A 57,671-nucleotide genomic window follows, 5' to 3' on the forward strand; every position below is an offset into this window, starting at 1 on the left:
ACCAACATTTTATTCCAATGCGCACGCTGTTCTTCTGTCGATTTAAAGAATGGCGCTTTTTCACGATCAGTTTCGATGTAGTTATTCGGTTGATTTAAATTCTGTGGCTTTTTCAGCTCTTCCAACATATAGGTGTAGAACTGTTTTAAGCGCTCACGATATTGCGCATGAATCGCATACGGCCCTGTTAAATTGCCCGCTTTGAGATTTGCACCAAAAGTTGAGCCATAACGTTTTTTATAATTTTCAATATCTGATGCCAAGAACAACGTATGTTCAGCATCTAAACTATCAATATAAAAATCTAAAATACGATTAGAGGTATTGGCATCTAAACGCTGATTTAAATAGTGTTGACGGTCTACCAATGTTGCGAGCTGACGTGAGACCAAGGCTTGCTCTTGTGTGGGCTGAATGGTACCCGCGCTCACTGCTTCTGTATTATTGGCAGCAATTGCGTCATTCACCACATGAGTGAAAAAGAATCCACCTGTCGCAATCGCAACGGCACAAGCTAATGTTTGAAGTTTCATAAATAATTTGTACTTCCTTGGTATTAAGACCAATATTACCGTGTTGGTTTTCGACCTGAATTGAATAGATTCAAAATCTTAAACAACTTAATATGTTTATGTCGTGTAGTTTTATCATATTCTCTGCTGACAAAGTGTAGCAAATCATTGCAGAATTCAGGTATTGTTTTTCCTTAAAAATTCCAACACGGACACCGAATATGATTGGCGCATTAATGCTCGACATTGCTGGCACAGAACTTACCCAAGAAGATATTGAACTATTACAGGCACCACAAGTTGGCGGCATGATTTTATTTGGTCGCAACATTGAATCTCCTGAACAAGTTCGTGCCCTGACCGACCATATGCGTCAAATCCGTCCTGATATTTTAATTGCCGTCGATCAGGAAGGTGGTCGTGTACAACGCTTAAAACAAGGCTTCACACTCCTACCAGCTATGGGTAAGTTTGGAGAACTTTACTTAACTGAACCTGAAAAAGCTGTTGAACTGGCTGAACAATGTGGCTGGTTGATGGCAGCTGAAGTCCTTGCGGTCGGCATCGATTTTAGTTTTGCACCAGTGCTGGACCTAAATGATGTCAGTGATGTGATTGGTGACCGTGGTTTTGCCAAAAATATGCAAGACATCATTCCACTGGCAAGTGCTTTCTTAAAAGGTATGAAACGTGCGGGGATGGCATCTACAGGTAAGCATTTCCCAGGCCATGGCTCGGTGAAAGCAGATTCACATATCGCTGCTGCCGTTGATCATCGTAGTTATGAAGAAATCTATCAAAAAGACATGCAAAGCTTTATTCAACTGCAACCACAGCTTGATGCATTAATGCCTGCGCATGTGATTTATGAAAATATTGATCCTAATCCTGCTGGATTTTCACCGTATTGGATTCAGAAAGTCTTACGTCAAGAGCTCCAATTTGATGGCGTTTTATTCTCCGATGATTTAAGCATGCAAGCCGCTTGTGTCGCTGGCGGCGCAGATGCTCGTATCCAAGCAGCATTAAATGCAGGTTGTGATATGGGCCTTGTATGTAATAACCGTGAATCTGCATGCATTGCGCTGGATGGCATTCAAAACTTGGCTCTCCCAAATCAAGAACGCCTAGAACGTATGCGCGGTAAAATACCACAAATTGAGATTGGACAAAGCATTGAACTCGGAGCGGACTGGCAAAACGTGCGTAACCGTATTGTGGATTTTAAAAATCAATATTGCTAATCCAAGACTTTCAAAATTCTAGAAAATGGAGCACGACAAGGTGCTCCTTTTTGATTTATGATGAAGACAAAATAAGTGCTTCGGCGCTATACAAAAATTGCCAATAAAAACAACATTAGGTCAGGACGACATGACACAAAGTTTATCGGAACATCGACACATTTCCTTTACTGCACATTACACCGGCTATATTTGGTACAGCATGGGGATTTCGCATCCCGTTTTTGCCACACGTAAAGGCAAATTTTTAGCACGTTTAGTCCATCCTTTAGAAAGCTGGGCAGAAAAAAATGTGGGCGGTAGCATGCGTTCGACGCTTAAACAGCGCCATGCCATGATCGATCAACATTTAGATCAACTCATTGCCCAACACCCTCAGCTACAAGTACTCGAAATTGCCTGTGGCCTCTCCCCGCGCGGTTGGAATTTTCGTACCAAGCATCCTGAAATTGACTATCGTGAACTCGACTTGCCAGATATGGCAAAAATCAAAACACAGGCACTCAAACAGATTGACCCGCATGCCCCTGAGGTCTTAACTGGCGACATTTTCACTCAAGATTTTGAACGTATTTTTCAGAGTTTTGACCCTGAACGTCCTTTGGTGGTGATTAGCGAAGGTCTGATTAATTATTTTGATCAAATCTTACTGAATAAATTATTGCAAGGGATCACCGAATATGGCGCCTCGTTTCAGGAATTGCATTATCTGACCGACATCTATCCAGAACCCGTTAAGAACCGTTTAGCACGTTTTATTTGGGCCAGTAGTAAATTACTCAAAGTCATGTCTCGCAGCGCTTTTACTTTTCATTTTCAATCCCCTGCTGAATTACAGCAGTTCTTCAGTCATACAGGATTTGAAGAAGTAGACGTCGTTCAGCCGGCCTTATACTTTCCACAACAGCAGCAAGAACAAGTGATTCCTTTTCACGATGCAGAGCAGCACTGTGGAGATTTGGTTTGGATGGTTCATGCCAAAACAAAAAAACAGCGCTAAAGCGCTGTTTTTTTTATATGTTCATGTTTTAACTTACAGCTTCTAATATCAACACATCTTCTTTTTGGCGTTGTACAAAACGCAATAAACGCTCTGCCAACTCAAAACTACCATGCTTAAACAAAGCGCGAACCTGCGTATCTACAACGTCAAAGATGAGACATTCAATTTTAAACTCACCTTCTTCATCTTCTAGATGTAATGCCAAATCCCGAGGATATGCGTGCATGGAGTCCAACATTTCAGCCTGTACATTCAACAACACCCCAAAATAATTTAAATCTATAATTTGAGTGTCAACCACGAGGTCTGAATGGCGATGAGATAAATGCGTGAATGGCTGTTGTACACTTACACGCGCTTCGCCACGGCGTTCAATATTTTGCATTTGCTCTCGGCTCATTGGAATGATCCCATCCAACTGCTGAATAGACTCACCGCGTAGATAAGTTGCAAACAAATTCATGGTTTCCTTACGGCGTTGCAACTGCGGTAAATGATCCGCATTGGCAATCATGGCAAATTGCATATTCGGACATTGCAAGGCAAAGCCCGCATTTTCATGTGGCAAAGTAAAACTGTCGTACTGCCCGCATGACACCAATACATCACACTGTGGAATCGGCACGTCTTGCAAACGCAGCAAACGATTACAGTTAATGTCATAACGCTCTTGTTCGGTATTGGTGAATTCAGCCATTTGTCTAAAGAACAAACGCTTCGCTGTCGGTGACATCCGCGTCACATCAAGTTTGGCATGATTGACCAAATATAAAATCACCGCTTGGCCAAATTCATCCATGCGCTGTTCTTTCATCAAGTGCAAGGATTCTTCAAGCAACATGCGCCAGCTCTTGCGCGTTTTTTGCATTACGCCCATCAATATCATGCGGTCAATCAATTCAGGACGTTGATCCGCCAGTCCTGCAGCCACCACTGAACCTAGTGACATCCCCATCACGGATACTTTTTCTAGCCCGACGATATCCAACCAAACGCCTAACATCTGTGCCAGATCACCCAACTCTAAAGTCCCTGCCGACACCGAAGTATCGACATTGGTAATTTGCTGATTTGAGCCCATAGAGGGTAAATCAATTAAAATAATAGGTCCTGCCGCAAATAGTTGTTCGACACAATATTTGTAGGAATTAAAGTTTTGAAATGCACCACCAATAATAACAATCGGGGTGCGATGAATGGTTTCAGGTTGTGCAATGGCCATATATTCGACCTTCCAGCCATCAATCCATGTCGTTCTGGCAGGCTGTTTAAAGCTTTGCTTGTCATACAGATCGAAAAAACTGTAATGCGTACTTTCCTGTACGGTGGGATCCATTTGGATAATGGAATTCATATTCCTTTCCTCCATTCCTGCCTTATTTTTATTGTCAGGAATTCATTTAGAGACTCTGCTCGACTTAGCGTCCTGCTCTTTAATCGTTATTTGTACGACTTCAATGTCGCTATTGTTTCATTCTATACAGAGGTTCATTTTACAAGCAACTGATATCCCCGCCGCTTATCTACTTTTGTTCTAAAAACAATTTCAAAATGTTAATTCTGGTCAGCAAGTACAGTCGAATATGCACTTAAGTGCTTCATTGTTCAGTCACAGGCTGTTAATATCGAGTTGAAATTTCTAAGTGATCAAACCGCTATGCAAGAGTCTATTGAACAATACATGCAAACGGTAGGACAGCAAGCACGCACAGCATCACGTGTGCTCGCAGGGGCTTCTACCCAGACTAAAAATAATGCCTTATCAGCAATTTATACTGCTTTACAAAACAGTGAAACTGCAATTTTGGCAGCTAACCAAGTGGATATGACCAAAGCGCATAACAACAACTTGGATAGCGCTCTACTTGATCGCTTAGAACTTACCCCCACACGCTTTAAAGGCATGCTCCAAGGTCTAAAAGATGTAATCGCACTCACTGACCCGATTGGTGAAATTACCGATATGGCCTTTCGTCCGACAGGTATTCAGCTGGGCAAAATGCGCGTACCGCTAGGTGTTGTCGGCATGATTTACGAATCTCGCCCAAATGTCACCCTTGAAGCCGCATCTTTAGCGCTTAAATCAGGTAACGCGATTATTTTACGTGGTGGTTCTGAAGCTTTGGAATCTAACCAAGCAATTGCGGCAGCGATTCAACATGGCTTAACTGCCGCAGGTGTACCTGAGCATGCCGTTCAAGTGATAAATACCCCAGACCGTGCTGCGGTTGGCCAATTAATTACTATGCCTGAATATGTCGATGTGATCGTACCTCGTGGTGGCAAAAGCTTAATTGAACGTATTACCAATGAAGCACGTGTGCCTGTTATCAAACATCTTGATGGTAACTGCCATGTTTTTGTGGAAGCTCAGGCTGATTTGCAAAAAGCATTACCTATTGCGCTTAATGCCAAAACACACCGTTATGGCGTATGTAATGCCATGGAAACCTTACTTGTCGATGAAAATGTCGCTGAAGAGTTTTTACCACGCATTGCTGAACTTTATGCTGAGAAAAAAGTTGAACTGCGTGGCTGTGCTGAAACGCAGCGCATTTTGGGTGAGTCGATTGTTCCTGCAACTGAGGAAGATTGGTACACCGAATACTTAGGCCCAATTTTGGCAGTGAAAGTCGTTACAGGCTTAGATGAAGCAATTGAGCACATCAACAAATATGGCTCACACCATACCGACTCAATCATTACCGAAAACTTCAGTTTGGCGCGTCAGTTCTTGGCGCGTGTAGATTCGAGTTCAGTGATGATTAATGCCTCAACGCGCTTTGCGGATGGGTTTGAATATGGTCTTGGTGCTGAGATCGGTATTTCAACTGATAAAATCCATGCACGTGGTCCAGTCGGTCTTGAAGGTCTGACTTCTCAAAAATGGATTGTGTTTGGTGATGGTCAAATTCGCCAATAACACCCAATAAGACAATGAAAGCTGTGCTTTTCTGATTAAAGGCACAGCTTTTTTTATGGCAATTTAAAAAACTAGACCCAAGGTTCACATATTGAAATATAAGCCTGCAAACACAGGATATAGAATCGAAAATAGATTTTTTGACAATTAAATGCTTAAGAAGAATGAGAAAAGTTAAATTTACCTGTTTTTTTGCAACAATTTGAGGATTACAGCGCAGCAATCGCATGTTATGTTCTATGTATATTCCTTAAATCGTATAAATTTTGAGGACTATTTTATTAATAAATGAAAACTATGAACTGATAAATTTTAATTATTATTGTGCTCAGGGTCGATAGTGCTTAAGTCTAATCTCCTAAAGTCTATCTAGGACGATAAAAAAACCCATGATAAAACATCATCACAGATCTAAATTGCATCAATCAATACAACTGCAATCAGATCAATATTATGGATAAGTATTTCAATTAGAATTCGGGTATTTAAACGTGTCTACATCAGTATTAGTAATTAACTGCGGATCTTCTTCTATCAAATATGCGTTAGTTTCTGAGCGCCGTGAAGATCGTATTTTTGGTCTAGCCGAGAACCTAGGTTCTGCTGATGCACGTATTAAAGGGGTCACTACAGGTGGTGATGCGCTTGAGCTGTCTATTCCACATGCTGACCATGAAAAAGCCCTCGAAACTATTTTAGAGCGTTTGGCTCACCATAATCCTCAAGCGATTGGTCACCGTGTTGTTCACGGCGGTACATTAACCAAAGCTGAGCTATTAACACCAGAAATTATTGAACGTATTCGTGAAGCAACACCGCTTGCTCCATTGCATAACCCTGCTCACTTGGTGGGTATCGAAGCAACCATGCGTTTGTTCCCTGAACTTCCGCAAGTAGCCGTATTTGATACAGCATTCCACCAAACCATGCCGTCTCATGCATACCGCTATGCTTTACCAAAATTCTTGTACACACAGCATAACGTGCGTCGTTATGGCTTCCACGGTACTAGCCATGCCTACGTATCTGAGCGTGGCTCAATGTTGGCAGGCAGCTTTAAACAAGGTGGTTGGTTAACTGCTCACTTAGGCAATGGTAGCTCGACTTGTGCGATTTGGAATGGTCAATCTGTAGATACGTCAATGGGTCTAACACCTCTTGAAGGTGTGGTCATGGGCACACGTAGTGGTGATGTTGACCCAAGTATTCACAGCTTCCTTGCGAGCAACTTAGGTTGGGATATCTACAAAATCGACAAGATGCTGAACAGCCAATCAGGCCTACTCGGTTTGTCTGATCTTTCAAATGACATGCGTACATTGATCGAAGCATCGGAACAAGGCAACGAAGATGCCGCACTTGCCATTGAAGTATTCTGTTACCGTTTAGCAAAATCTTTAGCAGGCCTCAGCTGTGGTCTACCACGTATTGACGGTTTATTCTTTACTGGTGGTATTGGTGAAAATTCTGCCTACATTCGTGAAAAAACAGTTTCATACTTACCGCACTTTGGTTTCAACCTGAGTAAAGAATTAAATGACAACTTAAAACGCGGTACTGAAGGTCGTATTGACCACGGTACTGGCCCACAAATTTGGGTTGTTCCAACCGATGAAGAAGGCCGTATTGCCAAAGAAACTGAGCATGTTGTAGACGAGGTGACAGCGTCTGCTACAAAAAAGTCTGATGCTGAAGCTGCGATTGCATAAGCAATCGCATCAGCCCCTTCGCCTTCAATATTAATTTTTAGCTTTAATTTAGACACCGTATGAAAACAATTTTACTCGTGCCAACTGGGGAAGGTGTAGGTTTAACATCTGCATGCTTAGGTTTAATTTATGCTTTGGAATGCCAAGGGGTCAAAGCAGGTTTTCTGAAACCATTTTCACAGGAAAATGTCGCAGATACTGTAGACCGTACAACGGCTCTTTATCGTCATTTATTTAATAATGAAACGGTAGAACCTATTCATCATGCCACCATCGTGAAGCAACTCAGTCATGATGAAAGTGATGAACTGCTCGAAGAAGCGGTTCGTTTGCACCGTGAAATTGCAAAAAAGCATGATCTGATTATTGTTGAAGGCTTGGTTCCAAACAGCCGAGATAACTTTGCCTCAGAACTCAACGCAACATTAGCAAAAGCACTCGATGCTAAAGTGATTATTGTCAGCACAGCAGATATTCAAAATGCCACAAAAACGGCTGAGAAAATTGACAGTTCTCTACGCCAATTTGGTGGTGCGGTATCTGAACGTACTGCGGGCGTTTTGTTTATGCGCACACGTGGCTTGCCAGAAGAATCTGCGCAAATTCCTGTCACGCTTGATCCAAATCTGCGTTTAATCAGTCATACCAATAAATTTGTACTCGAATTACAACAAAGTAATCCGCAAATTGGTTCTACACAGCTACCTGTCATTGGCCTCGTTCCATTTAGTAATACGCTCAGCGTACCGCGCATGTCTGACTTGGCGACGCATATTCAATCAGAATGGATCAACCAAGGCGATGCTGCTCATCGACGCGTACTACATAGCAGCTTAGTTGCCTCTAATATTGAACATGAACTTCACAAATTTGTGGCAGGTGAACTGATTATCAGCGCCTCTGACCGTATTGATGTGTTGTTGGCTTCTAGCCTTGCGAGTAGCAATGGTATTCCACTTGCCGGTTTGGTTTTGACTGAACACCATCAACCGAACCCACAAGTTTTGGATTTCTGCCAAACTGCGATTAAGCAAGGCTTACCGATTTTACATACGCCTTTAAGCACTTTTGAAACGGCACAACAACTTTCAAATTTAGGCAATGAAATTCCTGTCGATGACGTAGAACGTGCAGAACAAGTGACCCGCTTTGTTTCAAGCCACATCAATACTGAATGGATTACTGAAGTATTGAATGGTTCGTATCAACCCCGTTTGTCCCCTTCTGCATTCCGTCATGAATTGGTACAAAAATCGATTGCTGCGAAAAAACGAATTGTTCTACCTGAAGGTGATGAACCACGCACCATTCAGGCGGCTGCCATTTGTCAATCACGTGGCATTGCACACTGTATTTTATTGGCAAAACCTGAAGCCGTGATTGAAGTTGCAAAAGCACGTAACATTGAACTTCCACATGATTTAGAAATTATTGATCCAGATCTGATTCGTGAAAACTATGTGCCTAAAATGGTTGAGCTGCGTAAAGGCAAACTCAATGATCTACAAGCACGCGAACAGCTACAAGATACTGTTGTTTTAGGCACCATGATGCTTGCACTCGATCAGGTGGATGGCTTAGTCTCAGGCGCAGTACATACTACGGCAAATACTGTACGTCCTGCATTCCAATTGATTAAGACCGCACCTGAATATTCATTGGTTTCATCTGTGTTCTTTATGCTGTTACCAGATGAAGTTTATGTATATGGTGATTGTGCAATTAATCCAGATCCAAATGCAGAACAGCTTGCAGAGATTGCGATTCAATCTGCTGATTCAGCGAAAGCTTTTGGTATTGACCCACGTATCGCAATGATTTCGTATTCAACAGGGACTTCTGGTGCAGGTGCAGATGTCGAGAAAGTGGCTGAAGCAACACGTATTGCCAAAGAACGCCGCCCAGACTTACTTATTGATGGCCCGCTTCAATACGATGCTGCATCGGTGGAAAGTGTGGGACGCTCTAAAGCACCTGACTCGAAAGTGGCTGGTCGTGCCAATGTGTTTATTTTCCCTGACTTAAATACAGGTAATACAACCTATAAAGCAGTTCAACGTTCTGCAAATGTAGTCAGTGTTGGCCCAATGCTTCAAGGTTTAAACAAACCTGTAAATGACTTGTCTCGTGGCGCATTGGTCGATGACATCGTGTTTACCATTGCATTAACGGCAATTCAATCCGAACAGCAAGAAGCTTAATTTTAGTTTCGAGTTCTAAACCACCCTTTCGAAAGATTGGGTGGTTTTTTTATTCATTCCAATTTTCCCGCATTTCAATCTTATTTATATTGCGATAATTTTCATCTTATTAATTCTTGTCATCTTAGAGTCAATATTATTGCTTATGGTATGAGCGCTTTTTTAATTATTCAAAACTTAGCTATATCATGACAAACTTAAAATTTTATACTCCATGTGCCATCTCTACATTAATATGGGTTTGCTTAAGCGCACACTCCATGGCCGCAGATTCATATCTAACACCTGACTCAGCTCCAAATAGTCTTGAAATATTATCTACTCCTCCACAAGCCTATAGTGGAGATTTTATTCGTGATCAAAGTATTTTTAAACAATCTCAATATTTGAAAAATACGGCTCGCTGGCAGCAAGCACAAATTGATGCTGATGTTTCAAATGCACACTTAGGGCGACCTTTTTCACATGCATTTGGCGTAGAAATTAATGAGAAAAATACACCTATTTTATTTGAAATTTTAAGAAAGATTAAACTTGATAGTAGATACTCTACTCAAACTGCAAAAAAGAAATATAGCCGTGAACGTCCATATGGCTATTTTAATGTCAGCACCTGTACGCCTGAAGAAGAAAATGAAAAAAATCAATATGTTTCCTATCCTTCTGGACATACAACTATCGGTTGGACATATGCATTAGTCTTAGCAGAGTTACGTCCTGAGCGTCAAAGTCAAATTCTTAAACGTGGTATTGAATTTGGGCAAAGCCGAGTCGTGTGCAATATGCATTGGCAAAGTGATGTCGATGCTGGCCGTATTATGGGAGCAGCGCAATTTTCACGCCTACAGGCAGATCCACAATTTAAAGCCGATATGATCAAAGCCAAAACTGAAATTAACCATCTCATTTCTGCCACACACAAAAAATCTGATTAAAAAAATCAGCATCTTGTCCCATTGCATGGATAGTAGATCACATGCATGGGCAGTGGTTTTTAATAGATGTGCAAGTCCAATATAAAAATAAAGCGCTTAGAACCATCTAAGCGCTTTATTTGATTTAGCAGGAGTAGTGATCCCTTTTTATTTTGATTCAATCTGCTTCAGTTCTGGCTTGCCATAAGCCACTTCAAAACTTGCAACGGTCGTCATTTTTCCACCTGGTTTTTCAACAAAGTCTAGAACCTTCAAGTCTGTACGCATATAGTCTTTAAAAAAATCTAAAGTCTGATAACCGCGTTGATCATTGATAAATTTGATATGTGGATTTAACTTCAGCACATCTTCCTGCCCTGGACGGATTGGTTGACCATTGCCGGTAGAGGTTATTGATGTAGTTAAAAATTCGGTTGCAATCGATGGACTCTTAAAATCATTCAAATCACTTGGAATATTCGCTGCAAAATATTGATGCAAATCTCCTGATAAAATTACCGTATTACCATGAGGTGCATTTTTTTTGATAGATTCAATCAAGCGCTCGCGTGCGTATGGATAGCCATTCCACGTATCTTTCCCAAAATAAGCTTTGCCTGATTTGTTATAACGTACCCAAGGCATAACCTGAATTTGCTGTGCCAAGACATTCCAACGCTTATCATGGCGCATTTGCTTCGCCAACCATTGCTCTTGTGCTTTACCAAGAACCTGCTCATTTCGGCTATTTTCCGTACGGCAGTAATCTATTTTATCAAACCCATCTTCTAACTGAGCTTTGGTGCATAAAATTGGAGAACGGTACTGGCGTGTATCCAAAATATTCATCCGTAGCATTTTGCCATAATCTAAAGTGCGGTAAGCAAGGATATCTGGGCCGTTCGGCTTCTGTTTTAAACGCACAGGCATATATTCATACCATGCTTGAAACGCTGCTGCGCGGCGCAGTAAAAATATGTCTTTCTTCTCGCCTTTTTCTTCAATATCTGCAGCCCAGTTGTTATCCACTTCATGATCATCAAAAGTCATCGCAAAAGGTGCAGATGCATGTGCAGCTTGCAAATCAGGATCTGCACGGTACTGTGCATAACGAATACGATATTGCAGTAAAGTTTGAATTTCCGGACCAATATGTTGACGCGCTGGAATAGACACACGCAAGTCACCGATTGCACGTCCCCCGCCTTTACCCTCTGGTCCTTCATAAATATAGTCACCATAATGGAAAACTAAATCTATCTCTTTTTCTTTGCTCAAGTAATCATAAGCCGTGTAATAGCCTGTTTCATAATGCTGACAACCTACTACAGCAACACGAACTCGTTCTGGCATTTGATGTGCTGCTGGCGCCGATTTTGCTGTACCTACAGAACTTTCATAACCAGCCAATCTAAATCGATAATAATAGCGTGTCATCGGTGCTAAACCACTTATCTCTACATGTACTGTGTGATGTAAGTCAGGATGTGCCTGCGCCTTCCCAGTTTGAACAATTTTCTTAAATTCAATATCTGTAGCAATATCCCAATCCACTTCAACAGCTTCCTTCGGCATCCCACCATCTACAGAAAGTGGATATGGTGCAACACGCGTCCAAATCACAAAGCCATCTGGCCAAGGTTCACCTGAGGCAACACCTAATTGAAATGGGCTAATCGGAAATTTGGCATTTGCCCACGTGCTTACTGGACTCAGTCCAGAAAATAACGCTAAAGACCCGACTCCCATCAAACCCTTTAAGAATTGACGACGATTCGAATTAATATGATTCATTTTTATTTCTCTATAAACTTATTAATAAATTAATCTGATCAGTTTTGGATTAGAAAATTGGCAGGGTATAGGTCAAGTAGATACGGCTTTGTTCCTGCTTTGTTCCTGTACTTTTTTTGAATTTTCCGTATTGAGCGGTAAAACCTAAATTTTTGAATTTGCCTTCCGGCACTTTATAACGCAAGGTATAGTCAATTTCGGACTCAGTTGCACAACCACATTTACCAAAGTCACGTCCTTGTACTTTCAGGAACGATACATTTAAGCCTTTTAAGTATTGATTATTAAAGTCATATCGATAGCCATACCATGTGGACTTTTCGCCTGCATTAGTAAAGTTCTGCAACAGACGATTTGTTGGCAAATAAATGAACGTACCATCCGCACCATTATCTAAACTGCCCTGATTCATATGCAGAAAATCGCCATCATCACCAATTTTTTGCGCGCCAAATTGCAGCTGATGATTTTTAAATTTGTATTTGAAATCCACACTGGCTGTCTGGTTATCTACTTTAGCGCCATAGCCTTTTTCACCACGCTCATTAGCTCCAGTCGCTTGAGTATCAAATAAACGTAAGTCCGTATTAAAACTCTGGTTTTCACTGAACGGAAATTTGTGTTTCACACCGACAAATTGTTGTACATAAAAATCATCCAGCTCACCGGCATAGTACTGTAGCGTTAAATTTTTATTGGGCTTCCAGTCCGCACCGCCAAACATAAACCCATCACTGGTTTCTGTTGCGCCTTTAATAGAAAGCTTTGTAGCATCTCGTGATGCACGTGGAATTGCTTTAGTGACGTAACCACCCGTTAAAGTCAATCCCTTTACATCTTTAGAAGTGACTTGACCACCTAAATAGGCAGATTCGAGCAAGCGAGCAAAGCTTCGACTTAAAATGGGTAAATTAGGGCGTAACTCCCCGACTTTTACATCAGTTTTCTGATAGCGCGCTTTTAAAGTGGGATATGCACGTGTCCAATAATTTGTTGGACTACCATCACCCTCTAAAGGAAACATCAACGAATTTTTGGCTTTATCTTTACTGCCGTCTAAACGTATACCTGCTGCAGCAGTAGCATCTAAACCAAAACCGACTTGACCTTCGGTAAAGCCAGATTGATAACTCAATTCAATACCTTGTCCCCAAACTGTCGAATCTTTATCGTTAGGCTCTTGATCTTGATCAAAATAATAATTTTTAAAATCTATTTCTGCTTTACTATCTTTAATAAATTCTGCTTGTGCTGCCTGCATTGTCAGCATGGGGGTGAAAACCATACAGCAGATGAGTGCTTTGTAATTCAACGTCTAACCTCTTTGGTCCTTGAGAAATACTGCAATAACCTAAAGACTCTGTATGACAATACACTTGCAATCCCATGACAATTACATGAAAAATAAAACAAATGTTTAATATAAATATTTGATAATATAAAAATTAGAGTTATTTTTTTTAAGCACTTATATACGAAAAAAGTTGACCATTAAAAGGACTACAAGCACTCCATTTTTTGACTGCTAAGCTTCGAGCCTGATATTAAAGAAGATTGCTCAAGAACTTTTATAAAACCTTGCTTAGAATAAAATTGAATAGCTCGTAAATTACTTAATTCAACACGAAGTACAATTTTTGTATAACCTTGGTTTGCTGCATATTTTTTTAGATTAGATATTAAAAGATCAGCAACACCCTTTCCTCGATAATTCTCATGTACCCACATTGCAACTACAGTAAATTCATGGTGTTTATCAATAGTACCCCCAACCATGCCGACTGCTCTCATTCCGTCAAATGCCAATAGAAACTGACATGGTGCTTTTTTTGCGCAGCTCTATCACGCCATTCAGACTCACTATGAGTTTTGGTTTTTTCAAAAGTTGCTGTAAATACATCGGGACTGTCTTGTAATGCTTCTAGCCGTAAATTTTTCAGTATCTCCCAATCTGATTCAACAGTTGGTCGAACAGTAACAGTGCCCATTGTTAATTTTACCTGTCATCTATTTGCTTCAAATCATAACGTTTAGAATTGAAGTCTTGTAAAAAATTTGAAAGCAACAAAGATCATCGATGATTATCACACACACTGACGCAAAGACTAAAAATTAGCTATTACTCATGATTAGATTTGAAGATTTGAAGATTTGAAGATTTGAAGATTTGAAGATTTGAAGAAGAATATTATTTTTATAAAATTTTAAGCAAAAAAAAGAAGATAAAGCTTTAGGCTTGATCTTCTTGTTGACCATAGAACCAAGTTGCTGCGATAAACAGAGAAAAACCAATAACTGATAAAACTGAAGTAACCATATATTTCACACTCTAACTTTGATGAGGTCATTATGTAAAAGTTTTATGACAGTTATATGACAAATACGAAATATTCAAAAATAATAAATATCTTTTATTTTCAACAATTTAAAAATAAAAACATATCTCCCTTTCTAGTTTTGTGACAAATATTTCATGAAATATGACAGTTAAAACGTCATTTTCAGCCCATTTATGACAGCGAAACATGGTGCTGTTTAAGCCTATTAAACTTTCGGCCAAAGATTAAGCGAAATACCCACACAACTGTGTTTTTGTCTTATAATTTAGCCCGCTAGCTATCAGCCCGCTCAAGAGATATTTGTATGACAACTATTATCAAGCAAGATGACTTGATCACATCGGTAAAAGATGCGCTTCAGTTCATTTCTTACTATCACCCACAGGACTTCATCCAAGCGATGAGCCGTGCGTATGACCGTGAAGAAAACAAAGCCGCAAAAGACGCGATTGCACAAATTTTAATTAACTCTCGTATGTGTGCAGAAGGCCATCGTCCTATCTGTCAAGATACGGGTATTGTGAACGTATTTCTTGAAGTGGGCTTAGACGTTAAATTTGATTTAACCATGAGCCTAGACGATGCAATTAACGAAGGTGTACGTCAAGGTTATCTTGAAAACTCAAACATTCTTCGTGCATCAGTATTAGCTGATCCTGCTTTTGGTCGTAAAAATACCAAAGACAACACCCCTGCTGTAATTCACTACAAACTCGTTCCGGGTAATAAAGTTGATATTACTGTTGCTGCTAAAGGTGGTGGTTCAGAAAACAAATCTAAACTTGCAATGCTTAACCCTTCTGACTCTATCGTGGATTGGGTACTTAAAACTGTTCCAACAATGGGTGCAGGTTGGTGTCCTCCTGGTATGCTCGGTATCGGTATTGGTGGTACTGCTGAAAAAGCCATGATGCTTGCAAAAGAAGCATTGATGGAAGAAATCAACATGGACGAATTACTTCGTCGTGGCCCACAAAACCAAATCGAAGAACTTCGTATCGAAATCTTCGAAAAAGTAAATGCTTTAGGTATTGGTGCTCAAGGTCTTGGCGGTTTAACGACTGTTCTTGATATCAAAATCAAAGACTACCCATGTCACGCTGCGGGTAAACCAGTAGGTATGATTCCAAACTGTGCTGCAACTCGTCATGCGCATTTCCAATTAGACGGTTCAGGTGTAGCGCATATTCAAGCGCCTAGCCTTGAAGACTACCCTGCAGTGACTTGGGATTCATCAACGTCTAAACGTGTTGACTTAGATAACATCACTCAAGAAGAAATGAACTCTTGGCAACCAGGTGACACACTACTTCTTAACGGTACAATCTATACAGGTCGTGACGCTGCGCACAAACGTATGGTTGACATGTTAAACAAAGGTGAAGAACTTCCAGTTGACCTAAAAGGTAAATTTATTTACTACGTTGGCCCTGTTGATCCAGTCGGTGACGAAGTCGTTGGTCCTGCTGGCCCAACAACTGCAACACGTATGGATAAGTTCACACGTCAAGTGCTTGAAGCAACTGGCATGTTCGGTATGATTGGTAAAGCGGATCGTGGCCCTGCTGCTGTTGAAGCAATCAAAGACAACAAAGCAACTTACCTAATGGCTGTTGGTGGTGCTGCTTACTTAGTATCAAAAGCGATTCGTGAAGCTGAAGTGGTTGCTTTCGCTGACTTAGGTATGGAAGCGATCTACAAATTTGTTGTAAAAGACATGCCAGTATCTGTAGCTGTTGACGTAAATGGTACTTCTGTACACGCGACTGCACCAAAAATCTGGCAAGCAAAAATTGGTAAAATCCCAGTAGTTGATGCTGCTGCGAACTAATTTCGCCACATTCAAGATCAAAAAAAGCACCCCATCGGGTGCTTTTTTAATGTCAATATTTAGGCTGTTTGTCGAATGACATTCGCTATTTAATATTTTCACACACTCAAAAACACGAGCTAATTACATTACCAAGTTAATGGATTCCACAGTTTAAAAGGCTTGGTCAACTGCACATCTTCCGCAGGATCATAATGAGGTGCTTTCAACTTCTGCGCACTTTTCCGCACTTTTCCAGTGTTTTGATCTTCTGCCACAAAGTTAAAACTGTTGGATTTCAACTCTGTAAATGCGATTTCATTTCGACCAATTTTTTCAGGCATGAGCAGCAATGGCCCTGAAACCGTTCTTTTACTGGATAAATTCTCTTCATCATATTTAATGAAGTAAGTTTGACCTGCTTCAACATCAAAGTCTAAATATTTAGGTTTTTGAAAATGATTCACCCCCAAAGGGCGACTGGACGATACGCGGTAATTCCCTGCCGGTAACTCCACCCAGTAATAATGATTATTCAATAAACTTGGAATACGCTCACTGTTCAGAAATAAGCTGCTGGCCACAATTTCTTGACGATTCCATTTACTGTCTGGACGATATAAATACACAATCGCTGCTTGATCGTGTTGAGCTTTCACTTCTTGAAAATGTCGACCTTGTTTCTGATTGACCCAACCACCAATGGTAAACATACCCAATCGATATTGCTCAATATGACCCGGTTTACTTTCAGGATCCACGGGCTTTAATGTTGAAGCCAATGACGTTTGCTCAATGGCTGATTTTCCATGACAACCCAGCAGCGCTACACTGCTTAAAAGTAGAATTGCAACTCCACGCATGATTATCCCTCACTGCGTCTTTTTTTATTTTTACACTTTTGTTTTCAGTTTTTTACATTCAGGCATCCACGCCATCCTGCTGAGATTAACATTCTGCCTTTATTTTTGGAAATAAAAAACGTGTGCAAATCTTGGATTTACACACGTTTCAGACGAATAGCGCTTAAGCAGATTTAGAGTTCACAACTTTTAAATCTGACTTCGGTGCAGCTTCTTCAGTTTTCTTTGGTTGACGTTCTGATTTAAATTCAGGTTCCGCTTCACCATTAATCACCGCTTCATTGATGACAACCGTACCCACATCTGAACGACTTGGTAGGTCATACATCGTTTCAAGCAATGAATTTTCTAAAATCGAACGTAGACCACGCGCACCCGTATTACGGTCAAGGGCTTTTTTAGCCACGGCACGTAATGCTGAGTCTTCAAATACAAGGTCAACATTTTCCATTTCAAATAAATATTGGTACTGACGTGTCAATGCATTTTTTGGTTCAGTAAGAATCTGCATCAATGCTTCTTCGTCGAGTTCTTCCAAGGTAGCAATCACAGGTAAACGACCAATAAATTCAGGAATCAGACCAAATTTAACCAAATCTGTCGCTTCAACTTGGCGGAATAAGTCAGATAATTTTTTAGTTTCATCTTTCTTACGCACTTCAGCTGTAAAGCCGATACCACCTTTTTCTTGACGCTGCTGTACGATTTTCTCTAGACCAGAGAATGCGCCACCACAGATAAACAGGATATTTGAAGTATCAATTTGAATAAATTCTTGCTGCGGATGCTTACGACCACCTTGAGGCGGAATCGACGCAACCGTACCTTCGATCATTTTCAATAACGCTTGCTGAACACCTTCACCCGAAACATCACGAGTAATAGATGGGTTTTCAGACTTACGGGTAATTTTGTCGATTTCATCGATATAGATAATTCCCTTTTGCGCTTTTTCTACATCGTAATCGGCTTTTTGAAGGAGTTTTTGAACAATGTTCTCAACGTCTTCACCCACATAACCGGCTTCAGTTAAAGTCGTTGCATCTGCCATCGCAAATGGCACATCTAAAAGACGCGCAAGTGTCTGAGCAAGCAGTGTTTTACCTGAACCTGTTGGTCCAACCAACATGATGTTACTTTTCGAAATCTCTACACCGTCTTCTGGTTTTTTACCACTGGTGCCAACTTTTAGGCGTTTATAGTGGTTGTATACCGCAACAGAGAGGGTCTTTTTCGCAACATCTTGACCAATCACATATTGGTCAAGCGCAGCACGGATTTCATGCGGTTTTGGTAAAGGACGAGTTGCCCAGTCATTTGATTCAACTTGCTGACTGGTCTGAACTAGGTCAAGACATACGTCCACACACTCATTACAGATGTACGCGTCCTCACCTGCAATCAGTTTCCCGACTTCAGACTGCGTTTTACCGCAAAATGAACAATGCTTTTGTCCTTGAGGATGTTCGGACATATTCACTCCAATAATTAATTCTTTAAAACTTATGGGCGTTTAGATAAAACTTCGTCCACAAGACCGTATTCTTTCGCAGCTTGCGCTGTCATAAAATTGTCACGGTCAGTATCTCGAGCAACAGTTTCGTAGTCTTGACCACTATGCTCTGCCATTAAACGATTTAAACGTTCTTTGATGAATAGAATTTCACGTGCATGAATTTCAATGTCAGATGCCTGACCACGGAAACCACCGAGTGGTTGGTGAATCATGACACGGGCATTTTCAAGACAGTAACGTTTGCCTTTAGCACCGGCGTTAAGCAGGAATGCACCCATCGATGCTGCTTGCCCCATGCAGTAAGTCACAACATCAGGTTTAATAAATTGCATGGTATCGTAAATCGCCATACCTGCAGTAACCGAACCGCCTGGTGAGTTGATATATAAATGAATATCTTTATCTGGGTTTTCTGCTTCTAAGAACAACATTTGGGCAACAATCAAATTTGCCATGTTGTCTTCAACTTCACCGGTTAAAAAAATCACACGTTCACGCAAAAGGCGTGAATAAATATCAAAAGAACGCTCGCCACGAGATGACTGTTCTACCACCATTGGCACTAGTGCGTTTTCAATTGTTGGAACATACATACGTTATTTATTCCTAAATTTTTCTGACTCAACCCATGATTCACAATATGAGGGATATTTGTCGAAATTGCAAAAGATTCCCAATTAAATAACAGATATTTTTTTCATAAGCATTGTGAAATCAGGACAACTTATTTGGGGGCAAATTTCGATAAAAAAAGGCGCTTAATGCGCCTTTTTTTGAAAGCTAGAAATTAGCCTTGTTGACGAGCTTGTTGCTCTTTCAATAAGTCTTCATAGCTCACAGTTGTATCAGTTACTTTAGCAGAAGCTAAGATGTGATCTACAACTTGGTCTTCTAGAATAACAGCTTCGATTTGAGCACGTTGCTGTTTATCGTTGTTGAAGTATTCAATTACTTCTTTAGGATCTTCGTAAGAAGAAGCCATGTCTTCGATGTAAGCATCAACACGTGCAGCATCAACTTCAATTTTAGCATCAGCTAATACTTTGCTGACTAATACGCCAAGTTTAACTGATTTTTCAGCTTGCTCTTTGAATAGGTCATCTGGAAGCATGCTTGAATCAAACGCTTTAGCGCCTTGAGCACCAAACTGTTGAGTGAATTGTTGGATCATTTGTTGACGTTGACGGTCAATTTCTTGAGCAACCATTGCTTCTGGAAGTTCTACTTCGTTTGCAGCTACAAGCGCATCAAAAGTTGCACCTTTCACTTGGTTACGAAGACCGTTTTTCACTTCACGTTCCATGTTTTTACGCACGTCAGCTTTCAGTTTTTCAACGCCTTCTTCTTCAGTTAGACCGAAGATTTTTAAGAATTCAGCATCAACTTCTGGAAGTTTTTGTTTTTCAACAAGCTTAACAGTGATTTTGAATTGAGCAGCTTTACCAGCAAGGTTTTCAGCTTGGTAGTCTTCAGGGAAAGTTACATCGATAACTTTCTCTTCGCCTTTCTTCATACCAACGATACCGTCTTCGAAGCCAGGGATCATACGACCAGAACCAAGTACGAGTTTAAAGTCTTCAGCAGCGCCGCCTTCAAACTTCTCGCCATCAACAGTACCTTCAAAGTCGAAAGTTACTTGCATGTCTTTTTTAGCCATGCCTTTAGTTTCAGCCCATGAAGCACGTTGTTTTTGAAGATTTTCAATCATCTTCTCAACGTCTTTGTCGTCAACTGAAGTTGCTTTACGTTCAACTTCTAGGCCTTCGAACTTAACTTCAACTTCTGGATAAACTTCTACAGTTGCTTCATAAACTAAAGCATCATCTTTCATTTCAGTTTTTTCAATGTTTGGCATACCAACAGCATTGATTTTTTCTTGTTGGATCGCTTCGAATACTGTGTCACGAATGATATCGTTTACAACTTCTTGATAGATACCAGCACCGTATTCACGACGAACAACGTTTACAGGTACTTTACCTGGACGGAAGCCGTTGATCTTCACAGTTTTGGCAGTGCGTTTCAAGCGAGCTTCAAACTGCTCGTTAATACGGCTCGTCGGTACAGATACATTTAAACGACGGGCAACGCCCGAAACCGCTTCAGAAGTTACTTGCATGGCTTCCTCGATAATTTGTTAGTTAAAACAGTTTTAAAAAAAAGTGCCACATTATATGACAACAATTAAAGATATACAAAAATGGATTATAACACTATAAATTCAGGCATGGATGCCCTTCTTATTTTTAGAATTTTTCAGCTTTTTTCGAAGAAATATTGATTATTTTTTAATTCACCATTGAAAATGAGAAACTTTCTCACTATTATTCTTAATGATATTTTTTTTAATTTATTTTCATATATTTATCTTGTCCATATTTGGTATTCTTTTATGAGTAAATTTAATCTCAACCCTCTTTCCGCTGCTTTATTTGGGGCAATTGTAACCACCACGAGTTTCGCACATGCTGAAACGACTGAATCTCAAGCTCAACAGATGGAAACCATTGTTGTTTCTGCAGCGGGCTTTGAACAAAAGATCAAGAATGCTCCTGCTTCAATCAGTGTTGTTACAAAAGCAGACATAGAAAAGAAAAATGCTTCTAGCATTGCAGATTTACTAGCTGACATTCCGGGCATTGATATTCGTGACGGTATTGGTAAAACATCCGGCTTAAACGTAAAAATGCGTGGTCTAGGTAATGACTATAGTTTGGTTTTAATTGATGGACGTCGCCAAACAACATCTTCTGACGTAACTCCAAATGGTTTCGGTGAATCATCAAATGGTTACTTACCACCCCTTGCTGCAATTGAGCGTATTGAGGTCATTCGTGGTCCTATGGCTACTCGCTATGGCTCAGAAGCAATGGGTGGTGTAATCAACATTATTACTAAAAAAGTGTCTGATACATGGACTGGTAATGTTACTGTGAGTGGTAACCTCATGGAACATAATGGGGAAGCCGACTCAGCAAAAACCAGTTTTGTTTTAAATGGCCCTCTTATAAGCGAACGCTTAGGGATGCAGCTACGCGGTTCTTATTTAGACCGTCAAAAATCTGAACGTATTCCAGGTACATCTGGCCGTGACCCACGCCCAAGTGAAGCAGATAATTTTGATTTTGGTGGTAAATTATCCTTTAACTTAGATGATAAAAATAGTTTCTGGTTAGATGGCTTCCATTCAAGTCAAAACTATAAAAATGATGATAATCGACTGGGCACTCAAGACACACCGAGCCGTGCTAATGGTTATAAAGACGAACTAGAATTTAACCGTGATCAAATTTCTGCTGGACATGAGGGTAACTATGATTTTGGTAAATGGTCATCTTACGTAAGCCATACAACTACTGAAACCGTAGGCCGTACTATTCCACGAAACACATTCCCATTAAATGCATTTGCAGGCACAGATCGTACATTAGAAAACACTGACTTTGTTGCTGATACACATATCGTCATGCCTATTGCAGATCATAAAATCACAGTAGGTGCCGAATATAAAGAAGCAGAAATTGCCGACGATATTGCGGGAATAGGCTCAAAATTCAAAAAAGACTCATTATCTTTCTACGCTGAAGATGAATGGCGCCTTTTAGATTCAGTTGCTTTAACTTTAGGTGGACGTTATGAAGATCATTCAGGTTTTGGTGGTCACTTCAGCCCACGAGCATATTTAGTTTGGAATACTAATGAAAATCTAACACTGAAAGGTGGTGTAAGTACGGGTTACAAAGCACCTTCTGCAAAAGAATTACACAATGGCGTGATTAGTGTTAGTGGTCAAGGTGCAACTTTTGGTGTCGGCTCTCCTAATCTTAAACCTGAAGAATCCACCAACTATGAATTAGGCTTTAATTATAACAAAGGTAGCTTTGACTTAACCACAACGGCATTCTTTAATAAAATTGAAGATCTGATAACTGATGGAGCTGACCTTTGGAACTGTTACTCTGAAACAAATCCAAACCAAGCAGGTTGTGTCAGCTATGGTTCCCATATTACTCAAGATAGTTTTTCACAAAGTATTAATGCCAATGAAGCAGAAACTAAGGGCGTTGAAGTTAGCTTGAAATACAGCATTATCCCTGAATGGGATATTAAAGCTGCATATACCTATATGGAAAGTGAGATCACAAAAGGTGAAAATAAAGGCTCGTACCTAAATAACGTACCCAAAAATGCTTTTAATATGACATCTACTTGGCATATTAATCCTTCACTCGATGTTTGGTTACAGCATGAGTATAAATCTGATCGTAAACGTTATAGTACAGTCCAAACTGCTGGTGATGCTGGCATCATTTATGCTGCAACTGGCAATAAGTTGAAGGGGTATAATTTATTTAACCTCGGTACAAGTTATAGCCTTAACGACAATATTCGTATTAATGGCTCTATAAATAACTTATTAGATAAAGACTTCACAAGCAATGGAACTTATATCAATAGCCAAGGTGTAGAGACATCTTACTATGACTATATGACCATTGGTTCTTCAATGGCTGGAACTTACTTAGCTGGTCGTAACTACTGGTTATCCATTTCTTATGATTTCTAACTTTTAGTACTTATAAAAGACAAAACTAAAAAACCTGTTTCGGCAGGTTTTTTTTGCATTAACAATTACGATTTATGCTTATTTAATTCACAATCATGTCTATATTTATAATCTCAATTAAACATAAAAAAACAATATATTTTATCAATATTTAAATAAAACATAGTCTTAATTAATACTTGTTATATCATTACATTAAATACTACTATCACAATATGATTATTTATCGTGATTTACAATTACACAAAGATGTAAGAACAAATAAGAATCATTATTATTCGCATACAAATTCACTATTCCAAATCGGGTTCGAAATGGCCTTCATTAAAACACGTAAGAAAATTGTTTCTTCAGCAATTGCTTCTTCTCTTTCTGTCATTGCTGTTAATGCAGTCGCGCAAGAGCAAGTTACTCAACTTCCAACGATTAACCAAGAAGTTGTTGCTGAAAAGGCACCAAGCTTAAAAGTTGATAAATCTGCGAATGCTAAATTTGTTGCTCCCCTTCTTGATACACCAAAATCTGTATCAGTGATTTCTAAGCAACTGATTGAAGACACGCAAGTCACAACTTTAAGTGATGCTTTACGTACAGTACCTGGTATTACCCTCGGTGCTGGTGAAGGCGGCAACCCAAATGGCGACCGTCCATTTATCCGTGGCTACAGCTCTGAAAGCTCAATGTATTTAGATGGTATTCGTAATTCAACCTCCCAAAACCGTGAAATGTTTGCCATAGAACAAGTTGAAGTCACCAAAGGTTCTGCTTCTGCTATGGGTGGTGCAGGTACTGTTGGCGGTAGCATCAACATGATTTCTAAAGTGGCTAAAAAAGGCGACCACTTAGAAGGTACTGTTGCTGGCGGTACAGATGCTTATGCACGTGTAACACTAGATGGCAATAAAGATTTTGGCAATGGGATTGCTGCACGTGTTGCCGTTATGGGACACATGAATGAGAAAGCAGGTCAAGCTGACGGTGCTGAATACAAACGTGCAGGTATTGCCCCTAGTATTACTTTTGGCTTAGACACCCCTACTCGTGCAACTTTAAGTTATTACTATTTAAAATCGGATGACACTCCAGATTCAGGTGTTCCATATTGGGATGCTGGTTTAAGTAAACCACAGGGTAAACCTGCGGAAGTAAAACAAGGCGTTTATTATGGTTGGAAAGATCGTGACTTCCAAAAACAAGAAAACCAAGCAGGAACAATCAAGTTAGAACATGATTTAACTGACAACTTAACCCTCACAAACACTGCAATGTACAGCAAATCTAAAAATGATTATGTTTGGACAAACCCTGATGACTCCAAAGGCAATGTAGCCAATGGCAAAGTATGGCATCGTCAAAACTCTGCCATCACAGATAGCGATACCTTTACAAATCAATTAGCATTGACAGGTAAATTCGCTACAGGTGCCATTAATCACAGTTTTAATGTCGGTGCTGAATATAGCAAGCAAGAAACTGACAAAGGTGGTTATAACATCATTAACAGTAAAGATGGCAAAGTTTCCTCAACGGGGTTTTACAGCGACTGTAAAGACCTTTCAAGCAATTGGTGTACTTCTCTAAACAATCCAACTCAAAAACCATTTTTAGATCGTTTAGAAGCCCGCCAAGACTTTGATGCCACGGTTGAAAGCACTTCTGTATATTTATTAGACAGCATTGAAATCACACCACAATGGTTACTTGATCTTGGTGTGCGTTGGGACAAGTTTGAAGCTGAACAAAACTTTCGTGCTACATCTTCAGCTGCTGCATATACAGCTAACAATGATTCAGACTTCTTTACATATCAATCAGGTATAACCTTTAAACCTGTTGAAAATGGTTCAATTTATGCAAGTTATGCTACCTCTGCCAGTCCTGTTGGCTTAAATGCTGGTTGGGGAGATAACAGCGAAACCATAAATGCTAATAACCAAATGATCGATCCTGAAGAAGCGCAAACTTACGAGTTGGGTACTAAGTGGGACTTGTTAAATGATCGTTTGAATTTAACAGCAGCGATCTTCCGTACTGAAAAACAAAATACTCGTGTACAACTTGACCCAACAACTTATGCGAATGTAGGTGAAAGTAAAGTTGATGGTGTTGAATTAGGATTAAATGGTCAAATTACTGATAAATGGGATATTTCGGCAGGTTATACTTATCTTAATAGTGAATTAACAAAAAATGGTAAATCATGCCGTGGTTCAGGTTCAACAGCAACTTGTACAGATAATGCCATTTATAATGGCAACCAAATGCCTAATGTACCTAAACAAGCAGCAACATTATGGACTACCTATAAGATATTGCCGCAATTAACTTTGGGTGGTGGTGCAGTATATTCAGACAAAGTTTATGGTGATGTTGCAAACATCAAATGGGCTCCATCTTATGTACGCTACGATGCTATGGCGCGTTATACCGTTAACAAAAATGTGGATTTACAGTTGAATGTAAATAACCTTTCTGACAAACGTTATTTCACTAAAGCCTACGCATCTCACTATGCCACTGAAGCAGAAGGTCGCAGCGCAGTTCTATCTGTTAACTTCAAATACTAAGAAAAAATAAATACCATAAATAATTTATGGTATTGACTCAAATAGCCTCGCTTCGAGGCTATTTTTGTATATGATCGAAACACAAACATTACATTTCAAAAGGTCAGACCGTGATTCACCATATTCCAAATGTATTGAGTAAAGATCAGGTCAACTACTTCCGCACAGAAATGCAAAAAGTAGAATGGATTAATGGTCAAAAAACTACGGGCTCACTGTCTAAAAATGTAAAAAACAACCAACAGCTAGATATAGACCATCCATTAACACAGCATTTAGGTGACATTATTCTGCATGAATTGTCACAACACGCGCTTTTTACATCTGCGGCTCTCCCCCTCAATATTTTGCCGCCCTATTTTAACCGCTATGAAAATGGTGAAACGTTTGGTTTCCATGTCGACAATGCCATTCGCTGGATGCCTGACAGCAATCAAAAAATTCGTACCGATTTGTCCTGCACGATTTTTCTAAGTGAACCCGAAGAATATGAGGGTGGTGAACTTGTGGTAGAAGACACCTATGGCTACCACGAAGTGAAATTGCCTGCCGGAGATTTGATTTTGTATCCATCTACCAGTGTGCATGAAGTTACTCCTGTGACTGCAGGCTGTCGTATTGCATCATTTTTTTGGTTGCAAAGTATGATCCGTGAAGATGCTGAGCGTCACATGTTATTTAATCTCGATCAAAGCATTCAAAATTTGCGTATGCAATTGGGTGATGCACATAGTGAAGTCGTCAAGTTGACTAGTCTGTATCACAACCTTATCCGCAAATGGGCCGAAATTTAAAGCTTAAGGTCAATAGACATGGACAAACTGACAATGACTGATCACAACATTTTAGCGCCACTCACTCAGATTCCAGCTCATTTGCAAACCATTGCAGATTATGAAGTCGAGGCTGAAAAACACCTTTCCAACATGGTGTGGCAGTACTTGCAAGGCGGCTCGATGGATGAACACAGTGTCCGTGGCAATTTGTCTCAGTTTGAACAGATACAACTGCTACCACGTATGCTGAAAGATCTAACCCAAGGTCATACCCAAATCGAAATCTTAGGGCAACGTTTCCCACATCCTATTTTTGTAGCCCCGATAGGTCATCAACAACAATTTCATCCTGATGCTGAAGCTGCAACAGCCCTCGCTGCCGAAGTCCTTGGCAGCAATATGATCCTCAGTACGTTTACCAATACAGATATGCGTGAGTTAAAGCAGGACAATCCTTACAAATGGTTCCAATTGTATTGGCAAGGAGAACGCGAAAAGTCATTATTGCTGGTCAAGATGGCAGAAGAACATGCCTATACAGCAATTGTAGTAACCATTGATTCCCCGCATACAGGGATTCGTGACCGTGAACGTCGAGTGTTTTTCCATTTGCCTGAAGGCATGCAACATCCGCATACCCCTACACATATCCCATTGCCTGAGCTCAATGATGGAGACCATCCCGTATTTAAAGGTCTGATGAAAATCGCACCAACATGGGCAGATATCCTTTGGCTCAGTCAAAACACCTCATTACCGATTATTTTAAAAGGCATTGTCAATCCACATGATGCTGAACTTGCCCTGCAACACGGTGTGCAAGGCATTATTGTGTCGAATCATGGAGGGCGCGTACTGGATAGTTGCATTTCCCCTCTCACCGCTTTAGAACTGATTAAAAAAGTTGTGCCTACGGATTTTCCAGTTTTATATGATGGTGGTATTCGTCGAGGTTCAGATGTGTTTAAAGCGATAGCCTTAGGTGCGTCTGCCGTATTAGTCGGACGTCCCTGCATTTATGGTTTAGCGACTGCGGGTGCTTTAGGCGTTGCCCATGTACTTAAAATACTGAAAGAAGAATTTGAGATTACGATGGCATTGATGGGAACAGCCACCGTCGATGAGATTAATAAAGATTATATTTTTCAAAAAAGCTAATTTTATAGAAAAATATTTTCCAGTAATGGCATCTTGACGCAAAAATAGGAAATTATTTCCGGAATATATGGACTAATATTTAGTTATACATTTACGAGCTTACGGTAAAGCTAAGTCATGTGAATCTTTACGGATTTATTTCGACTTTCGACTAAAGACTCCGAAATTAAACTTGTAAATTGCTAGAATAGACACAATCTATATAAGTAGTACCTTGCCGTTTATCCACGACATTTATCCACGGTGCTATAAGGAGTTTTCACATGATGTTGGCAGATCCAAGCAAAAAATACCGTCGCATGTACCAACGTGTAGACTTACCAGACCGTCAATGGCCAAATAACGAAATCAATAAAGCGCCGATCTGGATGAGTACCGACCTTCGTGACGGTAACCAAGCGATCTTCGAGCCAATGAACATTGAACAAAAGTTCAAAATGTTCCAAATGCTTGTGAAAATTGGTTTCAAACACATTGAAATCGGCTTCCCTTCTGCATCACAAATCGACTTTGATTTCACCCGTTTGTTGATCGAAGGCGGCCATATTCCCGATGATGTGTACATCGAAGTTTTGGTTCAAGCACGTGATCATTTGATTCAACGTACATTTGAATCATTACAAGGTGCAAAACGTGCCATCGTGCATATCTACAACTCAAACTCTCCAACCTTCCGCAATAAAGTGTTGAATGTTGATGTTGCTGGTGCAAAACAATTAGCGATTAATGCCGCAACGAAAGTCAAAGAATACGCTGCAAAACAGCCTGAAACTGAATTTGTATTCCAATACAGTCCAGAGTGTTTTACTGCAACAGAATTAGAAGTTGCTAAAGATGTCTGTGATGCGGTCACTGAAATTTGGGAAGCATCTCCAGAGAACAAAGTGATTTTAAACTTGCCTGCAACGGTTGAAGTTTCAGGTCCGAACGTCTATGCCGACCAAGTGGAATGGATGCACCGTAATATTGAGCGCCGTGACGGTGTGATTATTTCTGTACACTGTCATAACGACCGTGGCTGTGGTATTGCCGCTTCTGAGTTGGCGATCATGGCTGGTGCTGACCGTGTCGAAGGTTGTGTGTTTGGTAATGGTGAACGTACAGGTAACGTGGACGTTGCAGCGATTGCATTGAACATGTATACCCAAGGTGTTGCGCCAAACTTAGATTTCTCAAACATTAATGAAATCATTTCAATCATTGAAGAATGCACAGGCTTGCCGGTACACCCTCGTCATCCGTATGCTGGTGATTTGGTCTTCACCGCGTTCTCTGGTTCACACCAAGATGCCATTAAAAAAGGTTTCGAGTTCCAAAAGAACGAAGAAATGTGGGATATGCCTTATTTGCCAATCGACCCGAAAGACTTGGGCCGCGACTATGATGCCGTGATTCGTGTCAACTCACAGTCTGGTAAAGGCGGTATTGCGTACTTGTTAGAATCAAATTACAACGTGGTGTTGCCTCGCCGTATTCAAATTGAATTCTCGCAAATCGTACAGCAAAAAACAGATGAAGACGGTACTGAGATTTCTGCACAAGCGATCTGGTCATTGTTTAAAGACACGTATGTGGCGGCCAAAGATACACATTATGCGGCGAAAAACTACCGCTTACATGATGAAAATGGCAAGCAAGTCATTGAACTCGATATCGAAGTGAACAGTGAGATCCAGCAATTACGTGGTGAAGGCAACGGCCCAATTTCTGCTATCTTAAATGCATTGCAGTTGCCGATTGATGTCTTGAACTATGAAGAACGTAGTATCAGTTCTGGTGCGCATGCCAAAGCATTAGCTTTAATTGAACTTCAAGTGAAAGGTACAGGTAAGTCTGCATTCGGCGCAGGTGTACATGACAACATCGTGACTGCATCTATTGAGGCGATTATTGCCAGCACTAACCGTTTAATTGAACAAGGTGTTTTGAGTACTGAACAAGTGATTGCTGCTGCAGTCTAATTCAATGCTATAAATATCAAATAGCAATAAAATGACTTTAGAAGGATACCCTCAAGTGGTATCCTTTTATTATTCATACTAAAGATTTAAGGCGAATTATTCCTGTGTCTTTTCCAGCTGACTCAGTGGGCTTAGTTACCCCACAAAAGTTTATTTTTGAAGAGCCGTTAGAGCTCGAATGCGATCGCATACTCCCACGTTTTGAGCTCATGGTTGAAACTTATGGCGAACTGAATGCGGACAAATCCAATGCCATTTTGATTTGTCATGCTCTGTCAGGCCATCACCATGCAGCAGGTTATCATCATGAAGATGACCGTAAGCCGGGTTGGTGGGACGCATGTATTGGACCAGGCAAAGCTATTGATACGTCAAAATTCTTTGTCGTAGCACTAAATAATATCGGCGGCTGTAGCGGTTCTACTGGACCGACCTCTCCAAATCCTGAAAATGACAATCGCCCTTATGGTCCTGATTTCCCATTAGTGACTGTCCGTGACTGGGTCAAAACCCAAGCCATGTTATCTGATCGTTTAGAGATTCAGCAGTGGTATGCGGTGATTGGCGGCTCTTTAGGGGGCATGCAAGCTCTACAATGGTCTGTGGACTATCCAGATCGTTTACAAAAGTGCGTGATTATTGCCAGTACACCAAAACTGTCTGCGCAAAACATTGCCTTTAACGAAGTGGCACGTCAGTCGATTTTGTCTGACCCAGATTTCCATGATGGTCGCTATTTAGAAAATGACAGTTATCCTAAGCGTGGTTTGATCTTGGCCCGTATGGTGGGTCATATCACTTACCTCTCTGAAGAAGCCATGAAACAAAAATTTGGCCGTGACTTAAAGTCAGGTAAATTTATGTATGGCTTTGACGTCGAATTCCAAGTCGAAAGTTATTTGCGTTATCAAGGTGAGCAATTTAGCCGTAACTTTGATGCCAATACCTATTTGATCATGACCAAGGCTTTAGATTATTTCGATCCATCACGTGAATATGAGCAATCATTAAAAACCGCGATGTCTAAAACCAAGTGTCAATTTTTAGTTGTTTCGTTTACAACGGACTGGCGTTTTTCCCCTGCTCGTTCGCAAGAAATTGTAGATGCATTAATTAGCAATCATAAGCCTGTGAGCTATGTGGATATTGATGCTGAACAAGGCCATGACTCTTTCTTGTTCCCGATTCCGTTATATGTGAAAAGCTTACGTGCATTCCTAGGCGGTGTAAAACACCTGCAAGAAACACCGAAGGAGACCAACTAATGCGTATTGATCATCAACTGGCTGAACGTTGGATTAAACCAGATTCAAGCGTACTCGATTTAGGGTGTGGTGACGGTGAACTGCTTGCACATATGAGCAAAAAGCACAATATTCGTGCATATGGCTTAGAAATTGATCAAGAAAAGATTGCAATTGCAGTCAGTCGCGGGTTAAATATCATCCAACAGGACTTGAACTTAGGTTTAAGTCGCTTTGCCGACCAGTCTTTTGACTATGTGGTTATGGCACAAGCCTTGCAAGCTGTAGATGCACCAGACGTTCTCTTAAGAGACATGGTGCGTGTGGGGAAACAGGCTATTATTACCTTTCCAAACTTTGCACATTGGAAGACTCGTTCTTTCCTTGCATTAAAAGGAATGATGCCCGTTTCAGACGCGTTACCCTATATGTGGTATAACACGCCCAATATTCATTTATGTACTTTCCGTGATTTTGAAGCGCTGTGTGCTGAAAATAACATCCGGATTATTAACCGACTTGCCGTGAATGGGGATCAACAAGACAGTTTACTCAGTAAACGTCTCCCAAATCTATTTGGTGAAGTCGCAATTTATCGAGTGAGCGCTCTATGAAAAAATTATTATTAAGCACGACGCTACTGATTGGACTTTTTAGCATACAAGCCCATGCGGATTATGTTGCTCCATCATCTTCAGTTTCTAGCCAAGCTGCTCAATATTCAATTATGGATATTCACAGCTTAAGTAAAGCTGCTAAAGCAGGTCAGCCCGGTGCTCAGTTTTACTTAGGCACTAAATATCAACAAGGTAAAGACGTTGCCAAAGATGAACGTCAAGCTTTTGCATGGTATAAGGCTGCTGCTGATCAAGGTTTATCTGCAGCACAGCTTAATGTAGGTCGTATGCTTGCAGATGGCATTGGGACTAAAAAAGATGAAGCGCTTGCTCGTCAATATTTCGAAAAAGCAGCCAGCCGTGGTGATAACCGCGCAAGCTTTAACTTAGCCATGATGGAAGAGCAAAAGAAAAACTACATGGGTGCATACCAATGGTATGAGCTTTCTACCCGTGATGGCATGCTCGACAACAAAGTGATTAGCTTGTCTGAAGGTAAGAAAACGGCATTGGCAGCCAACTTAAGCCAAGACCAAATTCGTCAAGCACGTGACCGTGCAGACAAATGGATTCAAGCACAATAAGTTTTTGAATCTTAAAAAGCACCTTCGGGTGCTTTTTTATTAAATATATACTTCTAAAACACCCCATATTTTCAAAATTATAAGGGCAATACATGAAAATAAATTTTGAAGTCATTCAATATTCAAGTGGATATTATTCTGGATTAAACATACAGATTATTCCTTTTAACCTTGATCAAAATCCAAACTTGCAAAACTCTATCGTTATTGATGAACTAGCTTTTTCACTTATCGAAAAATTCTTCTTTGAACATGAAAACCCTTGGTCACACTGGGGACCAACTTATGTTTATCCTGAAAAAATCACTACAATTATTGAAAGGCTGAATCATTATAAAAACTATCTAAATGAAAAAAAATTTTTAACTTATAAAGATAATGTTCAGCTTCTCTTTAAAAAAGAAACAAAAAATTTTAGGAAGAAATTCCCTAAATATAAAACTAAAGTAATCACTATGATTAACCAAGTCATTGGATTTTTAAAAAACATTCAAATCAACAAAATTGATGGTATTACAGTAATAGGAGTCTAAAGCGCATTTAACTTCAACCAGATACGTTAAATCCGTTAAAATACTTTTCAATATTCAACATAAAGAGCGATTCTGCATGGCTTCATCTAATTGGTTATCTCAAGGCACTTTGGTTCTGGCGAGCAACAACAAAGGCAAAATTGCAGAATTTGAAAAAATGTTTGCGGAACTGAATTTGCCTGTTGGAGTGATTCCACAAGGTCAGTTGAACATTGAAGATGCCATTGAAGACGGTCTAAGCTTTGTTGAAAATGCCATTATTAAAGCGCGTCACGCATCGAAAATTTCAGGCAAGCCAGCCATTGCAGATGATTCTGGCATTTGCGTTCCTGTACTCGGTGGCGCACCGGGGATTTACTCTGCGCGCTATGCAGGTGAACATGGCAATGATGCCGCTAACAATGCCAAGTTGCTTGCTGACCTCAAACCGCTCCGTAAAGAGGGTAAAGCAATCGAAGGGATGTTTGTATGTGTCTTGGCTTTGGTCCAACATGCAGAAGACCCACTCCCACAAATTTTCCAAGGGATTTGGCGCGGTGAAGTGATGGAAGCAGCACGTGGTGAAAATGGCTTTGGCTATGACCCACTGTTTTGGCTGCCTGAACTAAACGTTTCTAGCGCTGAATTATCAAAAGAAGAAAAAAATAAAATCAGCCATCGTGGTCAGGCGATGAAATTATTTAAAGCAAGTTTGAAATAATTTGCATTGGAGTTAATCTTAATGCCAAAGATTAACTCCAATCCCTGAATAAAAATAGAATAATTATGGCACTTCAACCGATACAGATCATATGCAACGCTTGCCATCACACTTCAACTGAAATCCCAACACGCTCATTTCTTGGTTTTCAAAAAATAAGCTGCCCTCATTGCCATGCGCAACTAACCTACCCGCTCACCTCAGGCTTTCGTACCACTTACGTTATTTTTGCAGTATTGATCGTGCTGTCGATCATGCTTAATCTGTCGCAAGGTCAAATTGGATTTCCAGGCCTGATAGGTATCGCAATGATATACGCCCTCGTGCGTGATTGGCAGATTCGAAAACAGCTCAAGTAGTCGCCCTTTGCGGGCATCTATAATTCACTTTTCATTTTAAAGCGAAAAAAGATGCAAAATTAACCCATAAAAACTGACGACGATACAGCTCATAATCGTGCCTGAAGCAATATAACGTGCCGAAGTGCCTGTTCCTTGATAATGCGTTTCTAAAGCCACAATATTGGCTGCAGGGGGTAAGCAGAACAGCATGAACATCACCCCAATATATTTCTCGATCTGGGGAATCGGAAGAAAGGCATAACTCAAACCACAAATCACCGCGCCAACGGTGAGTTTCATCGCATAAATACGACTACTATTAATCAGATCATGCCACTTTACCTTTGTTTGGCGCAGCCACATGCCTAAGACACACATCCCTGTGAAACTCATTCCAATTTTTGCAGCTTGATAGAGCCAATCTAAGATCTGATGTTCTTCTAAATGCTGCAGTCCAACTATTCGACAGACACCTGCAATTATCAAGGCAAATACAGGCGGTGACATCGCCACTTTTTGAATCACGCTCGACCATGGGAGTTGGGCTGAACTGACGGCTGTAACGGCCCACATATTGCCAAAGATAGAGCCACCGACATACAGAGCCACCATCGCTGCACTAATTTCAGGGCCAAACAGTGCTAAGGCAAAAGGAAAACCCAGCCAAGCCAAGTTCAAATAACTGACACATAAGGCACGTAAACTATCTTTTAATAGCCAGCGAAATAAATAAAACATCAGCACGGCAACACTAAAGCTAAAGAGCATGAGCGCTAAACTTCCTGCTTGATAGAACACCATGTTGTAGATGATCACGGCTGGAATAAAACAGCGTGCAAGTAAGCTAGAGAAAATCGATTTGAGCGATGATGTTCCTGATAATGATGCCAATCCGAGGCCACTTAAAAAACCCAATATCGGAAGAAGAAACGCCACTACACCACCCTCACTGCTCAATCCATGCATAGTAACACTGAACATAAGCTTCGCGGCTGTCTTTAAACTGCAACATCTTGGTCACTTCACTGTCATCTACAACTGCTGAAATGTTGTGCAGACCAACAAGAGGATAACAAGATGGCTGGACTATCGATTTGGCATGTACTGATTTTTGCAATTGTGGTGATTTTACTCTTTGGTACATCAAAACTAAAAAACTTGGGCAAAGATGTCGGCGGCGCGGTCAAAGATTTCAAAAAGTCGATGCGTGATGAAGACGCAGCAAACACACAGCTTAATGAGCCTCGCACGCTAGAGCATGAAGCTCAAAATAAAACCAATTCCTCAGTTCAAAGCTAAGGAGTTGTCATAATGCTTAATATTGGTATTAGCGAATTACTGGTGTTCAGCATTATTGCGCTGATCGTACTCGGCCCGGAAAAACTGCCTGAAGGTATCCGCTTTGCAGGCAAATGGTACGGGAAAGTTAAACGACTGATCAGTAACGTGCAAACAGATATTGATCGTGAACTTCGCATGTCCGAACTTCGTGAAGAAATGCAAAAAGAAATGCAACGTATTCAACAGCTCGAAGCGCGTATGCAGGCTCAGATGAATGAATTGCAACAAACGCAACATCCCATAGAACAGACTGCGCTAAAACAACAAGAAGCCGTCCTACCTGACAATAAAAATTTATCTCCACGTTATCAGTACATCGAACGTGGTCAGATCACGATCTTTGCCATGGTTACACCCCAAATGAAAATAGAGCACGAAATTAAAACAGATCAATCTGCTGCATTAAGCTCGACCGATGCATTAGCAGAATATCAGGTGGCCGTATGACAGATCTTTCACTGAATAATTCACAGAACACTGTGCCTGATTTGGAAGAAATGCCGATCACCAAACATTTGGTGATTTTGCGTCGGCATTTGATCAAAATTACAGGGCTCATTTTGATTCTGTTCTTTTGTTTATTGCCCTTTGCCAATCAAAGCTATCAATTGATGTCAGAGCCTCTGCGTGCGCAGTTGCCGATGAACTCATCCATGATCGCAACGGATGTGACCGCCACCTTTATGGCGCCGTTTAAGTTGAATTTCTTTGTCGCGCTAATGCTCGCTATGCCCTTCGTAATTTATCAACTTTGGGCCTTCATCAAACCTGCACTGTATGAAAAAGAGCGGCATTTGGCGATGCCCTTATTATTCGGCAGCATCATCCTCTTCTATGCCGGTATTGCCTTTGCCTATTGGGTTGCCCTGCCATCCATCCTACATTTTTTTATGAGTGTTTCCCCTGAAACGGTCGCCCCAATGACGGACATCAATAGTTATTTAAGTTTCTGCTTAAAGCTTTTTTTGGTGTTTGGACTGACCTTTGAGATTCCGATCATCACGTTAATTTTGATTTTGATCGGGGTGGTATCTACTCAAACCTTGGTAGAGAAGCGTCGTTTTATTATCGTCGGCTGTTTTTTTGTCGCCATGTTTGCCACGCCACCCGATGCGCTTTCGATGATCATGTTGGCCATCCCCATGTGGATGCTGTTTGAGCTAGGTTTATTTTTTGGCAAGCTGATTGAAAAACGACGTGCATCTACAACTTACATAGACTGATGTTTCGACAATTTTGGTGAGTTTTACACCTAAGAGGCTGAGATAGCCTCTTTTTTTATGCGTCCATTTAATGTTTTGCAATTTTCATGCAGCGAAATCTAAACGCCTATTTCATCAGTTTGCAACATTAGCTTCAAAGCATTGTCATATTTTATCGATAGTTTTATGTGATCAACTTTTACCCAGCACACCTTTGCCAGGATTTAAATTCATGACAAACATGCCATATAACGAAGATCAAGAACTTGATAACAACACTTCGGATAACATTCATTTTCGTGACATTTTAGAACAACGCATCAGCCGTCGTAGCTTGATTACCAAGACTGCGAGTGGTGCAGTCGCACTTGCATTGGCATCTTCATTAACGGGGTGTAATGATGACAATGACTCAGGTTCAAATAGCAATACCAAACCACCAGTTACCGATCCAGATCAAAAACCGACCAAATTCAATTTCACACCAGTGAAAAAGAATTTAGACGATATTGTGACTGTTCCTGAAGGCTATCAAGCGCATGTACTATATGCGATGGGTGACTCGATTAACCCTGCATACCCAGCGTGGGATGATAACAATGTTCCTTCTGGCCCGAGCTTCCAATTCCGCTCTGGTGACTGCCATGACGGTATGAGCTTCTTTGGTTTAAATACCACCTCTGGACGTTATGATGCCAAACAGTCTGACCAAGGTTTGTTGGTGATGAACCATGAATACATCAATCCGACCTTCTTGCACCCGCAAGGCCCAACCAAAGTAGAAGGTCGTCGCCCTGAAGATGAAGTCATCCGTGAAGTCAATGCACACGGTGTTTCTATCATTCAAATTGAAAAAGACAGTAAGACTCAAGCTGTCAAACTGGTACAAAACTCACCTTTCAACCGTCGTATCACAGCATCGACCGTAATGGACTTTAAAGGCCCTGTTGCAGGCTCAAGCTTAGTTAGTACGAAATTTTCAACCAATAGCCAGCAAACCCGTGGTACACACAACAACTGTGGTAATGGTTATACCCCTTGGGGCACTTACCTGACGACAGAAGAAAACTTCATTGGTTACTTCGCTCGTGCAAAAAACGATGATGCCAAACGTAGTCCTGCTGAAATTGTGGCACTCAACCGTTATGGCCTAAAAGCGGGTGCAAACTCACGCTATGGTTGGGAAACAGCGATTGGAAGTAATGAGTCTCAAGATTTATATGACCGTTGGTCAGCGAATGTTACCGGTACTCAGGCAGCAGAAGATTATCGTAATGGTCCAAACACCTTTGGTTGGATTGTCGAAATCGACCCATTTGACCGCCGTGAAAACCCCGTAAAACGTACTGCACTGGGTCGCTTTGCACATGAAGACTGCCGTGCAAGTCGCTTACGTGAAGATGATAACCTTGCGTTTTATATGGGTGATGACTCACGCGGCGAATACATCTATAAATTTGTATCCGACCAAAAATGGAATAAAAAAGATGTCAACGGTGGCTATGCTGCAGGTGACAAATACATGAACAACGGTAAGTTATACGTTGCCAAATTTAACAATGACGGCAAAGGTCAATGGATTGAATTGAGCTATAACGTCAATGGTTTAAACCAAAGCAACAGCGTGTATCCGTTTAGTTCACAAGCAGATGTTCTGACCTTCGCACGTCTTGCTGCAGATGCTGTCGGTGCCACCAAAATGGACCGTCCTGAATGGGTCGCTGTGCATCCAGACAATGGTGAAGTCTATGTGACCCTCACCAATAACTCGAACCGTGGTACGACGCATGCACTAGATGCTGCCAACCCACGTAACTACACTGACCCTGAAGGTGGTAAAGGCAACGTCAACGGTCATATTATCCGTTTCCGTGAAGATGGTGATACAACCACAGCACTCAGCTTTACTTGGGATATTTACCTGTTTGGTGCTGAAGCAAAAATGGCGAGCAACATTAACTTATCCGGTTTAAATGACAATAACGACTTGTCATCACCTGATGGGATGTGGTTCGACCCACGTGGTGTGTTATGGATTCAAACCGATGACGGTGCTTATACCGATACCACCAACTGTATGATGCTTGCTGCACTTCCAGGTCAAGTCGGTGATGGCACAAAAGCCACGACATCATCGGGTCAAGAAACCATTGTGGGTGCAAAACTGAATGATGAAAACTTACGTCGCTTCCTGACCGGACCAAAAGAGTGTGAAATCACAGGTGTAACAATGACACCTGACTACAAAGCGATTTTTATCAATGTGCAACATCCCGGTGAAGATTCAGCATCCTATGCTGAACCGACCAGCCACTGGCCGGCATCACAAACCAATGCTGCAGCGACCTCACGTCCTCGCTCAGCGACCGTTGTCATCACCCGTAAAGATGGTGGAGTGATTGCTGGCGAAGCGGTAGAACAAGCTCAGCCAACACAAAAAACCGCATAAAACACCTTTAAAAAATAAGCCGACGAATCGTCGGCTTTTTTTATACCTTTAGATGCACTTCTATCTGGGTGATCTGTCCTTGTTGCTCACCCTGCTGCTGTTTTTCCTGCCAATGCCACTGTGAATCCCGCATACACAATAAATTTGAACAGCGGGTGCCATACACCGGACTTTGAATAAAGGTTGAAGACAGCAAATGTTCCATTTCCGCCTGAATCCCAGTATTGGGTAACAATGATGGAATGATTTTACGTTCATCTTCCAAAATATCCCACGCAGCAGCGTCTATATCCGCCTGTGGTTGCTGGCTTTGTAGCATCGGTAAAAATTCTTGCGTGAAACGTTTGCGTAAATGTCGGGTCTTTTCCCAATGTTCAGTCATTAAACCATTGGATGTGACATACACCCCTTTGGCTAAGACTTGTGGTGCTTCACCGCGATTACTCATATAAACGGCTTGAGTGGCATCGCCAACGAATAAATTAAAGCCAGCATAATTACATTGGATTTGTTCAATTGCTTGCGCAAAACGAATGGGCGTTTGCTCAGATTCTAAAAATTGCTGAATCAAAGCGCCACGTGAAGTGGGATATGCAGTCTGATCACGACCATCACGAAAATTGGTGACAATCGCCCAACGCCCTTGAGCGGTTATCCCCATCCATGTTCCACCAGACTGTAAGTCCTGCCCTGCAATAATCGGACTATCTACCCATTGCTTTAGGCCTGCCGTCGGTCGATGATAAAACTCATCACGATTCGAAATCAGGCAGAGTGGCATGTCATCCAAGACCTGCCAAGCAAAAGCCACAATGCACATATTCAACTCTCAATATCTTTACACATTGAATGTACAACATTTTTCAGCACATTCAGCTAAAATCTGTGCAAAACATAATGACAAGGAACAGCAATGCTGACATATCCAAATATCGACCCTGTGGCGATATCACTGGGGCCACTACAAGTTCACTGGTATGGTCTGATGTATTTATTGGCCTTTTTATTTGCATGGGGCTTGGCAACCTACCGTGCAAAACAACGTGACGGCTGGAACGCAGAAATGGTCTCTGACCTGATTTTCTACGGTGCATTGGGTGTCGTGATTGGTGGACGCTTTGGCTATGTCTTCTTTTATGGTTTCGATCAGTTCCTTGCCAACCCATTGTGGCTATTCCAAGTTTGGACAGGCGGCATGAGCTTCCATGGCGGTTTCCTTGGGGTCATGATTGCCATGTTACTGTGGTGCAAGAAATATAAAATGACTTGGTTCCAGACCCTCGACTTTATCGCACCCTGCGTTCCAACAGGCTTAATGTTTGGTCGTATTGGGAACTTTATTGGTGGCGAACTATATGGTCGTGCAGTGACCGACCCTAATTTTGCTTTCGGCATGATCTTCCCGACCGATCCGCTTCAGTTGGTGCGCCATCCGTCGCAGCTCTATCAAGCCCTCTGTGAAGGTTTAATTCTGTTTATCGTGCTGTGGTGGTTTAGTTCAAAACCTCGTCCACGTTATGCCGTTTCAGCCTTGTTCCTCATCGGATATGGTATAGCACGCTTCACCGTTGAATTCTTCCGTGAGCCGGACAATGGTCAACTGTTCATCGGATGGATGAGTAAAGGTCAGTTCCTGACAGTTCCGATGATTCTGATTGGACTATGGATGATGTGGTATGCCTACCAGAAAAAAATCTATGACTGGGGTCCACAAAAGAATCATTAATATTTTCTAAATATCTTTAAGCAAGCGAGGTTTAAGCCTCGCTTTTTTATGCGCTGAAATTTACTCCTTCATACGCATTTACTCCACATGAAGTGACTGAATTAGACAACTGATCTGTGCTAAAGTTTATTCAGCTTATTTTTAAACTATCGATCCATGCTTGAATTTTGGTTTAACCCCAGCGTTTCTGTACTTAAAAAAATCTTGTTTTTTATTGCGATGGCCGTACTGACCGGTGTTCTGTATTGGATGGACCCCCTAACACTTCAAGCCATTCTCATGTTCATGGGTACAGGCGTCATTTTCCTGATTTGTCGTTATTGCAAGATTCATTTTGCAGCAAAAAACCCAACAGGTTTGCTCTATCGTTTATTGACCTGGATACCGATTGCACTGCTGTTAGCATTGGTTTTTATCAACATGAATAAGGGTGAAATTCTGATTCCGGGTGCTCAAGGCATTGGCTTTATGGCTTTGGCGATCTGCCTGCTCTCCCCGATTTCACTGCTGAATAAAAACGAGAACACTTCGCCCGAAGTGTAAAGTTTAAATGCTGACGTTTTGGTACTCTGAGCGCTGTAACCGACAAATCAAGCTCTTCATTTGTATCAGTACCTGTGTGCTTATTTTTCTATGCGCTGAACAAAAACAACTAGATCCCCGCTTTGCGGGCTTCAGTTTAGGGATTGGTTTGATGATTGATCTGCTTTATAAGCTCAGACAAGACAAACTAAAAACACTGTCTCCGTCATTAAAATGCGGTTTGGCTAGTTTGCCAATTTTATGTTTAGTGTGCTTAATTTATTTTCTACCCAATGAGCAACGCTGGATTTTAGCGCTGCAATGTGTGGGCTTTGCTGCAATTGGATTATTTATCGTCTCGATCTACAGTCAGCGTGCAAAAAGGTTTGAAGACTAACCTTTTTTCACTGAAGGATTATCAATCCGCTAAGCGGTAATAGCTGTATTTCACATTTGGAGTTCGATAGACCGCATAACCCGCTTGACGATAATCAGATACCCAGTCCTTACCTGAATATGCTGCGATATGACCATAACGGCTACTTTGATTGCGGTCGATAATATAGATATCGCCTTTCTTAGGTCGATCAAACGCTAAATTAATTTTTTGATAACCAATTTTTTGTAATGTGCTGCCCCAATCTGCTGCGGCAACGGGGTGACCGTTAAAACGTGCCCCAGCGGACTCAAGTGCTAGACGAACACTGCGGGCACATTTCTGAGTACTGCTTTGGCGGGTAATGCCTTGTAAAAATCCAGTCAAACGATCGATATCGATACGCTGACCATTTCGGGATACCACATTTTTAGTCGCTGCTTTTTGAGTGGTATTGGACTTGCCCGTATTTTTACTCGCCTGAGAACGAATTATGATATTTGCCTGAACTGGAGCATGCACTTCACTCAAGTTTACATTGTGATCATAAGCCATTCTTTAACCCACACTCCCGCCTATATTTAGGCATTCAAAAATTTTAACGAGGGTGATAGTACCGCGTAAATCATGTTTTTTCATGTAAAAAATGTAAGATTTCTTAAACAAATCTTCACATTTAAATACAACCGTCTATTTTTAATTCAAATATATTTATTTTTGATATCAAACTCTTATTCAGAAATAATAGCCCAAAATCATCTCTTCACAATGAGAAAAATCACGTTTATTTTTTAATCAAACTTATCTGTATTTTTTTCAACACTGCGAAAGAAGCATCGCTTAATATGTAAAAAATAGAGCTTCGTTTTCTAAGCTCATGCTTGATTTAACAGACATATTGTCTCGTTAACACTTGATGTAGTTGTTATAAATAGACTTCTTCAGCTCAGACAACTCAGCGCTTGTTGCCTGCAAAATTTTCTCATCACCAAATAAACACCGTATGTTTTTGATTTTTTAAACCTGACCATATTCAAGCGCCCATCGCAGTTCCTTCCACACGCAAAACAAGCTAATATGTGCCACAAGAAATTTAGCAAATTATGAGAGAGACATGCGCCAGTATTTAGACCTTTTACAACACATTCTCGACAACGGCGGCGACAAGGGCGACCGTACGGGTACGGGAACACGTTCTGTATTTGGTCATCAAATGCGCTTCGATCTTTCTCAAGGTTTCCCTTTACTCACCACCAAGAAAGTTCATTTCCGCTCTATCGTGATTGAACTGTTGTGGTTCCTTAAAGGCGATACCAATGTTCAATATTTGCAAGACAATAAAGTCTCGATTTGGGATGAATGGTCTACAGCAGAACAAACTGCACGCTTCGGTCGTCCTGCCGGAGAATTAGGTCCTGTTTACGGTCATCAATGGCGTAATTTCGGTGCAACCAAAAAAGCCGATGGCCTATATGAACAAGATGGTTTTGACCAAATTAAATGGTTGGTCAATGAAATCAAAACCAATCCTAACTCACGTCGTCTAATCGTCTCTGGTTGGAACCCAAATGAGGCAGGTAATGTTGCATTGCCACCATGCCATACCTTGTTTCAATTTTTTGTTCAAAACGGAAAATTATCTTGCCAATTATATCAACGTAGTGCTGACGTTTTCCTGGGTGTGCCGTTTAACATTGCCAGCTATGCCCTGTTAACACACATGATTGCACAAGTTTGTGGTCTAGGTGTAGGTGACTTCGTTTGGACCGGTGGGGATACACATTTGTATGCCAACCATTTCGAACAAGCGCAGTTGCAATTGACACGTGAACCAATGGGTCTGTGCCAATTAAAACTCAATCCTGAAATTACCGATCTTTTCGATTTTAAATTTGAAGATATTGAAATTGTAGGTTATGAATCACATCCTGCGATTAAAGCCCCTGTTGCTGTTTAATTTTTAGAAATCCCAAGTGAAAAGCAAAATCCCGCTTTACCTCAAGCGGGATTTTGCATTCTAATAGACGGCAAATATTTCGGCTATTTGAGTTCAAACTATGGCATTTCAAAATTTAGAAATCGTGCACGTTGTCGCTATGGATCAGCAGCGCTGCATTGGTAAAGGGAATGATTTGCCGTGGCATATATCTGCCGATTTACAGCACTTTAAAGCCATCACTCAAGGCGGTGTAGTGGTCATGGGACGCAAAACCTTAGAGTCTATGGGACGTACCCTTCCGAAGCGTGTCAATTGGGTAATTACACGAGATAACACTTGGTCATTTGAAGGCACCAAAGTCGCATATAGTATCGACGAGGCATTAACGCAAGCTGTTGCTGATGTTGCAAGTTCAGAAAAACCAACGAGTTTGTTTATTATTGGTGGTGGTGAAATTTTTAAGCAAACCATCGGCATTGCAGACCGTTTAGAACTCACGCATGTTGAACTGGATGTTCAAGGTGATGCGCATTATCCTGAAATTCCTGCGGACTTTCAAAAAGTGGCGTCAGAACAACATATCGACGACAAAACTGGGATTGCTTTTGAGTTCGCAACTTACCGAAAATAAAGAAAAATCTTAAGCTAAAAGAAAAATATGCAACAGAGTGACCAACGAGCAATGTTCAAAAAAATAGGGCGAAGTATTCTTCATGCCCTATTTAGTGTATTTGTCCTCTGCTCTTCGATTTGGCTCTGTGCCGCCCTGTGGATACAGCAACCGGCAGGCTGGTTAGGCAGCCGCATTATCATTGGGATCTGGATTGCTTTCGCCCTGAGCATTTTAGGCATCTATATTACCCAACACTTTTTTAGCCGTCGTAAAGATGTCTTGATTTATATTGTGGGCTTTATCTGTGGTCTATTTTGGTATTTTGGCATGGAAGCACGCCAAGATCGTGAATGGAATCCTGAAGTAGCAGAAATTCTACATTATGAAAAGCAAGGCAATCTCATCACCTTGCACAATGTGCGTAATTTCGACTGGCATGCCGATGGCAGCTATACCCCGCGTTGGGAAACCCGCCAATATGACCTAAGTCAAATCAATGGCGTCAACATCATTACCTCGTATTGGATGGGGCCGCAAATTGCCCATACACTGGTCAGTTTTGATTTTGCTGACAGACCACCGCTGACGTTTTCGATTGAAATTCGCAAAGAGAAAACTGAAGAATTCTCTGCGATTGGTGGTTTTTTCCGTAAATATGAACTGAGCCTCATTGCATCAGATGAAAAAGATATCATCTATACCCGCAGCAATACACGCGGAGAACAGGTCTATTTCTTCCCCGTAAACATGCCAAAATCTGAAATGCAGGCGCTGTTTGTAGAATATCTCCATAAAGCTGATGAACTGCGGACTCAACCTAAATGGTACAACACGCTTACCAGTAATTGTACAACACTGGTTTTTGACATGATTCAAGCCGTTTCCAAACATCAACTTCCAACCGATTACCGCTTATTTGCATCCGGTTATTTGCCGAATTATTTGTATGACCTCCATGCCATAGACCAAAATTGGGATATGAAAACATGGTATCAAAAAGCCCATGTTAACCCTCGTGTCTCTCAAATCAAGCAACTGAGCAGTGAACAATATTCCAAATTAATTCGACAAGGTTTGCCGCATTCACATTCAAATCCAAGCGCCAATCAATTGTAATTCTTAAATAATGATACAAATATGGCTAGCTTATCTGTGCGATATTTGCTTAGATAGTTGAAATGCTTCCACGGGGAAATTCCGATGCTAAAACAAATATTTGTTGCTGCAACTTTGGTTTCAACTTTAGTGGTGACAGGCTGTGAAAGCATGCCTGCACAAGACAACACCATAACTGAAAATTTAAACCTATTACAGAATCGTACTTGGATTGCCACTCAGATTGGCAACACTCCAATCAAAACAGCACCCAATGCGCATAATATTCCAAGCATTCAATTCGATGCGGCTTCAAAACGTGTCTCAGGTGCAGACGGCTGTAATCGTATAATGGGTGGCTATAATGCTGGCAAAGACACCATAGCGTTTGGCCCGATTGCTGCGACACAAATGGCTTGTCTCAATAACAATGGGCTAGAGCGACAGTACCATGCAGCACTCGAAAAGGTAACGCATTATCAAGTTTTTGGAAAAACCTTGAAATTGCTAGACCGTCACGGCAATTTATTAATTCAATATGAAAGCGCTGTTCAACCGCGTTAAATCATTAAAAAAGTCTGCTTCGGCAGACTTTTTTATTCACTGTTCAGTCATGCCAGAGACATTTAATGCACATAAACTAGTGATTAGTATACAGACGTACATTGCAGTTTTTAGCTATAACCCCATATTAAACATCAGGGAACAAAATAGGATTTCACTATGCAACAAGCGGTATTTGGTGGTGGGTGCTTTTGGTGTGTAGAAGCAGTTTTTCTACAACTAAAGGGCGTGCAAACAGTTGTCAGTGGTTATGCAGGGGGAGTTACTCAGCATCCGAGCTATGAGCAAATCTGTGAGGGAAACACCCAACATGCAGAAGTCATTCAGATCAATTTTGATGACAGCCAAATCAGTTTTAGCCAATTGCTAGATGTATTTTTCGCAACTCACGATCCAACCACGCTGAACCGTCAAGGCAATGATGTCGGTACACAGTATCGCTCAGTGATTTTCTATCAGGACGAATCACAAAAGCAGATTGCTGAACAACGTATTGAAGAATTAAAAGCTGAAGGCATCAATATCGTGACTGAACTGAGTCCAATGCCAACCTTCTACCCTGCCGAAGAATATCATCAGAACTTCTTTGCACGTAACCCAAACCAAGGCTACTGCAATTTTTCAATACCACCTAAACTCATGAAATTACGTAGCAAATTTCAAGAGCTACTCAAATCTGAGTGATCTAATTAAACAGCATCTATTTTCAAAATAGAGACATAAAAAAAGCGACATTTCAGTCGCTTTTTTTAGTTATCTTTGCTCAGTGCTTAGTTATCACTGGCAAAGGCGATATCGCTGAGTCCGGCTCCACTCGCACGCGACATCACTTGTGCAACTGTGTCATAACGTGATTCTTTATCGGCTTTTAATACCAATGCAGGCTTACGTTCTTGCTGACCAGCTGTATTAAGACGACTTTCTAAATCTTCGAGCGTGACAATATCACCATTCCAAGCGATATCACCCGCTGAGTTAATGCTGATGGTTACGCTTTCAGGCGGCAGATCAATCACTTCTGCAGTCGTTTGTGGCAAGGTTAATGGAATTGATGGGTTGGCAACAGTCGCAGTCACCAAGAAGATGATCATCAATACCAACATAATATCGATGAGCGGAATGAGGTTCATCTCATTCATGCCAGCATCGTTGTCTTCACCCAATTGAAAAGCCATTAAGCTTGACCTCCAGCTAAACTTTGCTGTGCAGTTTTCACGTCTTCTTTCTTCGCTGCAGATTCTTGTTGCAACATAGTATCAATCAATAAACCATGCGCTTGATCTTGCAATTCATTCGACAGTGTACGGTTAAAACGAACACAAATGTTATAAGCCAATACCGCAGGAATCGCCACAGCCAAACCAAGACCGGTCATGATCAAAGCTTCACCGACTGGAGTTGCCACTTGCGCTAAACCCGCTTGACCGCTTTTACCCACTGCTACAAGGGCATGGAAAATACCCCATACTGTACCGAACAAACCTACGAACGGTGCAATTGAAGCAATCGTACCCAATACAGATACGCCTTTTTCAGCATTAGCTTTTTCTACCGAAATTTGACGTAGTAATGCTTGTTCAGCCACAGCCTTACGTTGTTCAAAAGCTAAAGGAGCAAATTTCGCTTTCAGTTTGCTTAGTGCATCTGCAAGGTGGTTATATGCCACTTGCTTGAGCTGACGGGTGCCCATAATACGAAGAACGAAGATCGTCCAAGTCGCAATCGACATTGCAAGTAACACGAAATACAGTGTTTTGCTGACTGCATCTGCATGTTGCCAATAAACTGAAAAGTTCATATTCGAACTCCTAATGGGTTAGCCGGAATCTTAATTAAGTTTAAAGTTGAATGGTTGATCAACTCGCGTCGGAGTTGCCACACCATTATCAATATATTTGGATAAACGTGCACGCTTCACTGCAGCAGTCACTTTACGGTTTACAGCAGCGCCACAAGTCGAGTTTTTAATCGTTGCTGATTCGACTTTACCTTCAGCACTTGCAGCAATCGCAACTTCAACTGTACACGACGCTTTTAATTCACCATCTTCAAATTGAACATTCGGTTTCTTAATCCAACTGACACCATTACCAATACTGACTGATTTAGGCGTCGGTGGTGCAGGTGGTGCTGGAGGCGCAGGTGGTGGTGCAACAGGTGCCGGAGGTGTTGGTTCAACACGAACGACTTTCGTTTCAGAAACCACAGTTGAAACAACGGGTGTTGGTGGTACGTTCTTGACCGCTTCAACAGTTGGTTTCGGCGCATCTTTCTTTTTCACCTGTTCCACTTTTTCCACTTTCTTCGGTGGAGGTGGTAAAGGCTTATCTACAATTTTAACTTCTTTTGGCTTTGGTGGCTCTTTCTTCGGTTCTGGTTTTGGCTTCGGAGGTTCTGGTTTTTTCTCTTCAACAATCTTCACAAAGCGAACTTTAATCGGATCTTTTTCGATCGGTTTAAGTTCTGGTGCTTTCATATTGCTGACCGCCCACAATACCCCCATATGCCCTACCACAACAGCGAGAAGCGCAGTAATGATTTTCTTTTTCATCGGGTTAGGTGATTGCATCATTGGAGCGGGAGATTGACTCATTAAACTCAGTTACCTTGAAGAAGCGATTGCATTTATTTTGTCAAAAATACAATCATGCTCATCGGTTAGCACAATTAAAGTACGGCAATAATAAATGAGAAGTGTTTTCATTTGCAACTATTAATTCGTCAGTTTTAATGACTTTTTTTAATCATAATATAAAAAAGGCATACCTAAAGTATGCCCTTTTATTCAAAAATTTATCTCGTTTTATTGAAATACAACAGTTTTATTACCATCGACAATAATACGATCTTCAAGATGCCATTTGACTGCACGTGCGAGCACATTACGTTCTACGTCCTGACCTAACTCACGCAATTGTTCAACAGTAAAGTCGTGGCTTACACGCTCTACGTCTTGCTCAATAATCGGCCCTTGGTCAAGATCAGCAGTCACATAGTGCGCTGTCGCACCAATCAACTTCACACCTTTTTCATGCGCTTGTTTATATGGGTTCGCACCAACAAAGGCTGGGAGGAATGAATGGTGAATGTTGATCACTTTCATTTCCCATTTTTGAACAAATTCTTCGTCTAAAATTTGCATATAACGAGCAAGAACCAATAAATCATTGCCTTGCATCAACTGATCAATTTGCTCATAAGCTTCACGTTTGTTTTCTTTATTCACAGGAACAACTTCAAACGGAATACCGAAATTTTCTACAGATTCACGTAAAGCATCGTGGTTAGACACGACTTTGGTGATTTCACATGGCAAACCACCACGTGCATGACGCCACAACAGCTCAAGCAAAGCATGGTCAACTTTTGACACCAAGATACCGACTTTCTTCACATCACTGACTAAAGCTAAACGCCAGTGCATGTTGTAACGCTCAGCAACATTGCTTGCAAATGTTTGAGTTAGACTTTCTTTACGGCTTTGTAAATTGTCCAATTCGAACTCAACACGCATGAAGTATCGCCCCCCTTGAGCTTCAGTCGCGTATTGATCAAGTGCGGTAATATTTGCTCCCTGATGATACAAAAAGCTCGATACAGCTTGCACAATCCCTGGTTTATCTTCACAGGTAATGAGTAAGCGTGCTGTGTTAGCGGTCGACATATTCATGTTGGTTTATATCACTAATCAGTTAAATTGAAAAAAGAGCCGAGTATTCTAACGCTTTTTGAAGCCAGACTAAATAGTCTTATTCAGTAACCTGATGCTTTACGTTTGAAAGACTTGCAAACAAGTCCGACGGCCCTAAAGTTTCGAGCAATCGCTCATAGGTTTCACGGCTTTCACCACGTAGATATGCGCCTTCTAAGAACACCATTTGTCGCAGTGCTTGCCACACCCACTTTTCTTCTAAAGTGTTGGAGTCGGTAATATGGCCCGACATATAAAGGAAGTTGGTCCAGTTGGTCAGCACGATCCACAAGTTAATGGTTAAGGCCTCAATTTCAGAATCGGTCATCTGCATTAAGCCTGCGTCAACAAAGGCACGATAAATTTTCTGCCCTTGTTGCATAACTTGACCGGCAAAACGTGGATACATTTTGCGGAAATCTTCATTATTTTCGACCAAGTGATAAACATCACGATGTAAAAAGCGATAAGCCCATAATTGGCTACTTAATACTTGAAAATAGCGAATTTTATCATTGGCATCTAATTGACGATCATCAGGAAGCGCTAACATTTCTAGCGTTTCTTGCTGATATTGCTCCATTAATTCCTTAATAATTTCACTTTTATTTCGGAAATGGTAATACAAGTTACCTGGGCTCATTCCCAGTTCAGCAGCAATATGATTGGTTGTCACTGAACGCTCGCCACGCTCATTAAACAACTGCAAACTCAGCTGCAAAATACGTTCTTTCGTTTTTAAGGTTTTGGTGTGAGACATCCTAAAACAACCATTTATTTCAAAGCATTAGAACACTAACACATAAAGTAACTTGACTATTTAGAGTATTTGCTCTAAAAATTAATTAATCGCTAATTTGGATATGGTCGTGCGACATGAATAGTCAAACAAAAACAACTTCAATGACACCACATTCTTTTGATCACCAGCATCTCAACAATATGTTGGAACAGCAGAAACAAGCGTATTTACGTTACCCATTGCCTACAGCAAAGGAACGTATTGACCGTTTGGCTCGGCTTAAGCGTATCTTAGTTAAGTATCAAGATCAATTTGCTGATGCAATTAATCAAGACTATGGTAACCGTTCTATTGGTGAAACCAAGATTGGTGAGTTACTCACATGTCTTGAACACATTAAATATTATAGCAAGCATTTGACAGACTGGATGAAACCATCCAAACGCCATGTCGGAATTATTCATCAACCTGCAAAAGCATGGGTGCAATATCAACCACTTGGTGTCGTCGGCATTATTACGCCATGGAACTACCCACTGCTTCTTTCTATAGGTCCACTGATTTGTGCTTTGGCTGCGGGCAACCATGCCATGATCAAAATCTCGAGTGCCTCTGCGGCATTCGGTGATGTATTAGAAAAAGCCCTCGCAGAAGCATTTCCTCAAGAATTGGTCGCAGTCGTCAACGGTGGTGGCCCAATTTCAGATACGTTTAGTCACCTTGCCTTCGATAAAATGATTTTTACTGGCTCAACCAATGTCGGTAAAACCGTCATGGCGGCAGCGTCTGAAAACTTAGTTCCTGTGATTTTAGAATTAGGCGGAAAGTCACCTGTATTGGTTCATCCGTCTATTGACCTAGCAGATGTCGCACAGCGTCTTGCTGTTGGTAAACTTTGGAATGCAGGTCAAACTTGTGTTGCACCTGATTATGTGTTCTTACCTCGTGGTAAAACGGCTGAATTTTTAGATCACTATAAAGTGTGCGTTGAAGCCATGTACCCAAGTATTGCCCATAATCAGGACTACACCTCGATTATTAATGACAAGCAGTACAACCGCCTACAAGGTTATTTAGAAGATGCGCGTGATCAAGGCGCACAAATCATCAGTTTTAACCCACAAAATGAAGATGTGGATGCTGTACGTAAAATTGCACCTACGGTTTTAACTGGTGTCACTCCAGACATGCAAATTATGCAGCATGAAATCTTCGGTCCGATCCTTCCGATCATGGAATATGATCAAATTGACGAGGTTATTGCTTTTATTAATAGCCGTCCTCGTCCACTTGCTTTATACTATTTCGACTTTGATCAGGCACGTGCCGACTATGTCGCAACACGTACCCATTCAGGACATTTCGGACAAAACACGGTATTAACCCATGTGGCTCAAGATGACCTGCCGTTTGGCGGTGTGGGGGCTTCGGGTATGGGGAAATATCATGGTCCAGAAGGTTTCTTCAGTTTGTCGCATGAACGCTCGGTGATGTCGAATCCAAAACTCTATAGTTTGAAATTCATTCTTCCACCGTTCAATAAGCCGATCCACAAACTGATTTCGAAGACACTTCTTCGATAAACGATCAAGGCATGAACGATCACACTAGGTGATCGTTCGTTTTATGCAAAATCGCTTGTCTTTTAAGCGCATTTTTGATATAAAACGCCCCTTGAATGAATTCAATGTTTTTTTTGACTGGCCATACAGATTTGCTGTTGGCTAAATCAATGGAGTTACACCATGTCTAAGGTTTGCCAAGTTACCGGCAAGCGTCCAGTCGTTGGTAACAACGTCTCACACGCCAACAACAAAACTAAACGCCGGTTCGAGCCGAACCTGCATCACCACCGTTTTTGGTTAGAAAGCGAAAAACGTTTCGTACGTCTTCGTCTAACTACTAAAGGTATGCGTATTATCGACAAATTGGGCATCGAAAAGGTTGTTGCTGACCTACGTGCTCAAGGTCAAAAGATCTAAGGAGCTACGAACATGCGTGATAAAATTCGCCTAGTTTCTTCTGCTGGTACAGGTTATTTCTACACTACCACTAAGAACAAACGTACTATGCCGGAAAAAATGGAAATCAAAAAATTTGATCCAAAAATCCGTCAACACGTAATTTTCAAAGAAGCTAAAATCAAATAATTTTAGTTTTTTGAAAAAAACGACCTGCTTAGGTCGTTTTTTTTTGCATTTTTTTTATTCGAATTGCTAAACTTTCAAAATGCTTTTGGCACTTTTTGTGCTTGTCTTTTTTACCCTTAACTTAGGCTTAAGGAGTTTTTAGTGCCTCATGATGTAGAACTCATAATATTACTTGCTGTTGGCTTTGGTTTTGCCTTAATTTTTGGCTATATAGCTGCGCGCCTGCGACTTCCTCCCCTCATCGGCTATCTGATTGCCGGTATTATTATTAGCCCAAATACGCCTGGAGTAGTTGGTGACATCCATCTCGCCAACCAGTTGGCCGAACTCGGTGTCATGTTCCTGATGTTTGGCGTGGGTATGCACTTTTCACTCAATGATTTGATGCAAGTCCGTCGTATTGCTTTGCCCGGTGCCATTTTACAAATTGCAGTGGCGACCTTACTGGGTATGGGAATTTCCATGCTTTGGGGCTGGAGCATGGGCTCAGCCTTAGTGTTTGGCTTAAGTTTGTCGTGTGCAAGTACGGTGGTTCTCCTCAAGGCTCTCGGTGACCGAGGCTTACTTAACTCCGTGAATGGTAAAATTGCTGTAGGCTGGCTCTTGGTTGAAGATCTGGTCATGGTCTTGGTTCTGGTCTTACTCCCTGCCACAGCAGTATTGCTTGGTGGACAGCCACTCACAGAAAGTAGTGCAGATGAAAATATCTGGCTCACCCTTGGTATTACCTTACTCAAAGTGGCAGGTTTTATTGCCTTTATGCTAATCATTGGTAAACGCTTAGTGCCAATGATTATGCAAGTGGTTGCACGCTTAGGCTCACGTGAATTATTCACGCTTACCGTGGTTGCAGCAGCTGTGTCTATTGCTTTTGGTGCCTACAAGGTATTTGGTGTATCCATGGCACTGGGCGCATTTTTTGCCGGTATGGTGGTCAAAGAGTCTGACTTTAGTCACCGTGCAGAAGAAGAAACCCTTCCGCTTCGTGAAATTTTTTCAATTTTGTTTTTCGTCTCCGTCGGCATGCTGTTTGATCCACGGATCTTGATTGAACAACCGCTTCACGTCTTAGCAGTAGTCGGCATTATCATGATTGGTAAGACCATCGCTGCAATGGCGTTGGTGTTGTTCTTCCGTTACCCTATCAATACCGCATTAACCGTTGGGGCGAGTTTGGCGCAGATTGGTGAGTTCTCATTTATTTTGGCGACCTTAGGTGTATCTCTAAATCTCCTTTCAATGGAAGGTCAAAATCTGATACTGGCAGGCGCTTTAATCTCGATTACGCTGAATTCATTTATATTTTCAGCCATCGAGCCTATGCAGCGACTCATCCGTGAGCGCTCGAATTTGGCCCGTTTACTGGAACGTAGTAGTGACCCATTAGCCATGTTGCCTGATGAAGTCTCACAGGATTATCTGCGTGATCAGGTGGTGCTGATTGGTCATGGTGAAGTCGGTCGCCGTATTACCCGCGAATTAATGAATGAAAACATTAAAGTGGTTATTGCTGAAGAAAACCGTGAAATCGTGGAAAACTTGCGGGAAAAAGGCATCGCTGCGGTATCCGGTGTAGCAACAGAACCTGGGGTTTTAATTCAAGCCCATATTCAACACGCACGCCTTTTGGTCATTTCACCTATGGATATTTTAGATATTCATAAAATTGTCGATATTGCCAAATTGCTGAATCCTTCTATCCAAGTATTGGTTTGTGCGGAAAGCAAAGAAGAAGCTGAAGTCATTCGTCGTGACAATGTCGGTGAGGTTTATTATGCCAAAGAGGAAATGGCGAAAAATATGAGCAATCATATTTTAAATCAAATCCAAATTGCGCATCACCAAACACCGACACACTAAATGCCTAAATAAAACGCTTAGGGGCAATACCAAAAAGGCGATGCATTTAAGCATTGCCTTTTTTTAATGGATATAATTCATTAATTTTAAAATTACAACTAATTGAATTTAAAAAACATATTGATAAAATGAGCATCAAACGAGGCATCATTTTAAAAACTTCAAACAAGAAACGAGAAAAACATGTACATACTCTATTTAGGCCTTGCCATTATTTTGATTGGCGGTCTGGGCTTTCTCATCGCTGCATTTAAAACCAGTATTTTATGGGGACTGGGCTGTCTATTGTTTTACCCCATTTCCATCGTCTTTCTGATTCTGTATTGGCAAGATGCCAAAAATCCTTTTTTCTTACAGCTCATCGGGGTCTTTATTGTATTTTTAGGTTCGATACTGATCTCACCTACTGAACTGGGCACAGTCTAAGTGCCATTTTGGGTATAAAAAAACGCACCGAAAGGTGCGTTTTCATCATGATCTAAAAATCAGTGCCTATATGATTAGCTCATATATTTAGGCTTTTCATCAACCACTTCGGCATGCCATTCATCCACTTGTTTTTCTAACAAACCAAACAATGCAGCCTGAATCATTTGCTGAGCGATCACACTCATTTGATCGCCCAAAATATTGCGTAATTCTTCATTGAATTGGATAGTCACCAAAGGCTCTTTTTCTGAGCCTGCATTACGCAATGCCAACTCACCACCTTCCAATTGAACCAGCTCTAAAATTGCTTCCTGGTTCCCAAAGAGTTCTTTCAACTGTTCTATAGACATATATCCCTCCATGCGCAACATGGTGATAAAGGCATCTGCACTTTGTATTACTTAGATAATCTTATATCGGGTTAAATAAATTTATTTCAAGTAGCAATAGTCCGATTAGAACTCCACCATCTCGTTACGAAATCCATCAATCAATTGGGTTAGATCACGATGCCATTCACGCAAAATAGCGGTATCTGGCAACCATGCTTGCGGTGTTTGGGTAACTTTAATAATTAAATTTGAAGACGTTTCATCTTCTGGCTCTGGTGCAGACGGTTCAGGTGCATATTGACACATACGATGTGCGCGTTTCAGCTCTGCAATAAAGCCTTGCTTTGCCAATTGCTGCATAACAGTCACTTCAGGTGATACCTGACCTTTTTCAGCCATCAGCGTTTCAATCGACTTTAATGTGGGCGCAGGATCATTTAAACGATAGTAACGCACCAACTCTTGTAAAAACGCAAGTACTGCACCATGCAAATGAAAAACCGCTGCTTCGCGATAAGCCTGAGCTTGTTGAACATGATCGGTCTGCTCGGCTTGCTGACATGCAAGACGGCTAAAATATAACTTTTGATTGGTACGATCAGCATGAAAGCGAGCAACACGAGACATGAACAATTCCCTAAATTTTGGCATTTTTCTACATGAATAAGCTTAAACGGATTTTTAGGAAATTCACAATAAATATTATGGATGATCGATTTCAATTAAATAAATGTCACGCTTGGCAGGAACAGGCATATCCCAATCAATCATCCTGATATTTTCCAGACGCCAAGCCCAGTACCCTGCTGCCCAATATGTAGCCTGCGCTTGCTCTACCTCTGTTTCAGTCCATGCATGAACGTCATATACATCGACCATCGCCACTGCACGTCCAATATCTTCATCTCCGCTTTCATGTAAGTAGCGTTGATTTTCCACGATCACTAAATCTTTTAAAGGCAAATGTTCGGGCTGCCATGAGCGGACTTCAAGCGTTTTAAGCCCACAAGCAATGTTCGAACCAGATGGCGCAACAATAGACAAAGCCGAGTAGCATTTTTTCATAGATCACCGATAAAAAAAGGAGCGTAACGCTCCTTTTTAAATTTATGCTTTAGGCTTATCTTCAGCCGCTTTTACGCGAATACCTGCACCTTTGACTTTCAAAGTATTCAGGCCTTTAATCGCTTTTACAGCTTCACGACCATTTGGCATTTCAACAAAACCAAACCCTTTCGATTTACCTGTGCTTGCATCCATAACAACAACAGCAGACTCTACTGCGCCAAATGGTTTAAACAGTTCAACCAATTCTGCTTCAGTAACTGAACGCTCTAAGTTACGTACTAAAATTTTCATTCAATCTTCCAAATAGACAGCATCATCAAAAAGCATTTGTCTATTTTGCTTTTTAACTTGCGTGTAAATCACGTCAAAAATCTATTTTAATCGAGATCGATACCAAAATCTAAATTAATCGATTTTCTTTCGATTAACGCACTTTTTACGGTTTGCTGACGGGTTTTATAATGTGTTTCCAAACTACATAGGTTTCGAGTTAAATCATTCATAAAGTAACTTTCTACTTTACGCCCTTGCTCATCGACAGTTTCACGCGCCCAGTGGTTCAAGTTTTGCTTAGTCAAAATCAATTCATTTTGCGCACGTGTCAGCGCCACATATAACACGCGGCGCTCTTCTTCCACTTCATCGAAATTGCCTTGGGCACGTGCATGCGGGTATTGCCCTGGTGTGACATTCGCCACATAACAGACTTTTTGCTCCGTTCCTTTTGCCGAATGAATGGTAATTAACGTCACGACATCACTGTCAGATTGGCGTTCAATTTCAGAAATGGACACTGGATCAAGGACATATTCTTCTAAGAATTCACTCAACTGCGTATGTTTGGATGCCAATTGTTTCACCAGATCAAAATCACCGACACGGCGGTTCCAATCTTTTTTATAGTTTTCTTCTAGCTGCTCAGAAATCGCTTGAACAGCCAAGCTTACACATTCTTTGACCTGATCTTTCAACACCGACATTTGCTTCATCATCAGAATCGCTTGGTCAGGTACTTTGCCAAAATTTTCTAACTTGGTTGCAATGGCTTGCATTTCTGGCTCAAGTAAAATCTGCTGCGATAACTTACTCGCACCTACATCACCCACACCATTCCATAAGGTTAAAAAGCGCATCCACGCGATATCATCTAAAGGATTGGCCACTACACGCAATACACTGAGTAAGTCTTTTACATGGGCTGTTTCAAGTAATTTCATGCCGCCAATAAAGCGATACGGCACGTTTGCGGCAATACAGGCCGCTTCAATATGACGAGCAGCAAAGCTTGAACGCACAAGCACCATATGATCCGACCATTTGCTGCCTTCGAGGTAATGACGCTCTTTGATGTCGATGGCAATCCATTTGGCTTCATCAAACTCATTCGGGAAAATATGCATTTTCGGCTTAATCCCTTCACCACGATAGGCATCTAAGCGTTTGTCATATTTAATTTCGCTTTCATCCAACAACCAATTCGACAAGTCTAAAATTTCTTGGGTTGAACGATAATTTTTTTCGAGTTTGAAAATCTGTGCGTCGGGTACACGCTCTTTGAAATGATGAATATTTTCAAAGTCTGCACCACGGAAGCCGTAAATGGACTGTGCATCATCGCCGACACAGAACAAACTGACACGTTCCTTTAGTGGCTCAAGTAACGCCCATTGCAGCGGATTGGTATCCTGCATTTCAT

General features: G+C 41.1%; 57 protein-coding genes (2 of these 57 cut by a window edge). 34 read left to right on the top strand and 23 right to left on the bottom strand.

Translation table 11 applies throughout. The features are described 5' to 3' along the window. Positions 1-533, bottom strand: the 5' end (the start) of a protein-coding gene (locus FTT92_RS07280; RefSeq protein WP_180171760.1) for a carboxy terminal-processing peptidase. The gene continues 1,678 nt to the left of window position 1, outside the view; the window shows 533 of its 2,211 coding nt (coding positions 1-533); the start codon lies at positions 531-533; its stop codon lies beyond the left edge, outside the window. Between the two features lie 200 nt (positions 534-733). Here FTT92_RS07280 and nagZ point away from each other — a divergent pair, with 200 nt between their 5' ends. Then, positions 734-1,756, top strand: a complete 1,023-nt coding sequence (gene nagZ / locus FTT92_RS07285) for a beta-N-acetylhexosaminidase (protein ID WP_180093326.1) — start codon at positions 734-736, stop codon at positions 1,754-1,756. Between the two features lie 130 nt (positions 1,757-1,886). Next, positions 1,887-2,756 (top strand): class I SAM-dependent methyltransferase, encoded by an 870-nt coding sequence (locus FTT92_RS07290; RefSeq protein WP_180128426.1) that lies wholly within the window; start codon positions 1,887-1,889, stop codon positions 2,754-2,756. A gap of 28 nt (positions 2,757-2,784) precedes the next feature. Here the strand turns inward: FTT92_RS07290 and FTT92_RS07295 are convergent, their stop codons facing one another. Then, the gene (locus tag FTT92_RS07295) at positions 2,785-4,113 is read right to left on the bottom strand and encodes an alpha/beta fold hydrolase (RefSeq protein WP_180128424.1); all 1,329 of its coding nucleotides are present in this window, start codon (positions 4,111-4,113) and stop codon (positions 2,785-2,787) included. Between the two features lie 303 nt (positions 4,114-4,416). Between FTT92_RS07295 and FTT92_RS07300 the strand changes: the two genes are divergently transcribed. From FTT92_RS07300 to FTT92_RS07315, 4 genes are all read left to right on the top strand, one after another. Beyond that, entirely contained in the window at positions 4,417-5,682 is a 1,266-nt protein-coding gene (locus FTT92_RS07300) for a glutamate-5-semialdehyde dehydrogenase (protein WP_111884042.1), read from the top strand. Positions 5,683-6,173: 491 nt separating this feature from the next. Continuing rightward, the gene (locus FTT92_RS07305) at positions 6,174-7,391 is read left to right on the top strand and encodes an acetate/propionate family kinase (protein ID WP_111884043.1); all 1,218 of its coding nucleotides are present in this window, start codon (positions 6,174-6,176) and stop codon (positions 7,389-7,391) included. 59 nt (positions 7,392-7,450) lie between these two features. Continuing rightward, positions 7,451-9,592 carry a phosphate acetyltransferase gene (pta, locus tag FTT92_RS07310; protein ID WP_180171761.1) on the top strand — a complete coding sequence of 714 codons (2,142 nt, stop codon included), beginning with the start codon at positions 7,451-7,453 and terminating at the stop codon, positions 9,590-9,592. 260 nt (positions 9,593-9,852) lie between these two features. Further along, on the top strand, positions 9,853-10,527 hold the full coding sequence (locus FTT92_RS07315; RefSeq protein WP_180171762.1) for a phosphatase PAP2 family protein: 675 nt from the start codon (positions 9,853-9,855) through the stop codon (positions 10,525-10,527). A 147-nt stretch (positions 10,528-10,674) separates the two neighbouring features. Here the strand turns inward: FTT92_RS07315 and FTT92_RS07320 are convergent, their stop codons facing one another. The 4 genes from FTT92_RS07320 to FTT92_RS16720 all read right to left on the bottom strand — a co-directional run bounded on the left by FTT92_RS07320 (position 10,675) and on the right by FTT92_RS16720 (position 14,288). Next, the gene (locus FTT92_RS07320; protein WP_180115871.1) at positions 10,675-12,300 is read right to left on the bottom strand and encodes an alkaline phosphatase; all 1,626 of its coding nucleotides are present in this window, start codon (positions 12,298-12,300) and stop codon (positions 10,675-10,677) included. Between the two features lie 49 nt (positions 12,301-12,349). After that, entirely contained in the window at positions 12,350-13,570 is a 1,221-nt protein-coding gene (locus FTT92_RS07325; protein ID WP_180171763.1) for an OprD family outer membrane porin, read from the bottom strand. A 230-nt stretch (positions 13,571-13,800) separates the two neighbouring features. After that, a complete protein-coding gene (locus tag FTT92_RS16715) occupies positions 13,801-14,076 on the bottom strand; it encodes an N-acetyltransferase (RefSeq protein WP_257231630.1) in 276 nt (91 codons plus the stop codon). 11 nt (positions 14,077-14,087) lie between these two features. Then, positions 14,088-14,288 carry a hypothetical protein gene (locus FTT92_RS16720; RefSeq protein ID WP_257231631.1) on the bottom strand — a complete coding sequence of 67 codons (201 nt, stop codon included), beginning with the start codon at positions 14,286-14,288 and terminating at the stop codon, positions 14,088-14,090. A 655-nt stretch (positions 14,289-14,943) separates the two neighbouring features. On the opposite strand from FTT92_RS16720, the gene FTT92_RS07335 reads away from it, so the two are divergent. Beyond that, positions 14,944-16,470: a fumarate hydratase gene (locus tag FTT92_RS07335; RefSeq protein ID WP_078189659.1), complete on the top strand. Its 1,527-nt coding sequence runs from the start codon at positions 14,944-14,946 to the stop codon at positions 16,468-16,470. 128 nt (positions 16,471-16,598) lie between these two features. On the opposite strand, the gene FTT92_RS07340 is transcribed toward FTT92_RS07335, so the two are convergent. The 4 genes from FTT92_RS07340 to tig form a co-directional block, all read right to left on the bottom strand. Next, positions 16,599-17,312 (bottom strand): DUF2846 domain-containing protein, encoded by a 714-nt coding sequence (locus tag FTT92_RS07340; protein WP_180171764.1) that lies wholly within the window; start codon positions 17,310-17,312, stop codon positions 16,599-16,601. A gap of 163 nt (positions 17,313-17,475) precedes the next feature. Continuing rightward, complete coding sequence (gene clpX / locus FTT92_RS07345) at positions 17,476-18,786, bottom strand: ATP-dependent protease ATP-binding subunit ClpX (RefSeq protein WP_111884049.1); 1,311 nt, start codon at positions 18,784-18,786, stop codon at positions 17,476-17,478. Positions 18,787-18,815: 29 nt separating this feature from the next. Continuing rightward, positions 18,816-19,421, bottom strand: a complete 606-nt coding sequence (gene clpP, locus FTT92_RS07350) for an ATP-dependent Clp endopeptidase proteolytic subunit ClpP (protein WP_078192707.1) — start codon at positions 19,419-19,421, stop codon at positions 18,816-18,818. Between the two features lie 194 nt (positions 19,422-19,615). After that, complete coding sequence (gene tig, locus FTT92_RS07355) at positions 19,616-20,947, bottom strand: trigger factor (protein ID WP_180171765.1); 1,332 nt, start codon at positions 20,945-20,947, stop codon at positions 19,616-19,618. 273 nt (positions 20,948-21,220) lie between these two features. Between tig and FTT92_RS07360 the strand changes: the two genes are divergently transcribed. The 10 genes from FTT92_RS07360 to rdgB all read left to right on the top strand — a co-directional run bounded on the left by FTT92_RS07360 (position 21,221) and on the right by rdgB (position 33,535). Continuing rightward, a complete protein-coding gene (locus FTT92_RS07360; protein WP_180171766.1) occupies positions 21,221-23,395 on the top strand; it encodes a TonB-dependent receptor domain-containing protein in 2,175 nt (724 codons plus the stop codon). A 314-nt stretch (positions 23,396-23,709) separates the two neighbouring features. Next, a complete protein-coding gene (locus FTT92_RS07365; protein WP_180115875.1) occupies positions 23,710-25,962 on the top strand; it encodes a TonB-dependent siderophore receptor in 2,253 nt (750 codons plus the stop codon). Between the two features lie 110 nt (positions 25,963-26,072). Further along, positions 26,073-26,756 (top strand): Fe2+-dependent dioxygenase, encoded by a 684-nt coding sequence (locus FTT92_RS07370; RefSeq protein ID WP_180171767.1) that lies wholly within the window; start codon positions 26,073-26,075, stop codon positions 26,754-26,756. Between the two features lie 33 nt (positions 26,757-26,789). After that, entirely contained in the window at positions 26,790-27,896 is a 1,107-nt protein-coding gene (locus FTT92_RS07375) for an alpha-hydroxy acid oxidase (protein ID WP_180171816.1), read from the top strand. A gap of 263 nt (positions 27,897-28,159) precedes the next feature. Further along, positions 28,160-29,857, top strand: coding sequence for a 2-isopropylmalate synthase (gene leuA / locus FTT92_RS07380; protein ID WP_180171768.1), 1,698 nt, complete (start codon positions 28,160-28,162; stop codon positions 29,855-29,857). Between the two features lie 104 nt (positions 29,858-29,961). Then, on the top strand, positions 29,962-31,122 hold the full coding sequence (locus FTT92_RS07385) for a homoserine O-acetyltransferase (RefSeq protein ID WP_180171769.1): 1,161 nt from the start codon (positions 29,962-29,964) through the stop codon (positions 31,120-31,122). After that, complete coding sequence (gene metW / locus FTT92_RS07390) at positions 31,122-31,715, top strand: methionine biosynthesis protein MetW (RefSeq protein WP_067763682.1); 594 nt, start codon at positions 31,122-31,124, stop codon at positions 31,713-31,715. The genes FTT92_RS07385 and metW overlap by 1 nt, the downstream gene beginning before the upstream one ends. Further along, complete coding sequence (locus FTT92_RS07395) at positions 31,712-32,302, top strand: tetratricopeptide repeat protein (RefSeq protein ID WP_078189669.1); 591 nt, start codon at positions 31,712-31,714, stop codon at positions 32,300-32,302. Before metW ends, FTT92_RS07395 begins: the two co-directional genes overlap by 4 nt. Before the next feature lie 92 nt (positions 32,303-32,394). Beyond that, positions 32,395-32,835, top strand: a complete 441-nt coding sequence (locus tag FTT92_RS07400) for a hypothetical protein (RefSeq protein WP_180171770.1) — start codon at positions 32,395-32,397, stop codon at positions 32,833-32,835. Positions 32,836-32,911: 76 nt separating this feature from the next. Beyond that, positions 32,912-33,535 (top strand): RdgB/HAM1 family non-canonical purine NTP pyrophosphatase, encoded by a 624-nt coding sequence (gene rdgB / locus FTT92_RS07405; protein WP_180171771.1) that lies wholly within the window; start codon positions 32,912-32,914, stop codon positions 33,533-33,535. Between the two features lie 395 nt (positions 33,536-33,930). On the opposite strand, the gene FTT92_RS07410 is transcribed toward rdgB, so the two are convergent. Continuing rightward, positions 33,931-34,812, bottom strand: coding sequence for a permease (locus FTT92_RS07410; protein WP_180171817.1), 882 nt, complete (start codon positions 34,810-34,812; stop codon positions 33,931-33,933). A gap of 141 nt (positions 34,813-34,953) precedes the next feature. On the opposite strand from FTT92_RS07410, the gene tatA reads away from it, so the two are divergent. From tatA to FTT92_RS07430, 4 genes are all read left to right on the top strand, one after another. After that, on the top strand, positions 34,954-35,175 hold the full coding sequence (tatA, locus tag FTT92_RS07415; RefSeq protein ID WP_078189673.1) for a Sec-independent protein translocase subunit TatA: 222 nt from the start codon (positions 34,954-34,956) through the stop codon (positions 35,173-35,175). Positions 35,176-35,187: 12 nt separating this feature from the next. Continuing rightward, a complete protein-coding gene (tatB, locus tag FTT92_RS07420) occupies positions 35,188-35,664 on the top strand; it encodes a Sec-independent protein translocase protein TatB (RefSeq protein ID WP_180171772.1) in 477 nt (158 codons plus the stop codon). Further along, positions 35,661-36,440, top strand: a complete 780-nt coding sequence (gene tatC / locus FTT92_RS07425) for a twin-arginine translocase subunit TatC (RefSeq protein WP_180171773.1) — start codon at positions 35,661-35,663, stop codon at positions 36,438-36,440. The genes tatB and tatC overlap by 4 nt, the downstream gene beginning before the upstream one ends. A 211-nt stretch (positions 36,441-36,651) precedes the next feature. Next, entirely contained in the window at positions 36,652-38,868 is a 2,217-nt protein-coding gene (locus tag FTT92_RS07430) for a PhoX family phosphatase (RefSeq protein WP_180171774.1), read from the top strand. Between the two features lie 40 nt (positions 38,869-38,908). On the opposite strand, the gene FTT92_RS07435 is transcribed toward FTT92_RS07430, so the two are convergent. Continuing rightward, positions 38,909-39,688, bottom strand: coding sequence for an NRDE family protein (locus tag FTT92_RS07435; RefSeq protein ID WP_180101391.1), 780 nt, complete (start codon positions 39,686-39,688; stop codon positions 38,909-38,911). Between the two features lie 93 nt (positions 39,689-39,781). Between FTT92_RS07435 and lgt the strand changes: the two genes are divergently transcribed. From lgt to FTT92_RS07450, 3 genes are all read left to right on the top strand, one after another. Beyond that, entirely contained in the window at positions 39,782-40,594 is an 813-nt protein-coding gene (lgt, locus tag FTT92_RS07440) for a prolipoprotein diacylglyceryl transferase (protein ID WP_078189677.1), read from the top strand. 156 nt (positions 40,595-40,750) lie between these two features. Beyond that, positions 40,751-41,137 (top strand): hypothetical protein, encoded by a 387-nt coding sequence (locus FTT92_RS07445; protein ID WP_180171775.1) that lies wholly within the window; start codon positions 40,751-40,753, stop codon positions 41,135-41,137. A gap of 76 nt (positions 41,138-41,213) precedes the next feature. Continuing rightward, positions 41,214-41,513: a hypothetical protein gene (locus tag FTT92_RS07450; protein ID WP_373684103.1), complete on the top strand. Its 300-nt coding sequence runs from the start codon at positions 41,214-41,216 to the stop codon at positions 41,511-41,513. A 21-nt stretch (positions 41,514-41,534) separates the two neighbouring features. Here FTT92_RS07450 and FTT92_RS07455 read toward each other — a convergent pair whose 3' ends face one another. Then, entirely contained in the window at positions 41,535-42,047 is a 513-nt protein-coding gene (locus FTT92_RS07455; protein WP_078189680.1) for a peptidoglycan amidohydrolase family protein, read from the bottom strand. A 559-nt stretch (positions 42,048-42,606) separates the two neighbouring features. Between FTT92_RS07455 and thyA the strand changes: the two genes are divergently transcribed. The 5 genes from thyA to msrA all read left to right on the top strand — a co-directional run bounded on the left by thyA (position 42,607) and on the right by msrA (position 46,387). Beyond that, on the top strand, positions 42,607-43,449 hold the full coding sequence (thyA, locus tag FTT92_RS07460) for a thymidylate synthase (RefSeq protein WP_078189681.1): 843 nt from the start codon (positions 42,607-42,609) through the stop codon (positions 43,447-43,449). A gap of 100 nt (positions 43,450-43,549) precedes the next feature. Then, positions 43,550-44,062, top strand: coding sequence for a dihydrofolate reductase (locus FTT92_RS07465; RefSeq protein ID WP_180010197.1), 513 nt, complete (start codon positions 43,550-43,552; stop codon positions 44,060-44,062). A gap of 27 nt (positions 44,063-44,089) precedes the next feature. Next, positions 44,090-45,160: a DUF4105 domain-containing protein gene (locus FTT92_RS07470; protein ID WP_180171777.1), complete on the top strand. Its 1,071-nt coding sequence runs from the start codon at positions 44,090-44,092 to the stop codon at positions 45,158-45,160. A gap of 84 nt (positions 45,161-45,244) precedes the next feature. Then, positions 45,245-45,703 carry an META domain-containing protein gene (locus FTT92_RS07475; protein ID WP_180171778.1) on the top strand — a complete coding sequence of 153 codons (459 nt, stop codon included), beginning with the start codon at positions 45,245-45,247 and terminating at the stop codon, positions 45,701-45,703. A 159-nt stretch (positions 45,704-45,862) separates the two neighbouring features. After that, complete coding sequence (msrA, locus tag FTT92_RS07480; protein ID WP_180171779.1) at positions 45,863-46,387, top strand: peptide-methionine (S)-S-oxide reductase MsrA; 525 nt, start codon at positions 45,863-45,865, stop codon at positions 46,385-46,387. An 86-nt stretch (positions 46,388-46,473) separates the two neighbouring features. Here the strand turns inward: msrA and FTT92_RS07485 are convergent, their stop codons facing one another. From FTT92_RS07485 to FTT92_RS07505, 5 genes are all read right to left on the bottom strand, one after another. Continuing rightward, positions 46,474-46,878, bottom strand: coding sequence for a biopolymer transporter ExbD (locus FTT92_RS07485; RefSeq protein WP_078189686.1), 405 nt, complete (start codon positions 46,876-46,878; stop codon positions 46,474-46,476). Next, a complete protein-coding gene (locus FTT92_RS07490) occupies positions 46,878-47,501 on the bottom strand; it encodes a MotA/TolQ/ExbB proton channel family protein (RefSeq protein ID WP_078192725.1) in 624 nt (207 codons plus the stop codon). The genes FTT92_RS07485 and FTT92_RS07490 overlap by 1 nt, the downstream gene beginning before the upstream one ends. A 30-nt stretch (positions 47,502-47,531) precedes the next feature. Then, positions 47,532-48,296 carry a TonB family protein gene (locus tag FTT92_RS07495; protein WP_180171780.1) on the bottom strand — a complete coding sequence of 255 codons (765 nt, stop codon included), beginning with the start codon at positions 48,294-48,296 and terminating at the stop codon, positions 47,532-47,534. A gap of 210 nt (positions 48,297-48,506) precedes the next feature. Beyond that, on the bottom strand, positions 48,507-49,373 hold the full coding sequence (gene purU / locus FTT92_RS07500) for a formyltetrahydrofolate deformylase (RefSeq protein ID WP_078192727.1): 867 nt from the start codon (positions 49,371-49,373) through the stop codon (positions 48,507-48,509). 79 nt (positions 49,374-49,452) lie between these two features. After that, entirely contained in the window at positions 49,453-50,154 is a 702-nt protein-coding gene (locus FTT92_RS07505) for a TetR/AcrR family transcriptional regulator (protein WP_180034938.1), read from the bottom strand. A 116-nt stretch (positions 50,155-50,270) separates the two neighbouring features. Here FTT92_RS07505 and FTT92_RS07510 point away from each other — a divergent pair, with 116 nt between their 5' ends. The 5 genes from FTT92_RS07510 (at position 50,271) to FTT92_RS07530 (ending at position 54,572) form a co-directional block, all read left to right on the top strand. Continuing rightward, on the top strand, positions 50,271-51,719 hold the full coding sequence (locus FTT92_RS07510) for a coniferyl aldehyde dehydrogenase (RefSeq protein WP_180171781.1): 1,449 nt from the start codon (positions 50,271-50,273) through the stop codon (positions 51,717-51,719). Positions 51,720-51,881: 162 nt separating this feature from the next. Further along, positions 51,882-52,118, top strand: coding sequence for a 50S ribosomal protein L28 (rpmB, locus tag FTT92_RS07515; RefSeq protein ID WP_000048256.1), 237 nt, complete (start codon positions 51,882-51,884; stop codon positions 52,116-52,118). 12 nt (positions 52,119-52,130) lie between these two features. Beyond that, entirely contained in the window at positions 52,131-52,286 is a 156-nt protein-coding gene (rpmG, locus tag FTT92_RS07520; protein ID WP_001205031.1) for a 50S ribosomal protein L33, read from the top strand. Positions 52,287-52,427: 141 nt separating this feature from the next. Further along, the gene (locus tag FTT92_RS07525; RefSeq protein ID WP_180171782.1) at positions 52,428-54,146 is read left to right on the top strand and encodes a cation:proton antiporter; all 1,719 of its coding nucleotides are present in this window, start codon (positions 52,428-52,430) and stop codon (positions 54,144-54,146) included. A gap of 183 nt (positions 54,147-54,329) precedes the next feature. Next, complete coding sequence (locus FTT92_RS07530; protein WP_078192731.1) at positions 54,330-54,572, top strand: hypothetical protein; 243 nt, start codon at positions 54,330-54,332, stop codon at positions 54,570-54,572. Between the two features lie 74 nt (positions 54,573-54,646). On the opposite strand, the gene FTT92_RS07535 is transcribed toward FTT92_RS07530, so the two are convergent. The 5 genes from FTT92_RS07535 to FTT92_RS07555 all read right to left on the bottom strand — a co-directional run. After that, on the bottom strand, positions 54,647-54,925 hold the full coding sequence (locus FTT92_RS07535) for a hypothetical protein (RefSeq protein WP_078192732.1): 279 nt from the start codon (positions 54,923-54,925) through the stop codon (positions 54,647-54,649). 105 nt (positions 54,926-55,030) lie between these two features. Beyond that, positions 55,031-55,534 (bottom strand): DUF6586 family protein, encoded by a 504-nt coding sequence (locus FTT92_RS07540; protein WP_180010190.1) that lies wholly within the window; start codon positions 55,532-55,534, stop codon positions 55,031-55,033. A 75-nt stretch (positions 55,535-55,609) separates the two neighbouring features. Beyond that, entirely contained in the window at positions 55,610-55,972 is a 363-nt protein-coding gene (locus FTT92_RS07545; protein ID WP_078192734.1) for an ASCH domain-containing protein, read from the bottom strand. Positions 55,973-56,014: 42 nt separating this feature from the next. Continuing rightward, complete coding sequence (locus FTT92_RS07550) at positions 56,015-56,266, bottom strand: RNA-binding protein (protein ID WP_078189697.1); 252 nt, start codon at positions 56,264-56,266, stop codon at positions 56,015-56,017. Between the two features lie 86 nt (positions 56,267-56,352). Then, positions 56,353-57,671 carry the 3' portion of an ATP-dependent helicase gene (locus tag FTT92_RS07555; RefSeq protein WP_180171783.1) on the bottom strand. Its footprint extends 670 nt past the window's final position, so the window shows 1,319 of its 1,989 coding nt (coding positions 671-1,989); its start codon lies beyond the right edge, outside the window — the gene reads right to left on this strand; the stop codon is at positions 56,353-56,355.

Origin of the sequence: Acinetobacter sp. YH12023, from assembly GCF_013420135.1 — a bacterium.
GTDB lineage: Bacteria > Pseudomonadota > Gammaproteobacteria > Pseudomonadales > Moraxellaceae > Acinetobacter > Acinetobacter amyesii.

What these genes read in the sequence shown, in the direction of transcription:
- FTT92_RS07430 (WP_180171774.1), top strand. Translation starts at nt 36,652, where the DNA reads ATGACAAACATGCCATATAACGAAGATCAAGAACTTGATAACAACACT.
- FTT92_RS07360 (WP_180171766.1), top strand. Translation starts at nt 21,221, where the DNA reads ATGAGTAAATTTAATCTCAACCCTCTTTCCGCTGCTTTATTTGGGGCA.
- rpmB (WP_000048256.1), top strand. Translation starts at nt 51,882, where the DNA reads ATGTCTAAGGTTTGCCAAGTTACCGGCAAGCGTCCAGTCGTTGGTAAC.
- nagZ (WP_180093326.1), top strand. Translation starts at nt 734, where the DNA reads ATGATTGGCGCATTAATGCTCGACATTGCTGGCACAGAACTTACCCAA.
- FTT92_RS16715 (WP_257231630.1), bottom strand. Translation starts at nt 14,076, where the DNA reads ATGGTTGGGGGTACTATTGATAAACACCATGAATTTACTGTAGTTGCA.
- FTT92_RS07505 (WP_180034938.1), bottom strand. Translation starts at nt 50,154, where the DNA reads ATGTCTCACACCAAAACCTTAAAAACGAAAGAACGTATTTTGCAGCTG.
- FTT92_RS07300 (WP_111884042.1), top strand. Translation starts at nt 4,417, where the DNA reads ATGCAAGAGTCTATTGAACAATACATGCAAACGGTAGGACAGCAAGCA.
- msrA (WP_180171779.1), top strand. Translation starts at nt 45,863, where the DNA reads ATGCAACAAGCGGTATTTGGTGGTGGGTGCTTTTGGTGTGTAGAAGCA.
- FTT92_RS07375 (WP_180171816.1), top strand. Translation starts at nt 26,790, where the DNA reads ATGACTGATCACAACATTTTAGCGCCACTCACTCAGATTCCAGCTCAT.
- FTT92_RS07495 (WP_180171780.1), bottom strand. Translation starts at nt 48,296, where the DNA reads ATGAGTCAATCTCCCGCTCCAATGATGCAATCACCTAACCCGATGAAA.
- tatB (WP_180171772.1), top strand. Translation starts at nt 35,188, where the DNA reads ATGCTTAATATTGGTATTAGCGAATTACTGGTGTTCAGCATTATTGCG.
- FTT92_RS07545 (WP_078192734.1), bottom strand. Translation starts at nt 55,972, where the DNA reads ATGAAAAAATGCTACTCGGCTTTGTCTATTGTTGCGCCATCTGGTTCG.
- clpX (WP_111884049.1), bottom strand. Translation starts at nt 18,786, where the DNA reads ATGTCCGAACATCCTCAAGGACAAAAGCATTGTTCATTTTGCGGTAAA.
- FTT92_RS07485 (WP_078189686.1), bottom strand. Translation starts at nt 46,878, where the DNA reads ATGGCTTTTCAATTGGGTGAAGACAACGATGCTGGCATGAATGAGATG.
- FTT92_RS07365 (WP_180115875.1), top strand. Translation starts at nt 23,710, where the DNA reads ATGGCCTTCATTAAAACACGTAAGAAAATTGTTTCTTCAGCAATTGCT.
- thyA (WP_078189681.1), top strand. Translation starts at nt 42,607, where the DNA reads ATGCGCCAGTATTTAGACCTTTTACAACACATTCTCGACAACGGCGGC.
- FTT92_RS07475 (WP_180171778.1), top strand. Translation starts at nt 45,245, where the DNA reads ATGCTAAAACAAATATTTGTTGCTGCAACTTTGGTTTCAACTTTAGTG.
- FTT92_RS07445 (WP_180171775.1), top strand. Translation starts at nt 40,751, where the DNA reads ATGCTTGAATTTTGGTTTAACCCCAGCGTTTCTGTACTTAAAAAAATC.
- rdgB (WP_180171771.1), top strand. Translation starts at nt 32,912, where the DNA reads ATGGCTTCATCTAATTGGTTATCTCAAGGCACTTTGGTTCTGGCGAGC.
- leuA (WP_180171768.1), top strand. Translation starts at nt 28,160, where the DNA reads ATGATGTTGGCAGATCCAAGCAAAAAATACCGTCGCATGTACCAACGT.
- tatA (WP_078189673.1), top strand. Translation starts at nt 34,954, where the DNA reads ATGGCTGGACTATCGATTTGGCATGTACTGATTTTTGCAATTGTGGTG.
- FTT92_RS07530 (WP_078192731.1), top strand. Translation starts at nt 54,330, where the DNA reads ATGTACATACTCTATTTAGGCCTTGCCATTATTTTGATTGGCGGTCTG.
- FTT92_RS07335 (WP_078189659.1), top strand. Translation starts at nt 14,944, where the DNA reads ATGACAACTATTATCAAGCAAGATGACTTGATCACATCGGTAAAAGAT.
- FTT92_RS07320 (WP_180115871.1), bottom strand. Translation starts at nt 12,300, where the DNA reads ATGAATCATATTAATTCGAATCGTCGTCAATTCTTAAAGGGTTTGATG.
- FTT92_RS07290 (WP_180128426.1), top strand. Translation starts at nt 1,887, where the DNA reads ATGACACAAAGTTTATCGGAACATCGACACATTTCCTTTACTGCACAT.
- FTT92_RS07395 (WP_078189669.1), top strand. Translation starts at nt 31,712, where the DNA reads ATGAAAAAATTATTATTAAGCACGACGCTACTGATTGGACTTTTTAGC.
- FTT92_RS07325 (WP_180171763.1), bottom strand. Translation starts at nt 13,570, where the DNA reads ATGCTGACAATGCAGGCAGCACAAGCAGAATTTATTAAAGATAGTAAA.
- FTT92_RS07295 (WP_180128424.1), bottom strand. Translation starts at nt 4,113, where the DNA reads ATGAATTCCATTATCCAAATGGATCCCACCGTACAGGAAAGTACGCAT.
- purU (WP_078192727.1), bottom strand. Translation starts at nt 49,373, where the DNA reads ATGAATATGTCGACCGCTAACACAGCACGCTTACTCATTACCTGTGAA.
- metW (WP_067763682.1), top strand. Translation starts at nt 31,122, where the DNA reads ATGCGTATTGATCATCAACTGGCTGAACGTTGGATTAAACCAGATTCA.
- FTT92_RS07400 (WP_180171770.1), top strand. Translation starts at nt 32,395, where the DNA reads ATGAAAATAAATTTTGAAGTCATTCAATATTCAAGTGGATATTATTCT.
- FTT92_RS07535 (WP_078192732.1), bottom strand. Translation starts at nt 54,925, where the DNA reads ATGTCTATAGAACAGTTGAAAGAACTCTTTGGGAACCAGGAAGCAATT.
- FTT92_RS07550 (WP_078189697.1), bottom strand. Translation starts at nt 56,266, where the DNA reads ATGAAAATTTTAGTACGTAACTTAGAGCGTTCAGTTACTGAAGCAGAA.
- FTT92_RS07540 (WP_180010190.1), bottom strand. Translation starts at nt 55,534, where the DNA reads ATGTCTCGTGTTGCTCGCTTTCATGCTGATCGTACCAATCAAAAGTTA.
- FTT92_RS07490 (WP_078192725.1), bottom strand. Translation starts at nt 47,501, where the DNA reads ATGAACTTTTCAGTTTATTGGCAACATGCAGATGCAGTCAGCAAAACA.
- rpmG (WP_001205031.1), top strand. Translation starts at nt 52,131, where the DNA reads ATGCGTGATAAAATTCGCCTAGTTTCTTCTGCTGGTACAGGTTATTTC.
- pta (WP_180171761.1), top strand. Translation starts at nt 7,451, where the DNA reads ATGAAAACAATTTTACTCGTGCCAACTGGGGAAGGTGTAGGTTTAACA.
- lgt (WP_078189677.1), top strand. Translation starts at nt 39,782, where the DNA reads ATGCTGACATATCCAAATATCGACCCTGTGGCGATATCACTGGGGCCA.
- FTT92_RS16720 (WP_257231631.1), bottom strand. Translation starts at nt 14,288, where the DNA reads ATGGGCACTGTTACTGTTCGACCAACTGTTGAATCAGATTGGGAGATA.
- FTT92_RS07510 (WP_180171781.1), top strand. Translation starts at nt 50,271, where the DNA reads ATGAATAGTCAAACAAAAACAACTTCAATGACACCACATTCTTTTGAT.
- FTT92_RS07340 (WP_180171764.1), bottom strand. Translation starts at nt 17,312, where the DNA reads ATGCGTGGAGTTGCAATTCTACTTTTAAGCAGTGTAGCGCTGCTGGGT.
- FTT92_RS07455 (WP_078189680.1), bottom strand. Translation starts at nt 42,047, where the DNA reads ATGGCTTATGATCACAATGTAAACTTGAGTGAAGTGCATGCTCCAGTT.
- tatC (WP_180171773.1), top strand. Translation starts at nt 35,661, where the DNA reads ATGACAGATCTTTCACTGAATAATTCACAGAACACTGTGCCTGATTTG.
- FTT92_RS07470 (WP_180171777.1), top strand. Translation starts at nt 44,090, where the DNA reads ATGCAACAGAGTGACCAACGAGCAATGTTCAAAAAAATAGGGCGAAGT.
- FTT92_RS07315 (WP_180171762.1), top strand. Translation starts at nt 9,853, where the DNA reads ATGGCCGCAGATTCATATCTAACACCTGACTCAGCTCCAAATAGTCTT.
- tig (WP_180171765.1), bottom strand. Translation starts at nt 20,947, where the DNA reads ATGCAAGTAACTTCTGAAGCGGTTTCGGGCGTTGCCCGTCGTTTAAAT.
- clpP (WP_078192707.1), bottom strand. Translation starts at nt 19,421, where the DNA reads ATGTATGTTCCAACAATTGAAAACGCACTAGTGCCAATGGTGGTAGAA.
- FTT92_RS07465 (WP_180010197.1), top strand. Translation starts at nt 43,550, where the DNA reads ATGGCATTTCAAAATTTAGAAATCGTGCACGTTGTCGCTATGGATCAG.
- FTT92_RS07435 (WP_180101391.1), bottom strand. Translation starts at nt 39,688, where the DNA reads ATGTGCATTGTGGCTTTTGCTTGGCAGGTCTTGGATGACATGCCACTC.